52 protein-coding genes are annotated in these 54,247 nt (G+C 62.5%); 4 read left to right on the plus strand and 48 right to left on the minus strand.

Annotated features, from left to right (window positions below; genetic code table 11):
• Positions 1–534, plus strand: a 534-nt coding sequence (locus B5F33_RS08045; RefSeq protein WP_204214474.1) for a DegV family protein, incomplete at its 5' end; no start/stop codon positions are given.
• 160 nt (positions 535–694) lie between these two features.
• On the opposite strand, the gene B5F33_RS08050 is transcribed toward B5F33_RS08045, so the two are convergent.
• On the minus strand, positions 695–1,636 hold the full coding sequence (locus tag B5F33_RS08050) for an FAD-dependent oxidoreductase (protein WP_087411294.1): 942 nt from the start codon (positions 1,634–1,636) through the stop codon (positions 695–697).
• Between the two features lie 132 nt (positions 1,637–1,768).
• On the opposite strand from B5F33_RS08050, the gene B5F33_RS08055 reads away from it, so the two are divergent.
• On the plus strand, positions 1,769–3,085 hold the full coding sequence (locus tag B5F33_RS08055; RefSeq protein ID WP_087411295.1) for a glycosyltransferase: 1,317 nt from the start codon (positions 1,769–1,771) through the stop codon (positions 3,083–3,085).
• A 153-nt stretch (positions 3,086–3,238) separates the two neighbouring features.
• Here B5F33_RS08055 and B5F33_RS08060 read toward each other — a convergent pair whose 3' ends face one another.
• From B5F33_RS08060 to B5F33_RS08075, 4 genes are all read right to left on the minus strand, one after another.
• Positions 3,239–4,552 carry an NCS2 family permease gene (locus B5F33_RS08060; RefSeq protein WP_087411296.1) on the minus strand — a complete coding sequence of 438 codons (1,314 nt, stop codon included), beginning with the start codon at positions 4,550–4,552 and terminating at the stop codon, positions 3,239–3,241.
• 53 nt (positions 4,553–4,605) lie between these two features.
• A complete protein-coding gene (gene dut, locus B5F33_RS08065) occupies positions 4,606–5,046 on the minus strand; it encodes a dUTP diphosphatase (RefSeq protein ID WP_087411297.1) in 441 nt (146 codons plus the stop codon).
• Between the two features lie 5 nt (positions 5,047–5,051).
• Positions 5,052–5,495: a transcriptional regulator NrdR gene (gene nrdR, locus B5F33_RS08070; RefSeq protein WP_087411298.1), complete on the minus strand. Its 444-nt coding sequence runs from the start codon at positions 5,493–5,495 to the stop codon at positions 5,052–5,054.
• A gap of 124 nt (positions 5,496–5,619) precedes the next feature.
• Positions 5,620–6,039, minus strand: a complete 420-nt coding sequence (locus tag B5F33_RS08075; protein ID WP_087411299.1) for a LysM peptidoglycan-binding domain-containing protein — start codon at positions 6,037–6,039, stop codon at positions 5,620–5,622.
• A gap of 155 nt (positions 6,040–6,194) precedes the next feature.
• On the opposite strand from B5F33_RS08075, the gene lexA reads away from it, so the two are divergent.
• Positions 6,195–6,833: a transcriptional repressor LexA gene (gene lexA / locus B5F33_RS08080; protein ID WP_087411300.1), complete on the plus strand. Its 639-nt coding sequence runs from the start codon at positions 6,195–6,197 to the stop codon at positions 6,831–6,833.
• Between the two features lie 2 nt (positions 6,834–6,835).
• Complete coding sequence (locus B5F33_RS08085; protein WP_239284966.1) at positions 6,836–7,549, plus strand: heparan-alpha-glucosaminide N-acetyltransferase; 714 nt, start codon at positions 6,836–6,838, stop codon at positions 7,547–7,549.
• On the opposite strand, the gene hflX is transcribed toward B5F33_RS08085, so the two are convergent.
• From hflX to pyrR, 43 genes are all read right to left on the minus strand, one after another.
• Positions 7,514–8,854, minus strand: coding sequence for a GTPase HflX (gene hflX, locus B5F33_RS08090; RefSeq protein WP_087411301.1), 1,341 nt, complete (start codon positions 8,852–8,854; stop codon positions 7,514–7,516). The genes B5F33_RS08085 and hflX overlap by 36 nt on opposite strands.
• On the minus strand, positions 8,854–9,774 hold the full coding sequence (gene miaA / locus B5F33_RS08095; RefSeq protein WP_087411302.1) for a tRNA (adenosine(37)-N6)-dimethylallyltransferase MiaA: 921 nt from the start codon (positions 9,772–9,774) through the stop codon (positions 8,854–8,856). Before miaA ends, hflX begins: the two co-directional genes overlap by 1 nt.
• On the minus strand, positions 9,771–11,141 hold the full coding sequence (gene miaB, locus B5F33_RS08100) for a tRNA (N6-isopentenyl adenosine(37)-C2)-methylthiotransferase MiaB (protein WP_255376259.1): 1,371 nt from the start codon (positions 11,139–11,141) through the stop codon (positions 9,771–9,773). Before miaB ends, miaA begins: the two co-directional genes overlap by 4 nt.
• A gap of 15 nt (positions 11,142–11,156) precedes the next feature.
• Complete coding sequence (locus B5F33_RS08105) at positions 11,157–11,465, minus strand: stage V sporulation protein S (RefSeq protein ID WP_087411303.1); 309 nt, start codon at positions 11,463–11,465, stop codon at positions 11,157–11,159.
• 84 nt (positions 11,466–11,549) lie between these two features.
• Positions 11,550–12,632, minus strand: a complete 1,083-nt coding sequence (locus B5F33_RS08110) for an ATP-binding protein (RefSeq protein ID WP_087411304.1) — start codon at positions 12,630–12,632, stop codon at positions 11,550–11,552.
• Positions 12,633–12,644: 12 nt separating this feature from the next.
• The gene (gene rny / locus B5F33_RS08115) at positions 12,645–14,195 is read right to left on the minus strand and encodes a ribonuclease Y (protein WP_087411305.1); all 1,551 of its coding nucleotides are present in this window, start codon (positions 14,193–14,195) and stop codon (positions 12,645–12,647) included.
• Between the two features lie 311 nt (positions 14,196–14,506).
• A complete protein-coding gene (locus B5F33_RS08120; RefSeq protein WP_087411306.1) occupies positions 14,507–15,187 on the minus strand; it encodes a regulatory protein RecX in 681 nt (226 codons plus the stop codon).
• A 2-nt stretch (positions 15,188–15,189) separates the two neighbouring features.
• Positions 15,190–16,284, minus strand: coding sequence for a recombinase RecA (recA, locus tag B5F33_RS08125; protein WP_087411307.1), 1,095 nt, complete (start codon positions 16,282–16,284; stop codon positions 15,190–15,192).
• A 297-nt stretch (positions 16,285–16,581) separates the two neighbouring features.
• Positions 16,582–17,079, minus strand: coding sequence for a CinA family protein (locus B5F33_RS08130; protein ID WP_087411308.1), 498 nt, complete (start codon positions 17,077–17,079; stop codon positions 16,582–16,584).
• A gap of 12 nt (positions 17,080–17,091) precedes the next feature.
• Positions 17,092–17,712 carry a CDP-diacylglycerol--glycerol-3-phosphate 3-phosphatidyltransferase gene (gene pgsA / locus B5F33_RS08135; RefSeq protein ID WP_087411309.1) on the minus strand — a complete coding sequence of 207 codons (621 nt, stop codon included), beginning with the start codon at positions 17,710–17,712 and terminating at the stop codon, positions 17,092–17,094.
• A 9-nt stretch (positions 17,713–17,721) separates the two neighbouring features.
• Positions 17,722–19,074, minus strand: coding sequence for a 30S ribosomal protein S12 methylthiotransferase RimO (gene rimO, locus B5F33_RS08140; protein ID WP_087411310.1), 1,353 nt, complete (start codon positions 19,072–19,074; stop codon positions 17,722–17,724).
• 96 nt (positions 19,075–19,170) lie between these two features.
• The gene (locus B5F33_RS08145; RefSeq protein ID WP_087411311.1) at positions 19,171–19,668 is read right to left on the minus strand and encodes a YajQ family cyclic di-GMP-binding protein; all 498 of its coding nucleotides are present in this window, start codon (positions 19,666–19,668) and stop codon (positions 19,171–19,173) included.
• A 37-nt stretch (positions 19,669–19,705) separates the two neighbouring features.
• Positions 19,706–20,977 carry a helix-turn-helix transcriptional regulator gene (locus tag B5F33_RS08150; protein ID WP_087411312.1) on the minus strand — a complete coding sequence of 424 codons (1,272 nt, stop codon included), beginning with the start codon at positions 20,975–20,977 and terminating at the stop codon, positions 19,706–19,708.
• On the minus strand, positions 20,977–23,808 hold the full coding sequence (locus B5F33_RS08155) for a DNA translocase FtsK (RefSeq protein ID WP_343215927.1): 2,832 nt from the start codon (positions 23,806–23,808) through the stop codon (positions 20,977–20,979). Before B5F33_RS08155 ends, B5F33_RS08150 begins: the two co-directional genes overlap by 1 nt.
• Before the next feature lie 4 nt (positions 23,809–23,812).
• A complete protein-coding gene (locus tag B5F33_RS08160; protein ID WP_087411313.1) occupies positions 23,813–25,480 on the minus strand; it encodes a ribonuclease J in 1,668 nt (555 codons plus the stop codon).
• A 516-nt stretch (positions 25,481–25,996) separates the two neighbouring features.
• Positions 25,997–28,243 (minus strand): polyribonucleotide nucleotidyltransferase, encoded by a 2,247-nt coding sequence (locus B5F33_RS08165; RefSeq protein WP_087411314.1) that lies wholly within the window; start codon positions 28,241–28,243, stop codon positions 25,997–25,999.
• A 139-nt stretch (positions 28,244–28,382) separates the two neighbouring features.
• Positions 28,383–28,661, minus strand: a complete 279-nt coding sequence (gene rpsO, locus B5F33_RS08170; protein WP_087411315.1) for a 30S ribosomal protein S15 — start codon at positions 28,659–28,661, stop codon at positions 28,383–28,385.
• A gap of 178 nt (positions 28,662–28,839) precedes the next feature.
• The gene (recO, locus tag B5F33_RS08175; RefSeq protein ID WP_087411316.1) at positions 28,840–29,598 is read right to left on the minus strand and encodes a DNA repair protein RecO; all 759 of its coding nucleotides are present in this window, start codon (positions 29,596–29,598) and stop codon (positions 28,840–28,842) included.
• A gap of 69 nt (positions 29,599–29,667) precedes the next feature.
• Entirely contained in the window at positions 29,668–30,681 is a 1,014-nt protein-coding gene (gene era / locus B5F33_RS08180) for a GTPase Era (RefSeq protein WP_087411317.1), read from the minus strand.
• Between the two features lie 47 nt (positions 30,682–30,728).
• The gene (locus B5F33_RS08185) at positions 30,729–31,109 is read right to left on the minus strand and encodes a diacylglycerol kinase family protein (protein WP_087411318.1); all 381 of its coding nucleotides are present in this window, start codon (positions 31,107–31,109) and stop codon (positions 30,729–30,731) included.
• Between the two features lie 11 nt (positions 31,110–31,120).
• Positions 31,121–31,630, minus strand: a complete 510-nt coding sequence (ybeY, locus tag B5F33_RS08190) for an rRNA maturation RNase YbeY (RefSeq protein ID WP_087411319.1) — start codon at positions 31,628–31,630, stop codon at positions 31,121–31,123.
• Positions 31,608–32,636 carry a PhoH family protein gene (locus tag B5F33_RS08195; protein WP_087411320.1) on the minus strand — a complete coding sequence of 343 codons (1,029 nt, stop codon included), beginning with the start codon at positions 32,634–32,636 and terminating at the stop codon, positions 31,608–31,610. The genes ybeY and B5F33_RS08195 overlap by 23 nt, the downstream gene beginning before the upstream one ends.
• A 14-nt stretch (positions 32,637–32,650) precedes the next feature.
• The gene (locus tag B5F33_RS08200) at positions 32,651–33,934 is read right to left on the minus strand and encodes a MiaB/RimO family radical SAM methylthiotransferase (protein ID WP_087411321.1); all 1,284 of its coding nucleotides are present in this window, start codon (positions 33,932–33,934) and stop codon (positions 32,651–32,653) included.
• Positions 33,935–33,943: 9 nt separating this feature from the next.
• Complete coding sequence (dnaJ, locus tag B5F33_RS08205; RefSeq protein ID WP_087411322.1) at positions 33,944–35,089, minus strand: molecular chaperone DnaJ; 1,146 nt, start codon at positions 35,087–35,089, stop codon at positions 33,944–33,946.
• A 183-nt stretch (positions 35,090–35,272) separates the two neighbouring features.
• Complete coding sequence (locus B5F33_RS08210) at positions 35,273–36,397, minus strand: DnaJ domain-containing protein (protein WP_204214478.1); 1,125 nt, start codon at positions 36,395–36,397, stop codon at positions 35,273–35,275.
• 128 nt (positions 36,398–36,525) lie between these two features.
• Entirely contained in the window at positions 36,526–36,825 is a 300-nt protein-coding gene (locus tag B5F33_RS08215; protein WP_087411323.1) for a type II toxin-antitoxin system Phd/YefM family antitoxin, read from the minus strand.
• A 49-nt stretch (positions 36,826–36,874) separates the two neighbouring features.
• Positions 36,875–38,083 carry a coproporphyrinogen-III oxidase family protein gene (locus B5F33_RS08220; RefSeq protein WP_239284969.1) on the minus strand — a complete coding sequence of 403 codons (1,209 nt, stop codon included), beginning with the start codon at positions 38,081–38,083 and terminating at the stop codon, positions 36,875–36,877.
• Between the two features lie 63 nt (positions 38,084–38,146).
• Positions 38,147–39,124, minus strand: coding sequence for a tRNA dihydrouridine synthase DusB (gene dusB, locus B5F33_RS08225; protein ID WP_087411325.1), 978 nt, complete (start codon positions 39,122–39,124; stop codon positions 38,147–38,149).
• Positions 39,125–39,306: 182 nt separating this feature from the next.
• Positions 39,307–41,115, minus strand: coding sequence for a translation elongation factor 4 (gene lepA / locus B5F33_RS08230; protein WP_087411326.1), 1,809 nt, complete (start codon positions 41,113–41,115; stop codon positions 39,307–39,309).
• Positions 41,116–41,214: 99 nt separating this feature from the next.
• Complete coding sequence (gene rpsT, locus B5F33_RS08235; RefSeq protein WP_087411327.1) at positions 41,215–41,478, minus strand: 30S ribosomal protein S20; 264 nt, start codon at positions 41,476–41,478, stop codon at positions 41,215–41,217.
• Between the two features lie 198 nt (positions 41,479–41,676).
• On the minus strand, positions 41,677–42,636 hold the full coding sequence (gene holA / locus B5F33_RS08240; RefSeq protein WP_087411328.1) for a DNA polymerase III subunit delta: 960 nt from the start codon (positions 42,634–42,636) through the stop codon (positions 41,677–41,679).
• A 112-nt stretch (positions 42,637–42,748) separates the two neighbouring features.
• Positions 42,749–45,097, minus strand: coding sequence for a DNA internalization-related competence protein ComEC/Rec2 (locus tag B5F33_RS08245; protein WP_087411329.1), 2,349 nt, complete (start codon positions 45,095–45,097; stop codon positions 42,749–42,751).
• Positions 45,088–45,828, minus strand: a complete 741-nt coding sequence (locus tag B5F33_RS08250) for a ComEA family DNA-binding protein (RefSeq protein ID WP_087411330.1) — start codon at positions 45,826–45,828, stop codon at positions 45,088–45,090. The genes B5F33_RS08245 and B5F33_RS08250 overlap by 10 nt, the downstream gene beginning before the upstream one ends.
• Positions 45,829–45,982: 154 nt before the next feature.
• Positions 45,983–47,215, minus strand: coding sequence for a tRNA uracil 4-sulfurtransferase ThiI (gene thiI, locus B5F33_RS08255; RefSeq protein ID WP_087411331.1), 1,233 nt, complete (start codon positions 47,213–47,215; stop codon positions 45,983–45,985).
• 1 nt (position 47,216) lies between these two features.
• Positions 47,217–47,498: a DNA-directed RNA polymerase subunit omega gene (locus tag B5F33_RS08260; RefSeq protein ID WP_087411332.1), complete on the minus strand. Its 282-nt coding sequence runs from the start codon at positions 47,496–47,498 to the stop codon at positions 47,217–47,219.
• A 3-nt stretch (positions 47,499–47,501) separates the two neighbouring features.
• Entirely contained in the window at positions 47,502–48,071 is a 570-nt protein-coding gene (gene gmk, locus B5F33_RS08265) for a guanylate kinase (protein ID WP_087411333.1), read from the minus strand.
• Complete coding sequence (gene mihF, locus B5F33_RS08270) at positions 48,071–48,379, minus strand: integration host factor, actinobacterial type (RefSeq protein WP_087411334.1); 309 nt, start codon at positions 48,377–48,379, stop codon at positions 48,071–48,073. Before mihF ends, gmk begins: the two co-directional genes overlap by 1 nt.
• A gap of 207 nt (positions 48,380–48,586) precedes the next feature.
• Positions 48,587–49,306 carry an orotidine-5'-phosphate decarboxylase gene (gene pyrF / locus B5F33_RS08275; protein ID WP_087411335.1) on the minus strand — a complete coding sequence of 240 codons (720 nt, stop codon included), beginning with the start codon at positions 49,304–49,306 and terminating at the stop codon, positions 48,587–48,589.
• On the minus strand, positions 49,300–50,208 hold the full coding sequence (locus B5F33_RS08280) for a dihydroorotate dehydrogenase (protein WP_204214481.1): 909 nt from the start codon (positions 50,206–50,208) through the stop codon (positions 49,300–49,302). The genes pyrF and B5F33_RS08280 overlap by 7 nt, the downstream gene beginning before the upstream one ends.
• A gap of 11 nt (positions 50,209–50,219) precedes the next feature.
• A complete protein-coding gene (locus tag B5F33_RS08285) occupies positions 50,220–50,987 on the minus strand; it encodes a dihydroorotate dehydrogenase electron transfer subunit (protein ID WP_087411345.1) in 768 nt (255 codons plus the stop codon).
• A gap of 113 nt (positions 50,988–51,100) precedes the next feature.
• On the minus strand, positions 51,101–52,390 hold the full coding sequence (locus B5F33_RS08290; RefSeq protein WP_087411337.1) for a dihydroorotase: 1,290 nt from the start codon (positions 52,388–52,390) through the stop codon (positions 51,101–51,103).
• Positions 52,374–53,318, minus strand: a complete 945-nt coding sequence (locus B5F33_RS08295) for an aspartate carbamoyltransferase catalytic subunit (protein WP_087411338.1) — start codon at positions 53,316–53,318, stop codon at positions 52,374–52,376. The genes B5F33_RS08290 and B5F33_RS08295 overlap by 17 nt, the downstream gene beginning before the upstream one ends.
• Before the next feature lie 3 nt (positions 53,319–53,321).
• Positions 53,322–53,903, minus strand: a complete 582-nt coding sequence (pyrR, locus tag B5F33_RS08300; protein WP_087411339.1) for a bifunctional pyr operon transcriptional regulator/uracil phosphoribosyltransferase PyrR — start codon at positions 53,901–53,903, stop codon at positions 53,322–53,324.
• Between the last annotated feature and the right edge of the window lie 344 nt (positions 53,904–54,247).

Genomic DNA, 54,247 nt, shown 5'->3' on the forward strand with positions numbered 1-54,247 from the left:
TCACGGGCAGCCGGCGGCAAGCTTGAGCTGCTTGTCGAAGAGCTCGATAGGTACCTAACTAATAACCAGCCGAGCTTCTCGGAAGCCTGTGCCTATATCACGAAGATCGAGCAGAATTCGACGGTGCTGTTCTCGCTCAGCAGCTATGAGAACCTGACCAAATCGGGACGCATGCCCAAGATGGCAGGCATCCTTGCTAACAAGCTCAACATTCGCATGCTCGGTACCGCGAGCAACGAGGGAACGATCAAGATCGTCGGACCCACGCGCGGACAGAAGAAGACCTTCGAGAAGATCGTTGCAGCCATGAAGGCCGACGGCTTTACGGGCGGCATCGTGTATATCGACCATGTTGCCAACGAAAAGGGTGCTGAGGCCCTGAAGGACCGCATCCTTGCCGCATGGCCCGAGGCCGAGGTGCGGGTGCTGCCATGCGGTGGCCTGTGCTCGTACTACGCGGAGCGCGACGGGTTCATCATCGGGTACGGCTGGCCGGCCGTACAGGACGAGAAGTATTTTACGATCGAAGGCTAATGAATTTCGACACATGAAAGAGGAGGGGCTGCCCGAAGCAAAAATCGGACAGCCCCTTTGTCATTTCCTAACAACTTTACATAAGATATATTATCAGGAATCGTCATATTCTAAGTTAGGAGCTCGAATTCTATGGCGAGCAACGGAGCCTTACGTAAGCCTACCGTGCGCTCACATACTGATACGCCGCATTGCCCGCAATGGCGCCGTCTGCCGCAGCCGTAATAACCTGGCGCAGCGCCTTCGTACGAACATCACCTGCGCAGAACAGCCCCGGAGTCTTTGTAGCCATGTTCTCATCGGTGAGCACACCGCCGTCGGGACCCAGATCTACCAGATCGGCAATGAGGTCCGTCTCGGGTTTTGTGCCTGCAAAGACGAAGATGCCAAACGAGCCTTCCGGATAGTCCTCTTCGTAGGTCTCACCCGTTGCATTGTTCCGAAACGTCACGTGCCCCAAAAGCGAGCCGCCCTCTGCCTTCACCACCGAGGTGGCATATTTCACGGAAATCTTCGGGTTTGCGAGCATCCGGTCTACGACGCCCTTAGGAGCCCTGAATTGGTCGCGCCGGACCACCACGACGACCTCGCTGGCAAAGTTCGTCAAGAACATGGCCTCCTCGCAGGCCGCGTTGCCGCCGCCAATCACAAAGACCTTCTTGCCGCGATAGAACATCCCGTCACAAGTGGCGCAGTACGAGACGCCACGACCACGATACGTATCCTCGCCCTCGAAGCCCACGGTGCGCGGCGTGGCCCCGGTGGCCACGATGAGGGACGGAGCCTTCAGCTCGTCCTGGTCGGTCACCACGGTGAACGTACCGTCGTCTTCCCGACGAATCTCGGTCACCATGGCATAGCATGTCGTAGCGCCGAGCGCCTCGGCATGCTCCTGGAAACGCTGGCCCAGCTCGGCACCGGAAATCTTTGCGATGGCCGGATAGTTCTCCACCTCATCGGTTGTGGCGATTTGCCCGCCTGGCATACCCTGTTCGACCACAAGCACGCGAAGGCTCGCGCGTGCAGCGTATACCGCGGCGGCATATCCTGCAGGTCCTCCGCCAACGATAATCACATCGGGATAATCCATCGTATCCGTCATCGTCTATCCTTTCAGTCCAGGCACGCATGCCGAGCGCCTATATTGGTTTCTATCTGCTCCTACCCAAAACAACCCATCTCGTTCACCGGGTGACGTAAAATAGGCACGCTGGAGGCTCACAGAACAGGAGGCATGGTGACCGTCGAAGAGCACACAGAACTCACGCCGCTTTCACCAGACTCCCCCACCACAACTATTGTTGAGGTACCTCATCAAGAGCTGGAACAGCGTGTTTGCCCAGTCATCACGGTCATGCACGCATCGGTGGGATCCGGCCACAAGGCCGCAGCGAACGCCATTGCACAGGCCATCGACCATATGCGCGGCACGCATAACATCCCCGAGGATGTTGAAATCGACGTGCTCGACGTGCTCGATTACGGGCGCATCCACTTCGACGGCAACAAGACGGCGGCCTCGTTTACCGGCGCCACCCGACCGCTCTATGACATCACCTGGCGATATACACTCACGGGACGTCTGCTCTGGGGCGGTGGCTCCGGCTGGTCGCGCATCATGTTCCCCAGCTTCAACGCCTACGTCGAGCAAAAGCGACCACTGGCTATCATTGCCACACACATCACTGCAGCCAACGTCGCCGTTGGAGCGCGCATGATCACCGGTGTCGAATATCCCATCGTGTGCGTCCCCACCGACTACGAGACCGAGGGCTGGTGGCCTCACCACGAAGCAGACCTGTTTTGCGTGGCCACCGAATCCATGGCGGAGACGTTACGTGCGCGACGCGTCGAAGAGTCGCGAATCGCCATTACCGGCATCCCCATTCGCTGGGGATTCACCGAGACCTCCGACGCCGCCTCGACCCGCGCTCTCTACGGCATACCGCAGGACAAGATCGCGGTTCTTGTTATGGCGGGGGCAAGTCTCCCCCAGCCGTACGTTCGCTTTCGGGCAGCCATTGAGCAGACTATCCCCTATCTGCGTGGATTCGAGGATGCTCACTTTATCTTTCTGCCGGGCAAAGACGCCGAATACGCCAGCCATCTGCGCGCCGTGTTCTCGGGTATGAAGCTTGAAAACGTGGGCGTTCTTGACTATGTCGACGACATGCCGGCGCTCATGCATGCGGCCGACTTGGCAATTCTTAAGTCCGGTGGTCTTACGGTCACTGAATGCCTCTGTGCGCACCTACCCATGATCCTTTTAGGAAAGTCCTATGGCCAGGAAAAGGTCAACACCATCTTGCTGACCTCTTGGGGTGCCGGCATGCACGTGACGACCGCACGCGAGCTCATCATGACGCTTCGGCATCTACATAACAACCCAGCTTCGCTCGAGGCCCTGGTCATCAACGGCGATGCGCTGAGGCGACCCAACGCTGCCGAAGATATCGTGGCCGCAACGATGAAGCTCGTCGGCGTTCCTAAGAAGCGCCATATGCACTTTGCCGAGTTCTACTGGGGACACAAGCCTGCTCACACCCGATAGTGTTCTTACCGCCTTGAGCGGCTTGGACTCTTTATCCCTACCACGCACTCGTTCAAAGAACGATTCCTGCAACGAATATCCGAACCATAAATAAGGCTCCGGCCAGAGCGGTCGGAGCCTTTTCTTGAAACCTGTTGCTGTAAACGCAGAGGTTTAGAGAAGCAGGAAGTACAGCAGGAATGCCACGGCGGCAACCCACATGAGCGGACGGATCTGCTTGACCTTGCCGGTCACGATGGCGACGATCACATAGGTGATGAAGCCGAGGCCGATGCCGTTGGAGATCGAGTAGGTCATAGGAATGCCCGCGATGATCATGAACGTCGGGAAGCCCTCGAGCACGTCGGACCAATCGATGTCCACAACGTCGCTCATCATGAGGAAGCCGACGAACACGAGCGCGCCGCAGGTCGCAGCCGACGGAATGCAGCTGATGATCGGCGAGAAGAACGCCGCAAGGATGAACAGAACGCCAGCGACGATGGAGGTCAGGCCAGAGCGGCCGCCGTCAGCGGCGCCGGAGGCAGACTCGACGAACGTGGTGACCGAAGAAGCGCCAAAGAAGCCACCGACAGCAGCTGCGATGGAGTCGACGATAAGGATCGGGCGGATGTCCTCGACCTTGCCGTCCTCGGTCAGGAAGTTGCCCTGCTTAGCGACGGCCATAGCGGTGCCCATGGTGTCGAAGAAGTCGCTCATCATGAGCGAGAAAGCAAAGAGCAGCAGCGAAGGCGTGGTGATGGCCTCAACGATACCCATAACGCCGTCAGGGCTGGTCTGGAACGGGGCAGCCATGGTCGTGAAGTCAAGCGGAGCCACGATGCCGGTCGGGATGGGGGTGACACCAAGAGGAATGCCGATGATGGCGGCAATCAGGATGCCCCACAGAAGCGAGCCCTTGACGTTCATGGAATACAGGATGACCGTGAGCACGATTGAGATGATGCCGACGATGAACGTAGCAGAGGTCACATCGCCAAGCGCAACCATAGTGGACTCGTTAGCAACGATCACGCCGCCGTCCTTCAGGCCGATCATAGCGATGAAGAGGCCAAGGCCGATCGAGATGCCGTGACGCAGCGAGACCGGAATGGCGTCCATGATGGCCTCACGCAGGCCACAAAGCACGAGAATAAGAATCGCAATGCCTTCGATGAAGATCACGGCCATAGCGGTCGGCCAGCCGTAACCCATGGCGCCGCAGAGCGTGAACGCGACGATCGAGTTAATGCCCATGCCGGACGCGCACGCAAGAGGACGGTTGGAGAACAGGCCCATCGCAATGGTCATAATGCCGGCGCCGAGGCAAGTCGCCGTGACGGCAGCAGCGGCAGGAACGCCACCGGCCGACAGGATGCTCGGGTTCACCACGATGATGTACGCCATGGCCAGGAAGGTGGTCAGACCGGCGCGCACCTCCGTAGCAGAGCTCGACCCGCGTTCGGACAATTTGAAGAACGTATCCATCTACTCCCCTTTTCCTTCAGATGTTTACCCTTCTTCTATATGTGCTCGGATGCCTATTGGGCACCGCTAGAGCCAAATCCGCCGCTTCCGCGTTCTGTCTCGTCGAGCTCATCGACCTCAAGGAGGTTGACGAGCGGGACCTGCTGAATGACAAGCTGGGCGATGCGCTCGCCGCGCTCGATATGGATGGTCTCATGGGCATCGAGATTGATAGCGATGACCTTGAGCTCGCCGCGATAGCGGGCATCGATGAGACCGGGGGTGTTCACAATGGAAAGACCGCGCTTCAGCGCCATGCCGCTACGGGGCTGCACGAAGCCGGCGTACCCGTCGGGCAAAGCGATCGCCAAGCCGGTAGGAATGAGCACACGCTCAAACGGCGCGATATCGACCGTCGCATTCGCGCGAAGGTCGAGGCCCGCGTCACCAGGATACGCATAGCTCGGCAGCTCAACCGAGGGGTCGAGACGTTTGATCGGAACGGTGATAGACATGGAGGTCACCTCAGCTTGTCCAACTCTTCTAGAAACTCATCGATATCTTTGAAATCGCGGTAGACCGAGGCGAACCGGATATAGGCAACCTTATCGAGCTTTTCAAGACGCTTGAGCACCATGTCACCGATCTCGTGGGAGGTGACAGCCGTAAGCGTACGGCCCCGAAGCTCTAGCTCTATATCGTCGATAAGGCCATTGAGCTGCGCAAGATCGATATCACGCTTGGAAGTGGCCCGCATGAGGCCCACGAGCAGCTTGTTCCGGTCAAAAGGTTGCGTAGAGCCATCGCTCTTGATGACCTCGATAGGGTCTTCGCAGCGTTCGAATGTCGTAAAACGATATCCGCATGAACGGCACTCACGGCGCCGCTTGATAGCATTGGTTGCATCCTGCATGCGCGAATCGACGACCCGCGTGTCCTCACCACCGCATTTAGGACAGCGCATCCAACCTCCTCAGGTTTAGGAACCGGTCCAGAATACCACAGTTTGAGGAACGGAACGCGCTGGATACTAGATGTAGTAAAGTGGAAACCTCGGAGCGTTACCGCACCGAGGTTTCTCGTTATCGCTATGCCGCAGGAACAAGCAGCGTGTCGCCCGGCTGGAGCATGGCGCCATCGAGGCCGTTCCACGAAGCGATAAGGTCGCTTGTCTGCTCGGAGGTAAGGCCGTCGACCGCATGCTCCTGTGCCAGCGACCAGAGCGAATCTCCTGGCTGAACACGCACCTCCATACGATCGGCGGAGGCGATGGCGTCTTGCAAGGCCACATCCTGAGCACCCATGGCAGAGCTTCCAACCGCAACGAAGACCACGAACATGAGAGCAACCGCGACGGCGGCGAGTACAACGGCAATGCTCGGGCGTGTTTCCTGCTGAGGCGCGGAGGCAGCCTGACGACCTCCGCGGATGACCGTAAACGCGGGACGGGTATTGCAGGACAGGTCGAGGGCGGCGTTACCATCCATATACATGCTGATCGGGGACATCTGAACTCCTCTCTTCGTTCGGTGTCCAGAGTTATATCGCGCCGTGGGGACAAAAAGTTCTGGCTCAAGAACGGATGTTCGTCTATTATTATGTTCGAACAGTTGTTCCTGTCAAGAAGAAATCGAACAATTGTTTGGTTCAGAAAGGGAACGCCATGGCACGAAAGATCTCAAAGCGCCAGCAGCAAATCTATGACTTCATTCGTTCCTATCAGCTTGAGAAGGGCTATCCGCCCAGCGTTCGCGAGATGGCCGCAGCCGTTGGATTGTCATCACCCTCCACGGTCCACGCCCACCTGAGCGTCCTTGAGGAACATGGGCTCATCAAGCGTGACGCTACGAAGCCCCGCGCCCTTGAGGTCTTCAATGAGGACGGTTCGTCCGCTTCCCTTGCCGCCGTCAAGGAATCGCCCGATCGCGGAACTATTACCTTGCCGCTCGTAGGACGCGTCGCCGCCGGCCTGCCCATTCTTGCCGAGCAGAACGTGGAAGACTCCTTTACCGTCCCCACCGAGATAGCGACGGACTCCAGCTCGTTCGTGCTTGAGGTCCATGGCGACTCGATGATCGGCGTCGGCATCTTTAATGGCGACTACATCATCGTGCGCGAGCAGAAGAGCGCCATGAACGGAGAGATTGTCGTCGCCCTCATCGATGGCGAGGCGACGGTCAAGACCTTTTACAAAGAACAGGGCCGCGTGCGCCTGCAGCCCGAAAACCCTGCCATGGAGCCCATCTACGCCGAGAACCCGACGATTTTGGGTAAGGTCGTCGCCCTGATGAGACGCTTCTAGCCATGTCAGAGAACACCGGTGGCCGCATTGCGGTCTTTGACACGCTTCGAGGGCTCACCATTATATCTATGGTGCTCTTCCATGCCACCTATGACATCGCCTACATCTATGGCGTGTCGCTACCCTGGTTCACTACGGGACCGTTCCAGGACATATGGCGTTGCTCTATCAGCTGGACCTTTTTGGCCCTCGCAGGCTGGATGACCAGCTTGTCGCGCAACAATCTCAAACGCGGTGCCGTCTATGCGGCGGCAGCGCTTCTTGTCTTTGTAGCGACGACCGTGGCCTCTGTCGACACGGCGGTCAATTTTGGCATCCTGTTCTGCATGGCCGGCTGCACGTTTATCTACACCGCGCTGCGACCACTCATAAACAGGATCAACCCAGTTCTCGGAGTCCTTGCCGCGCTTGCCCTGTTTGCACTTACCTATGGCATTCCTCGTCACGACTATGCCATCGAAGGTCTGGCCTGGCTTGGCTTTCCGTCGCCGACCTTCACGTCGGGAGACTACTACCCCCTGCTCCCCTACCTGTTCATGTATCTAGCAGGGGCATTCGGCGCACGGGTTTTCCAAACTTATATCCACGAAGGATATCCGACGTGGATGCGACGCGACTGGTGCCCGCCCCTAAGCGCGATTGGCAGGCACAGCCTCGTCATCTACCTTGCACACCAACCGCTACTCATCGTCCTCTTCACGCTGCTTCTCGGCTGAGCCGTCCTCAGTAGACGCAAGATAGCCCTTGCGCTCCAACCGACGTGCAATACGAAGGGGCACTTTTGCAACAATGTGTACTCCACGATCCTCAAAGTCCTCGGCCAGAACCGAGCCTTGGTCGTGGAGCATCTTGACCAAAGCGGCCTCTCGATAGGGCACAAGCACTTCGAGCAGTCGGTCGCCCGCAGAGGCCTCTCGGGAAATATGCTCAACAAGATCGTCGAGCCCCTCGCCGGTGCGCGCGGAGAACTGGACGCCTTCAGGGAATTGGCGCCATAGGTCTCGCCGACCGACCTCGTCGACTTGGTCGATCTTGTTGAGCACGATCATAGTCGGGACTTCGCCCGCGCCGATCTCTTCCAGCACATCATCCACGGCGCGAATGTGACGACGATAATCCTCATCGGACGCGTCTACTACGTTCAGAATAAGATCGGCCTCACGCACCTCCGAAAGTGTGGACTTGAACGCGTCGACCAGGCCGTGGGGAAGCTTCTGGATGAAACCGACGGTGTCGGTAATGGTCATGGTGCGGCCGCCGGGAAGACGCCAGCTGCGCGTGGTGGGGTCAAGCGTCGCAAACAACTTATCCTCTGCAAGCACATCAGCACCAGTCAGGCGGTTGAGCAGTGTCGACTTGCCCGCATTGGTATAGCCGGCGAGCGCCACACGGTACGCAGGCGAAGAGATGCGCTCCTTCGACTGAACGCCACGCCTGCGCTCGATGCCCTCAAGCTCGCGCCGAAGGGTCGAGATGCGCTTTCGAATCAGACGGCGGTCGACCTCAAGCTGGCTTTCGCCCTGGCCAAACCTCGAACCGATGCCGCCGCGCGTCTGCTCCTTGGCAAGGTGACTCCACATGCCGCGCAGGCGGGGCAGCAGGTATTGAAGCTGTGCGAGCTGGACCTGCAGCCTGCCCTCACGCGTGCGCGCGTGCAGGCCGAATATATCGAGAATCAGCGCGGTACGGTCGATAATCTTGACCGGCTCACCGACAGCTCGCTCAAGATTAGCCTGCTGAGACGGTGTCAGATCATCGTCGAAGACCACGACGTCCGCATCAAGGCGCCGCACGAAGCCACAGACCTCCTCGACCTTTCCCGACCCGATGAACGTGCGGGGGTTGGGGCGATCAAGTCGCTGTGTCAGACGGGCGACCGTCTGCGCACCTGCAGTGTCGACGAGACGCTCGAGCTCGTCTAAAGACCGCTCCACCGGCCAGCCGCCTTCGCGCCACTCTACGCCAACGAGCACTGCACGCTCTGGCTCGGGCGCTGTCGGAACCAAGGGAAACCGCGGCATTATCGATCACCTACCGAAGACAGAATCGCGTCGACCGCTCCGTCCACGTCCAACTCATCCATGTCCAGCCAGGCAATGCGCATATCGCGCCTAAACCAGGAAAGCTGGCGCTTGGCATAGCGGCGCGAGCGCATCTTGATAAGCTCGACGGCCTCCTCAAGTGTGCAGGAACCATCAAGGTAGTCGAAGAGCTCCTTGTAGCCGATAGCCTGACGCGACGTAATGGCGTCCGCATACCCCGCTTCCTTGAGACGCTTCACCTCATCGAGCAGCCCGGCCTGCATCATGCCGTCAACACGCCTCTCGATGCGACGATACAGATTGGCGCGATCTCGCGTGAGGCCGAAATAGGACGTCTCGATCCACGCGGGAACGTGCGAGAACCGCTCCTGCTGCCGAGCGTATGACACGCCCTCGTCACACATCTCAAGCGCACGGATGACACGCTTGACGTTATGTGGGTGAATGCAGGCAGCACTCTCAGGATCCCGTTCGGACAGCAGGGCATACAGCCCGTCGGCACCATGCTGCTCGAGGTACTCCGTGTAGCGAGCTCGACGGTCATCGCCGACCTCTCCACGCGGAAACGTCATGTCGTCGAGGGCGGCACGCACATAGAGCCCGGTTCCGCCACAGATAACGGGCACCTTGCCTTCGTGGCAAAGCGCGCCGATGGCCGCGCGGGCGTCACGCTGATAGAGCGCCGCAGAATACGAAATGTCGGGGTCGACCATATCGATCAGGAGAAGCGGGGCATGACACTCCTCGGGGCGCATCTTGCCCGTCCCGATGTCCATATGGCGATAGATCTGCATGGCATCGGCAGAAATAACCGACGTGCCCAGGCGCTCCGCAAGGCGGTCGGCAACGTCGCTTTTTCCTACCGCCGTAGGCCCAACGATCGCAATGGCCTGTGTCATCGAGGCTCGCCGACCACAGAGCCGGAAAGATACCAGGTGCGTGCGGTGTCAACCTTGACGTCGACGATGCGGCCAACGACGTCCTGCTCGGTCCAACCTTCGGGAAGCGGAGCGTGAACGGTCTGGTTCTTGGGGCTCTTGCCCTGAAGCTTGTGCTGGTCCTTCTTGGAAACCCCTTCAACAAGTACAGGGATCGTGCGGCCCAGCGCCTGCTGATTAAAGTCATGCGCAGTCTGCTCGATCACCTTTACCAGACGATCGAAGCGGTCCTGGATAACCGAGCGGGGCGTCGGGTCCTCGATGCGAGCCGCAGGGGTGCCCTCGCGGCGCGAATAGATGAAGGTGAACGCCTGGGCGTATCCCACCTCCTGTGCGAGCGAAAGGGTCTCAAGGAAGTCCTCCTCGGTCTCGCCCGGGAAGCCGACGATGATGTCGGTGGAAAGCGCGATGCCGGGAATGCGGTCGCGAATCCGCGAAATCAGATCGAGGTACTGCTCGCGCGTATAGCGACGGTTCATCTCCTTCAGGATACGGCTCGAACCGGACTGAACCGCCAGATGCAGATGAGGCATGACGGCAGGCACCTCGGCCATGGCGTCGATGGTCTCGGGCAGGAGGTCTTTGGGATGCGACGAGGTGAAGCGGATGCGCTCGATGCCCGTCTCTCCCACCAGACGCAGCAGCTCCGCGAAGCGGGGCGAGCCATAGCGGTCGCGTCCGAAAGAGTTCACGTTCTGGCCCAAGAGGGTTACCTCACGGACACCGGCGCGAACGAGGCCCTGCACCTCGTCGACAACCTCTTCTATGGAACGGCTCTTCTCCCGGCCGCGCACATAAGGAACGATGCAGTAGCTGCAGAAGTTGTTGCATCCGGTCATGATGGGTACCCAGGCGTGATACGAGACAGCGCGATGCCACGGCATCGAGGTCGCGGCATCCTCACCTTCCTCGGGTGTAAGCACCTGCCGCGTGCCGTCCAAAAACGCACGGGCAATGAGCTCGGAGACGTGCGTCAGCGAGTGTGTACCAAAGATGACGTCCACATTGTCGACATTAGTAAGCAGGCCTTCGCCATCGCGCTGAGCGATGCAGCCGCCCACCGCAATGACGCGCTTGCCGCCCGGAGGGGTCGGAAGGCTTTTCATGGACGAGCACTGACCATAAAGTCGCTGATCGGCCGCCTCGCGAACGCAGCACGTCATGAAGACGACGATATCGGCGTCCTCGGGGCCCGAAGCCTCAAGGCAGCCACACGAATCGAGCAGACCGCTCACACGCTCTGCATCGTGAAGGTTCATCTGGCAGCCGAAGGTGCGAATGAAATACGTTTTGCCGGCGAGCGCGGCACGAATGTCAAGCTGTTCCACAGGTACCTCTCGTTATCACAGGGAATCGGGACGCTCGGGAATGTCGGCGTTGAACGGAGAAAGATGGTGGACATAAACCGAAAGCCGAATTGCCGTACGGGATTCACCGTTGATCAAAATATCGGAAAAGACCGGTGCACAGGAGATATCGCAGCCGGTTGGAATGAGGAAGCCGCGCGCGATGGCGATGGCCTTGATCGCTTGGTTAACGGCTCCGGCGCCAACGCATTGCAGGTTGACGGGCACGCCGTCCTTCACCATGCCTGCGATGGCGCCCGCAACCGACGCGGGCGATGATTTGCTAGAAACCTTGAGACAGTCCATCGACGTTTCTCCTGCGTGTATGGTACAGATGATAATGTTGCAGCCCTTTGACTTTAGCGTAAGAAAATACCTGCGGCAAGCAGGTCACTCTTCCTTGCCAACGGGGAACGTCACGGTGATCTTGTCGCCCGAGACGCGAATCTTGGGCTCTCCCGACAGCGTAAGGTAGTAGTGCGATGCGAGCTCTGCAAACCCGCGCTCCATGCTGCGCGAAAACGCCTGTAGGTCGTCTTTCGAGATCTTGAGACCGCGGTGGTCGCGCGAAAGGTCGACCTTACCCGAAGAACGTGCAGGGCCACGTGTGCGAAGCAGGCGCTCTGCCACGCTGCGCAACGGAGCGATCGAGCCGGCAAGGATGCGGTGTGCAGTGCGCTCGGATATGACAATGCCCATCTCGGATGCAATCTCGATGAAATCGGCAGCGTCGCTCGCATAGCCAAGGCGGTCCACGACGGGGAGCTCTTGCTGCGAGTCGATGAACAGCAGGCGCGAGGCATCCAGGTGAGAAACCGCCTGCGCATACATGGTCGCGGCGATCTCGGTCGGCGTGCCTACGTAGACGCTGCACCCCCTGCGCTCCTCAAGCGAGAACTCGCATGCGGCGCGAATGATGTTATGCGGTCCCTTGACGCACACGAATACGCCGTCCTCGTCCTTAGCCGCCTGAGGCCAGGTGGATTGGTCGGCGCGCTCTGGAAGCTCCGAGAGGTCGACGACAACCCGAAAGACCGAACCCAGGCCCGGCGCCGACGTAAGAACCGAAGCCTCGCGCACGTTCTGCTTGATCGAGAACAGGGCCATGCCACGCCCGTGAACGCCCCAGCGGTCCATCTTCATGGACTCGAGCTTCGAGGTGACGCGAGCATCGAAGACGCGCTCATGCATGTCGGTCGGAATACCGCAGCCGTCATCGAGGAAGAGGAGGGTGCGAACACCCTCCTCTTTGCTGGTAGCAAGATAGATGTGCGCGGCGCCTGCATCGCGGGCGTTGCGGAGCATCTCGATGACGATATCCTCGACATGCTGGATATCGTGCTTTGCCTGACGACGCTCGGCCTCAGAGACCCGCAGGCGCACAAAGCCCTCGCCGAGGTTCTCCTCGACTCGCAGGTTCCCCTCGCCGGACATAGAGGCGATAAAGGAGATGAGGTCGTTCGCGTCGTTCATGGACAGAAATCCTTACTTGGCGATATCCACGGCACGGCTCTCGCGGATCACGACGACGCGCACCTGACCGGGATACTCCATCTCCTCCTCGATCTGGTGAGCGATGTCGTGGGCGAGCACGGTCGCTTCGGCATCGGAGATCTTCTCGGGCTGGACCATGACGTGGACCTCGCGGCCGGCCTGCATGGCGTAGGTGCGCTCGACGCCCTCGTGCGAGTTCGCGATCTCCTCAAGCTTCTCAAGGCGCTTGATGTAGTTCTCAGCCGACTCACGACGAGCACCCGGACGCGACGCCGAGATGGCATCGCCAGCCATGACGAGCACGGCAAGGACGGACGACGGATCGACGTCGCCGTGATGCGCCTCGATGGCATGAACGATAGCGGGCTTCTCACCATAGCGGCGGGCAAGGTCGGCGCCGATGACGGCATGCGGGCCCTCGACCTCGTGGTCGATGGCCTTGCCCAGGTCATGCAACAGGCCGGCACGACGTGCGATCACCGGATCCAGACCAAGCTCGGAGGCCATGATGCCGCAGAGATCGGCCACCTCGATGGAGTGCTGAAGCACGTTCTGACCGAACGACGTGCGATAGCGAAGCGCACCGAGGGTCTTGATGAGCTCGGGATGCAGGTCATGGATGCCGGTATCGAAGGCGGCCTGCTCGCCAGCCTCGCGCACGCGCTGCTGAACGAGGTTCGATGCCTTCTGATACATCTCCTCGATGCGGGCGGGATGGATGCGACCGTCCGCGATGAGGTTCTCGAGCGCTACGCGCGCCGTCTCGCGGCGAACCGGGTCGAAACTCGAGAGCACGACCGTCTCGGGCGTGTCATCGATAACCAGGTTCACGCCAGAGACCTGTTCGAAGGTGCGGATGTTGCGGCCTTCGCGACCGATGATGCGACCCTTGAGGTCATCCGAAGGGATATGCACGGACGTGACCGTGACCTCGGCGGTGTGGTCGGCCGCGCAACGCTGAATCGCAAGGGAGATGATCTTCTGAGCGGTCTTCTGGCACTCGCTCTTCACACGCTGCTCGGACTCGCGAATGATGCCGGCGGCCTCGTGGGTAACATCCCCGCGGACCTTGTCCAGAAGCTCCTGATGGGCATCGTCACGCGAAAGCTCAGAGATGCGCTCGAGCTCGGAGGTCTGCTTGGCGTAGAGCTCCTCGAGTTCGCGGCTGCGCTTCTCGACCTGGCCGGCCTGGCTGGACAGCTGGTGCTCACGCTTGTCGAGGGCGTCGTTGCGGCGGTCGAGCGATTCCTCGCGCTGCATGACGCGGTTCTCAAGCGCACGAAGCTCGCGCTTGCGCTGCTTCTCTTCCGCCTCTGCGGCCTGCTTGTTCTGGATGATCTCCTCTTTGGCCTCGAGCAAGGCCTCCTTCTTCATGGTCTCGGCTTGACGCTGTGCGTCCTCAAGCACCTGGCCAGCCTGGGCGCGAGCAGACTCGAGCTGAGAGTCCGCCTCACGCAGGCTACCCTGCTTTGCCGAGCGCATGGCGATGACGGCGGCGACGGCACCGATAATCAGGCCGAGGATACCGAATACTACCTCCATAGGCACTCCTTGTCATTTCATCAGCAGGTAGGGTGACGCCGCGGAAGCAGCGCCAGACATTTGCGTGGTATGGTCACACTCCTATGAAAATGAATACAACGAACCTATCAATCTCATCGATGATGAGCGCATATCACAGTACAAATGACGGTTTCATCCTACGTGGAAGCCGGGATACTGTCAATTGCAAGGAAGGATCGCGTAAGGGAACGGTATGAATAACTCCGCAGGTTGTAGCAAGAAAGCTGCATGATGTCACGTCGGCGACGCCGAGAGGTCTGCTCGCTTTGTCAGCAAAGTTTCCAGAGGGTCTATAAGTCCTCATCGCCCTTGAGGCGTTCCTTTACCACCTCGCTTGCAACCCCATAGCTGAACCCCTTGGACATCAGATGCCGAACGAGTTTCTCGTATGCTCGCTCATCGGGAATGCGCCGGCGCGCGATCACCTGTCGGGCCCGCTCGCGTTCGGCATCCTCAGAGAGGTGTTCGGCCGCCTCATCGAGAAGTTCCTCGGAGCGTACGCCACGCTGGGCAAGCTCGCGCTCAATCTTTCTACGCCCCCAGCCCCGACGCTTACGCTCCTCAACAAAGCTTGAGACAAAGCGGCGGTCGTCAAGGAATCTGAGGTCGCGGGCACGCTCCACGGCCGCATCGATCGCGTCCGCATGATATCCATAGGTGGCAAGCTTGCGGCGAACCTCAGCTTCGGCGTGTTCGCGACGCGAAAGCATCTCGACAAGATGGGCAAGGCAACAACGCCGCTCAAGCGCGAACAAGGCATCGCGCGCTCGGTCAAAGGATACGGGAAGATCAGGCTCGTCCTTCTGAAAGGCCTTCGCAACACGCGTAGGCACCTGAAAGGTTCGAGAGCGCCCCTGCTCGCAGGTAAACGTCACCTGAGCCTGAGGCCGCCGTGCGGAGGGACCTTGGGTAAACCCTGACGCACGGCGGTTAGGAAGCGTGATGAGGATGTCGACGACGGAGTCGTCCATGGCTAGGCCAGAGGCGCGGCGTCGTCAAGGTTTACGACATCGCCTGTGGGCTCATCGGAAAGCTCGAGGCCGCAAGCGACACGAACGCGATGCTCGATCTCGTCGGACAAATCTGGGTTCATGCGCAGGAACTCCTTTGCCGCCTCGCGGCCCTGCCCCAAACGTTCGGACTCATAGGTATACCAGGCACCAGACTTGGTCACGATGCCGTACTCGACACCCATGTCCAGAATCGAGCCTTCCTTTGAAATACCGGTACCGTACATGATGTCGAACTCGGCGGCCTTAAACGGAGCTGCCACCTTGTTCTTGACCACCTTGCAGCGCACGCGGCTGCCGACGATCTCGGAACCCTGCTTGATGCTGTCGATACGGCGAATGTCGATACGAACCGTCGAGAAGAATTTAAGCGCACGGCCACCGGTCGTCGTCTCGGGGTTGCCGAACATGACGCCGATCTTCTCGCGCAGCTGGTTGATGAAGATGCAGGTGGTGTTCGACTTCGAAAGCGAACCCGCAAGCTTACGGAGCGCCTGACTCATGAGGCGGGCCTGGAGGCCGACCGTCGTGTCACCGATCTCGCCCTCGATCTCGGCACGCGGGACGAGTGCGGCGACCGAGTCGATGACGACGGCATCGATCGCACCCGAGCGCACGAGCATGTCGCAGATCTCGAGGGCCTGCTCGCCCGTGTCGGGCTGCGAGATCAGCACCTCGTCGATGTCGACGCCGATGCGTGCCGCATAGGCGGGGTCAAGCGCGTGCTCGGCGTCGATGAACGCGACGACGCCGCCGGCCGCCTGGGCTTCCGCCAGAATCTCGAGTGACAGGGTCGTCTTACCCGAGGATTCGGGACCATAAATTTCGACGATGCGGCCTCGGGGAACGCCGCCGATGCCGAGGGCGGCATCGAGCGAGAGCGCGCCCGTGGGAATCGCCTCGATTTCGAGCTCGGGACCACCGTCTCCGAAGCGCATGATGGAACCCTTGCCGAACTTCTTCTCGATCTCGGCGGTGGTAACATCGATCATCTTGTCGCGTTCCTCGCCGGTGGTGCGCTCATGAATGACGCGCGCCGGCCCTGAGCTCTTAGCCATGCGAATCCTCCTTGAATTGACCGACCTCATCATAGGCGAACAGCTGTTCGCGGTCAAGCGGCTCGTCCTTATCGTACCGAGGCTGTCTGAACGAATTCTTACAGGAATCTCGCATGAGCCTTCCCGCAATCTCTCCGGAATCTTTCACGCGGGCGCATCAGGCGATGCGGAAGCACCTCGCACTGCATATACCCTGGTCAGAGACGGTACGTACGCACCTATTGACACGCCTCGTACCTGTCGGTGCGTACAAAGATCAGCACTCGCGATGAGCGGGCCAACAAGACAGCACAGGCTCTACACAAGCTCGTCGCGCGCAAGCTCCAAGGCGCACAAAGCAGCAGCTAGACGAACCTCTTGGCGCGCGCCGGGAAACACATGGCGCTCGGACCGGACGCCGCGGGCGGAGGCTACACCGATGTATACCGTGCCCACCGGGTCGTCTTCTGTGCCCCCGCCGGGGCCGGCATACCCGGTTACGCTCACCGCGACATCGCTCTGAAAGAGCTCGCGCGAACCCTGGGCCATTTCGCAAGCCGTCTCGTGGGAGACAGCGGTGTGCTCCTCGAGGGTCTTCGCCGAGACGCCGAGCACGCGCTGCTTAATCGCCTCTGTATAGGTGGCAGCGCCTCCCTGGAGCACCTCCGACGCGCCCGGAACAGACGCCACGGCTGCACTCACCATGCCTGCCGTGCACGATTCCGCCGTGCTTACCGTACAGTGCAGGCGCCGGCCTGCCTCGACGACCTCGACAGCCGTAGCACCAAGGCGGCCTTCAAGCTCAGAGGACTCCATACGTATGCCTCCCTACACGCGAAAGACGATCTTGCGCGCGTTCCAGAAATACTGCAGGCCCGAGATGACCGTGAGCACCACCGCAGCGATCATAAGCGCCTGAGAAATACCCAAAAACCAGCCAGTGAGCTCGACCACGCCGACCGATTCGAGCGCAAACGCGATGTTGAACCCACAAAGAGAGACCATGGTGACCGCCGTCTTTGCCTTGCCAAGGCTGTCCGCAGCAATCACCTCGCCGGCTGCGCTCGCCACCATACGGAGCGCGCTCACCAAAAACTCGCGGAACAGGATGATGAAGACGACCCACACGCTCACATAGCCCTGGTCAAGCAGCAGAAGCAGCGCCGAGAACACGAGCAGCTTGTCGGCGATGGGATCGAGGAACTTGCCGAAGTCGGTGATCTCGTTGCGCTTGCGCGCAAGCGACCCGTCGAGCTTGTCGGTCAAGCTCAACAGGATATACAGCACGCAGGCACCGATTGCGCATTCAGGACTCACCAGTGCGCCGGCCGCATCGCGGGCGGCTATCGCGAGCCCCATGAAACAGGGGATGAAGACGATGCGAACAACCGTGATAATGTTCGCAGGCGTCCAAATACTCGTTAGTTCCCCTTGCTCGTTTCGAGCCATCGCTCTCCCCTAACCAATCACATGTCCGACAAGCTCATAGCAGAAGCTGTCGGTGAACTCAACCTGCAGGATATCACCGACCGCAGCCTCCTTGACATCAAGATGCACGGCGCCGTCGCAGTCGGGAGCCTGGAACCATGCGTGCCCGATGAGCTCGGGACCATCATCGGTCTCCTCGACGCCGTCGACGATCACCTCGGCCTGCTCGCCCACATGCGCTGCAGTGGCGGCGAATCCAAGCGACTCGGCCAGATCCATAGCCGCCTGGGTACGCTCAAGCTTCTCGTCCTCGTCGAGCTGACCCTCCATGCGAGCCGCACGCGTCCCATCTTCGGGCGAGAACGCGAACACGCTGGTGTAGTCAAACCCGGTGCGGTCCATGAACGCCAGCATGCGCTCGTGCTCTTCCTCGGTCTCTCCGGGGAACCCGACCAGATAGGTCGTGCGAATGATCATGCCGGGAATCTCGCGGCGCAGGCGGGCGAACAGCGCGTCGAGCTCTTCCTCGGAGCCGCTGCGGTTCATGGCCTTAAGCACACGGCCGCAGCAGTGCTGTACCGGGATATCGATATAGGGCAGCACCTCGGGCGTGTCACGGATGGCTGCAATGAGCTCGTCGGTCATGCCTTCGGGCTGCAAGTAGAGAACGCGCACCCACACGTGCTCGGGACGCGCGGTCTCGGAAACGGCCACGAGCAGCTGGGCCAGATTGTGCGGCCCGGGGCCCTCCTGCGGAAGGTCCTCGCCCCAGATACCGGTATCCTGGCCGATGAGCACGAGCTCGCGAACACCGGAGTCAACGAGGTCACGAACCTCTTCACGAATCTCGGACCAGGGACGGCTACGATAGCGCCCACGGATATAGGGGATTGCACAGAAGCTGCAGAACCGGTCACAACCGTCGGAGATCTTCACGTATGCAACGGCGCCCTCAACCGTGCGCTTCACCTCGGGCACGAACACCGGCGCGCCGCGATGAACGCCCAGAAGGCCATCGACGACGCTCACGATCCCATCCTCCTCATCGGTGCGCACAAATGCGGCGACCTCGGGAAGTTCGGCTGGCAGGTCTGCCCCGTAGCGGGAGGGAACGCAGCCACACATGACGATCGGCACCGACCGGACGCCGTCAGCGACCTCTTCGGCAAGCGACAGCGTTGCCTCGATGCTCTCCTCGGTAGCAGATGCCAAAAACGAGCAGGTGTTCACGATGGCAAGGTCGGCCTCGGAGACCTCGTCGGCGACCTCATAGCCGGCAGCCAGAAGCAGCGAGCGCATACGGTCGGTATCGACCTCGTTTTTCGCGCAGCCCAGCGTGATGTAGTAAATGGAGCCGAAAGCATCTTCGAACTGTTGGGACATGGACACATCCTTGAAGATACGAGGCATGGATCAGCCTCATGTGACATGGACAGGAGGGGACGTCAGCAGCAAGAGCCAAGCGTCCCGTCGCGCAGCTTAGCGATAGTTGGTGAACTGTAGCGGCTGGCCGTAGTCCTGGCCGTGCAGGAACTGGATGACCTCCTGCAGCGCATCCTTCGAGGCGGACGCCACGCGAAGCTTGTCGGACTCAATCGTGACCTTGACCTTGAGCTTGAGGTCCTTCACGTCCTTGTTGATCTTTTTGGCCGTCGGCTGGTCGATGCCCTGCACGACGTGCCCCACGACGCGGACCTTGCCGCCCGAGGCAGCCTGCGGCGCATCCCAGGAGAGCGCCTTGATGTCGATGCCACGCTTGATGAGCTTTGAATTCAGCACGTCGGCGATCTGCTTTGCCACAAAGTCGGCGGGCGCAAGCACCGTGAAGACGCCGTCGGAGCGCGAGAACTCGATGGACGAGCCGGAGTCCTTCAAGTCGTAGCGCTGAGAGATCTCGCGGACGGTCTGCTGATAGGCGTTGTCGACCTCCTGCAAGTCGACCTGCGAAACAACGTCAAAGCTGGAATCTTTAGCCATAGAACTACTCCCCTTTCACCCTGGGATGTGTTGGTCGTTACTCTGTCGCCGAGGCGCTATCGTCGGAGCCGTCATCGCCCGTGGTATCGGTCGTCGCAGCCGCGGGCGTCTGCGGCGCGGTGATGCTCACACGCGCGACGCCGGCAATCGAGGTATCCCAACGGACATCCTCGCCGTTTTGCGTGACCCGGACGTTCCCCGGCTCGTTCACCGTGATCTCGATAGACGATGTCACCGTGTACTCCTGCGTAAGCGGTCCGACCACATTGTTGGCGAAAATGGACTGACCGTTGAGCTTGATCTCGAGCCAGGACTGAGCCCCATCCTCCACCGTGATGGCGATGACGGTCTGCTGCGGCTCCTGAGCGGTCTCCGGGGACTCAGGATTATCGGTTGAAGCGGCGCCGTCCTCATCCGTATCGGTCTCGGGCGTCGTAGGCGACTCTGGCGAGGTCGTGCTCGCAGGAGTCGTCGCCGCCTGGCTCACCGGAGAGGTGGCCGCCGAGACATCGGAGGTCTCGGGTGTCGAGGCACAGCTTCGTACGAGCAAGAACACCAACGCGGCAACGATGGCCAGCGCAGCGATGACGCCGCCGATCAAAAGCCGCGGGTCGATGCCGCCGCCCGAAGGACGGCGTCCTCCCCTATTGCCCGATCCTCCCGAGGAACGAGGACCACGGGGCGGCGCACCCGCGCCCGAGCGGCGAGACGCCATCTGCCCGCGGGAGGAAGAGGCGTCAGAGCGATACGACGACGTGCGGGCACGCGGCTGAACCCTCGTGCGATCAAGGTCGCCGCCCGACATCACGCGGGTATCCTGGTACCCTCGGCGAGCAGGGCTGCCCGAGGCAAGCGTGCGACCAGGCTGGCGCGTATCAGTAATACGCACAGGCTCATGCCCCGACGTGGCGTCGGAGACATAGCCTGCCTGCGGAGGCCGTTGGGCATAGCGCGAGCTGATGCGCGAGTTGTCCACGATCATGAAGCGGCCCGTCGCCGTAGCCGACCGCGGGCTCACATACCCCGCAGCGTCCTGAAAACGACCTCCGGCATGTGCCGTCTGGCGCTCGTACTCATAGAGCTCGTCAAAGTAGGTGTTCACGACTTCGCGCGGGTTGAGCCCCAGATAGCGTGCATAGCTTGAAATCATGCCCTGGGCATAGCCCCGAGGAGGCATGGAGGCGAAGTCGCCCATCTCGAAGTACTCGATGATCTGCGGGCGAATCTTGATGACGTTGGCGACCTGCTGGATGGACATGCCCATATGACGACGCCTGTTCATGAGCATCTCGCCAAACCGTGCAGCCATCAGAAGCCTCCCATTCCATCATCTTCGCCCATACGCGCCTCAAGGGACTCAAGCTCTTGCAGGCCCTCCTCGTCAAGCAGCACCTCGCGCGGCTTGGAACCGTCGGGCGGACCCACGATGCCCTTCTCCTCGAGCATGTCCATGATTCTACCCGCGCGGGCATATCCCACCTTCAGTCGTCGCTGAAGACCCGAGGTAGAACCAAGCTGCGACTCGACCACGATGCGCGCCGCCTCCCACAGCAGCGGGTCGTCGTCGGAGGAATCGTGTCCTCCTCCCCCGCCACCAAGTGCGGCCGGAGAGACGGCCGACAGGATCTCGGTGTGGTATTCGGCCGGGCTCTGCTCCTTCACAAAGGCGACGACCGAGAAGATCTCCTCGTCAGAGACGTAGCAGCCCTGGATGCGCTTGGGCTTGCCCCAGTCGACGCGGGAGAACAGCATGTCGCCCTGGCCGATGAGCTTCTCGGCGCCCGTCTGGTCCAGGATGACGCGACTGTCGATGCCCGTCGCGACCGTAAGTCCGATACGGTTCGTGATGTTCGCCTTGATGAGACCGGTCACGACGTTGGAGCTCGGGCGCTGCGTGGCGACGATCATATGGATGCCCGCCGCGCGGCCGAGCTGCGCAATGCGTACGATCGACGCCTCGACGTCCTTGCCCGCGACCATCATGAGGTCGGAAAGCTCGTCGATGACGATGACGAGGTAGGGCATCTTGGCCGGGGGGTTGTCGTACTTCTCGAACTCGCCGGCGGCTTGCTTCTCGTTGAACGTCGAGATCTTACGAACGCCGATGCGCTCGAAGACTTTGAGGCGCCGCTCCATCTCGGAGACCGCCCACTGCAGGGCGCTCGCGGCCTGCTTGGGCTCGGTGACGACCGGCACGTAGAGATGGGGCAGCCCGTCGTAGGGAGCGAACTCCACGCGCTTGGGGTCGATCATGATGAGGCGCACGTCCTCGGGGAAGGTGCGCATGAGCAGGCTCATGAGGATGGAGCTGATGACCACCGACTTACCCGAGCCGGTGGTACCGGCGATGAGCAGGTGCGGCATCTTGGCGAGGTCGGCCACCATGGGCTGCCCCTCGGCGTCGCGGCCGAGCGCGAATTCGAGCGGGCCGCCGGTGACGTAGGGCAGGATGTCGCCGAACGCGACCGTCTGGCGGGTGCGGTTAGGAATCTCAATACCTACGAGCGAGGTGCCCGGGATGGGCGCGAAAATACGCACCGAGTCGGTCGCGAGCGACAGGGCGATGTCGTCCTCGAGGTTGGTGATGCGGCTCACGCGCTCGCCCTCGCCCGGCTGCACCTTGAACGTGGTGACGGTAGGGCCGGCGATCCAGCCGACAACGCGCGAATGCAGGCCGAACTCCTGCAGGGTGGACTGCAGGCCCTCGGCCGTCTGCTCGAGCTCCTTGTTGGACGAGGTCGCGCTCGCCGAATTGGGATTGTGACGCAACATGGAGGCCGGAGGGAGCTTGCGCCCCTCCTCCTCACCGGTGACGCCATCAGCGGGCTGGATACCGCGCGCAGGCGCACGGTCGATCACGCGGGTCGCAGAGCCGTCGTCCGACTTGGAAGACGCCTCCTCGTTAGGCTGCGGCAAGACGACGGTCTTAGCGGTTTCCGCGGAACCGTTCGACTTAGGATGCAGCAAAAACGACGGAATGGGCTGGTCCGTGGCTGCGGCGCTCCCGTTTGAAGACGCCGCTGTATCGGGCATGTCGAAAGGCGGAAGATCGTCCTCATCGACGCTCTGGTTCGAAGTAGCAGTGGACACGGTCGCGGCAGGGGCCTCCTGTACTGCCGCCTCATCGGAAGAAACGTCCGCAACCGGCTCTGGGGCCTTGTCCGCAACGGCGCTCTGCGCTGCACGAGAACGACGCCCCTTGCGGGCACCGCGGCCGACAGCCGGCGGGATAAGCGTCGTCTCGGCGCGCTCGGCGGCAAGCTGCTCGGAGAGGTCGACGAAGGGGTCCTCGTCCTCCTCCTGGCCGTCTTCGAGAACAGTCGTCTCACGACTACCCAAAAACGTAGTCTCGGCCGTTCCATCTTCATCGAAGAGGCTGGCCTGTGCTCCCCGAGCGACCTTGGCCGCAGCCGGACGGGCCGCAGGGGCAGCCGGCGCCTCGTCGCCCCAGGGACGCTCGTTCACATCCACATGGCGACGCTCGGCAAGGCGCTCGGCACGCTCTGCCGCGGCGCGTACAACACCGCCCACCGAGAAGCCGATGAGCACAAACCCCATGACCAGAACGCCCACGAGCACCACCATGGCAATAGTCTTACCAAGGGCCCCTGCCAACACCGACGCGATCGCGTACCCAACGTAGCCACCGCTTGCAGCCAGTTCGTACTCCCCCACCGTAACGCCCCAGACCATAGGGTCGGGCGTTAAGGCGAGCACGAGAATCGATATGACGGAAAGAAAGATCACGCAGACGCCCGCAAGCGTGCGAACGTCGATAAAGGAGCGGTCGCGCAAAAACAGTGAGGCCGAGAGCACCAGCAGACCGAGTGGCAGCACGTAGCCACCCAGGCCGAAACCCAGGTGGTAGAACGTGGCCAACGCGCGCGTGACCGGCGCGGTGCCCGGAGAAAGCACGGCGATAAAGGACGCCACGGCGAAGACGGCAACGACCACGCCTGCGATGTCGCGGCCTGCGGAGGCCGTCATGAGCGGCTCGGGCGACTCCTCGGGAGCAGCCTTGGCCGCCGGACGGCTTCCGTTGGCACGAAGCTTGGCCTTGCCGCCCTTCGAGGCGGTCTTGGATGCGGCCTTCTTTTGTTTCGATCCGGAGGATGCGGATGCAGCTGCGCGACGTGCCACTCCTTTAGACCTCCATGACGACCGGGATGATCATCGGGCGGGTGTGCGTGTGGTTCCAGATGTAGTTGGAGACCGAGTCGCGCAGCGCCTTGCGCAGGGCATCGGTGCCGCTGCTGGTGAAGTTGAAGGAGCCCTTCTCGACCATCTTCATGATGGCGGCCGTAGCCTGCGAGGAGAACTCGTCGTCGATCGTGAACGAGACGCCACGGCTGGAGAACTCCACCGCGTCGATGCGCTTGCGTTTAAGCGAAACGATTGCCACAGCGGTGACCATGCCGTCATTCGCGAGCTTCTGACGGTCGCGCAGGACGATGGGGTTGGTATCGCCGATACGCAGGCCGTCGACGTAGACGATTCCGGACTCGACCGAGGGACCGGTCGTGACGACGCCGCCGCGCATCTCGAGCGACTCGCCGTTGTCCAGGATAAAGATGTGATCCTCCGGGATGCCCATCTTGCGTGCCAGGCTAGCGTGCGCGCGAAGATGAACGGCCTCGCCGTGAACCGGCATGAAGTAGGTGGGCTTGGCCATGGCGAGCATGAGCTTGAGCTCCTCCTGGCTGCCGTGGCCCGACACGTGCACGAGTGTGCGGCTCTTGTCGTAGACATCGCAGCCCAGCTTGGCCAGGCTGTTGATGACCTGCTGTACCGCCTTCTCGTTGCCCGGAACAGGCGTCGCGGAGATGATCACGGTATCGCCCTCGTGAATGGAGAGCGTCTTGTGCTCGCCGTTGGCCATGCGCGAAAGCGCCGAGAGCGGCTCGCCCTGCGACCCGGTGCACATGACGACGATCTGGTTCTCGGGGATGTTGTTGATCTCGTAGGCGTCGATGAGGTCCTGCTCGTCGATCTTGAGGTAGCCAAGCTCACGCGCGACGCGCGTATTCGTGAGCATGGAGCGGCCCGTTACCACGATCTTGCGGTTGCAGGCGCGAGCGGCGTCGCAGATCTGCTGCAGACGATGGATGTGGCTCGAGAACGAAGCGACGAACACACGTCCCGGAGCGTTCTTGATGGCGTGGAGCAGAGACGGACCGACCTCGGCCTCGGACTTCGTGAAGCCAGGAATGGTGGCGTTGGTGGAGTCGGAAAGCAACAGGTCGACGCCGGATTTCGCAAACTTGTTGATGGACGCGTAGTCGGGTGTGACTCCGTCGATGGGCGTCTGGTCGAGCTTGAAGTCGCCCGTGTGCATGACGGTGCCCTGCGGCGTGCGGATGTAGACGCCAAGAGCGCCGGGGATGGAGTGCGTCATGGAGAAGAAATCGATGGAGATGCAGCCCAGCTGAATGTGCGAGCCGCCCTGCACCTCGCGGAACTTCGGGGCGCGAATGCGGAACTCGGCCAGCTTACCCTCGATGAAGCCCAGGGTAAGCTTGCTCGAGAAGATCGGCACCTTGTTGTTGAGGTCCTGAAGAAGATACGGAAGCGCGCCGGTATGGTCCTCGTGACCGTGGGTGACCACGATGCCGCGGAGCTTGTCCTCGTTTTCCAGAACGTAGGTATAGTCGGGCAGCACCAGATCGATGCCCGGCTGGGAGTCGTCGGGGAACATGAGACCGGCATCGATAAGGACCATGTCCGGACCGCACTCGATGACCGTCATGTTCTTGCCGATGCCGTCAAGGCCGCCGAGGGGAATGACGCGCAGGGGCGGTTTCTTTTTTGCCATGTTTGAGATGGTTCCTTTCTCGTATTCGATCTATAACGCGCGGATATACCGCAAACACATGCCATGGAATTGTTCGACGAGGATCGAGGGAGCAGGTAGGTCCATACGCCGAACACACAGATTTAAGTATTGTATACCGACGGCAACACCGCCATGCCCCCAGAGGGCGATTCCACCGATTGAGCGTGATTGGATGGAGGGGCAACGTATAGTCAGCCGAATGTAGAGTGTCGATATGCCGCCCAGCGGAACCGGGAATTGCGGCAAATCACACGCTCGGATCCTATAGTGTGGCAATCCACACGCTCAGATTCTAAAGTGCGGCAAATCACACGCTCAGACCCCTGTAGAGGCACCCTGAGCGTGTGGATTGCCACAATTGAGAGGGCAAGCGTGCGAAATGCTACAAAACAACATGCGGAAGCTGCCTTGCACACAAAAGGCGAGCCGCCCGTGGGCAGCCCGCCTTTCAGGTACGCATGATGTACGAGAAATCTATCTCGTGAACGTCAACTCCTACTCGCCATCGTGGTGGCGACGGGGCCTGCGGCCACCGTTATCGCCCGGAGCACGACGCGGACGATCCTCGCGGGAACGACCGTGTCCATGGCCGTGGTCGCGGGACTCACGGCGCTGGCGACCCTCGCCCTCGCCCCCGGTCGGCGCGGGAGCCTCGGGCTTGTCGAGGCGATCGAGCGAAATCTTGCCACGGTCATCGACCTCGAGGACGACGACCTTGACCTCATCGCCCACATTGAGGACATCCTCGACCTTCTCGACGCGGCCCTTGGCCACGCGCGAGATATGCAGCAGACCGTCCTTGCCCGGGGTAAGCGACACGAAAGCGCCAAACGGCTGGATGGAGACGACGCGGCCCGTGTACTCCTCGCCCGGCTCGGGCACATGCACGATAAGCTTGATGCGGTCGATGGCCTGCTCGACCGACTCGCCGACGCCGCCAACGTAGACGGTGCCGTCTTCCTGGATGTCCACCGAGGCGCCGGTGTCGTCCTGGATGCCGCGGATGGTCTCGCCACCCTTGCCGATGACCTCGCGAATCTTGTCCGTAGGAATCGTGATCGAGGTGATACGCGGAGCGGTGGGGCGGGTCTCCGTACGCGGGCCGGAGACGACGTCGAGCATCTTGCCCAGGATGAAGGCGCGGCCCTGCTTGGCCTGCTCAAGAGCCTGGGTAAGGATCTCGGGCGTGAGGCCGGTGGCCTTGTTGTCCATCTGCATGGCGGTGATGCCGCGCTCGGTACCCGTCACCTTGAAGTCCATGTCGCCCAGGAAGTCCTCGAGGCCCTGGATGTCGGACAGGACCACGGTCTTGCCCTCCTCCTGGATGAGGCCCATGGCGATGCCGGAGACGGGGCGCTTGATGGGCACGCCGCCGTCCATCAGAGCCAGGCAGCTTGCGCAGGTAGACGCCATGGACGAAGAGCCGTTGGACTCCATGACCTCGGAGACGACGCGAATGGCGTAGGGGAACTCGTTCTCGTCGGGCAGCACAGGCAAGAGTGCGCGCTCGGCAAGGTTGCCGTGGCCGATCTCGCGGCGCTTAGGCGAGCCGATACGGCCCGTCTCACCGGTGCAGTACGGCGGGAAGTTGTACTGGTGCATATAGCGCTTGCCGTCGACGGGCTCGATGGTGTCGAGACGCTGGGCCTCGTTGAGCATGCCGAGCGTAAGGACCGAAAGCACCTGCGTCTGACCGCGCTGGAAGAGGCCGGAGCCGTGCACGAGGGGAAGGTAGTTGCCCTTCACCATGATCGGACGGATCTCGTCGGCGCGACGACCGTCAACGCGCTCGCCGGTCTCGACGACCATCGTGCGCATGGCCTTCTTCTCGAGCGCCTTGAGCTCGACCGGGATCTCGCGCTCCCACTCGAGCTGCTCGTCCTCGGTGAACTCGGCCTTGATGCGCTCCTTGAGGTCCTCGACCTTGGCGATGCGGCTCAGCTTGTCGGCGTCGTCCAGGGCGGCGTACATCTCGTCGTAGTGCGCAAAGACGCGCTCGTGAACCTCGGGGACCGGCTCGTCGAGCGGATACTCCTTGGGCACGATGGGGCCGTTGACCTGCTCCCACTCCTTAACGAACGCCAGCTGGGCGTCACAGAACGCGCCGATGGCCTCCTGGCCGAACGCCATGGCGGCGAGCATGTCCTCTTCCGAGACCTCCTCGGCCGACGCCTCGAGCATCGAGATGAAGTCACGGGTACCCGCGAGCTCAAGATCGAGGTCGGAGTTCTCGCGCTCCTCGTAGGTGGGGTTCACGATGAACTCGCCGGTCTCCTTGTTACGGCCGATGCGCACGCACGCAAGCGGGCCCTCGAAGGGCACGCCGCCGAGCGTGAGGGCAAGCGAAGCGCCCATGGTGCAGATGACATCAAAGGGGTTCACCTGGTCGCACACGAGCGAGGTGGCCACGATCTGGACCTCGTTGCGGAATCCATCCGGGAAGCTCGGGCGAATGGGGCGGTCGATCATGCGAGCCGTAAGGGTAGCCTTCTCGGTGGGACGGCCCTCACGCTTGAGGTAGCCGCCGGGGATGCGGCCCACGGAATAGAGCTTCTCGTTGAAATCGACCGTCAGCGGGAAGAAATCGTAGTTCTTGCGCTCCTTGGACACGACGACCGTCATGAGCATGGTGGTATCGCCCTGCTTGACGACGACGGCGCCGGTCGCCTGCTTGGCGAGCTCACCGGATTCGAGCGTGTAGGTCTTGCCATACAGTTCGAAAGTCTTGGATACGAGTGACATCTTTCTCCTTCATCTCCGTGCGGCCCTTCCGCACGGGTCCTCTCTGGTCGGCGTGGCCGGTACCCGCCGACGGTGTAGGGTCGCCCTTGCGACCCCTACATGAAAAGGAGCCCCCGAAGAGGCTCCTGCATGCACAACGCTACTGGATGTTGTCGCGAATGCCGAGCTTCGCGATGAGCTCACGGTACTCCAGGATGTCGTTCTTCTTGATGTAGGACAGAAGACGACGACGGCGACCGACGAGCATGAGCAGACCGCGGCGGGTGTGGAAGTCCTTCTGGTGGGACTTCATGTGCTCGGTGAGCTCACGAATGCGCTCGGTGAGGATGGCAACCTGAACGCGGGGGTTGCCGGTGTCCTGCGGGGTGGCGCCAAACTCAGCGGTGAGCTCGGCCTTGCGCTCCTTGGAAACAGTCATGGTTTCACCTTTCGTCCGGGCGGAATCGCTTCCGCCACCATTCGCCCCAAACTGGGAGGCCGCCGGTGCAGCGCGCATCCAAGTCAGGGGTACCAACAGGTCCGAATGATACCACATGGCTCCCGCTTCACCAGAACTGCACGTGTTCCGCAGGGTGCCAGCCCCCTCCTGAGGCAGCTTAGCGGCCAAGAAGGAACTCGAAGGCGCGTAGGCGGCAATCGAGATGCGTCGCCGCCCACACATGTGCAAGCGCAAGGATATAGACGGCGCACGGGGCATCGATCGGGTCCGCCGCAAGCTCGTCGAAGCGACGGGCCATGAGCGCACGCAGCCACGACACGATTCCGGCCGGCACCTCCTCGGCCCCGGGAACGGACGAGGCGCAGGACGCACAGAGCGCGCCGCCTGCCGCCGCCGAGAAGTACGAGACGGCCTCGTCCCCACAGGACACGCATCCCGAAAGCTCGGGCCAATAGCCCTCGTGAGAGAGCAACTTGAACACGTAGGCGGCCACCAACAGGTCCAAGTGCGCGCCGTCGAGCTCGCCGCACAACCCGCCAAGCACGGCGAAGGCTTTCTCGGTCAGAGGGAAAATGAAGTGGTCCTCGGCGTCTTCGAAGCTGCAGACGCGGGCGACCTCGGCGATGGCACTGGCGGCGCTCAGCAGCTCGAAGCTCGGCGCGGGCCCCAACGGCGCGGAGACGAGGTCGGCCTCGGCCACGACGTCGAGCGAGCGGCCATGCGCCAGAAGCAAGTCGACCGAGCACCCGAGCTCGCAACGTGCGGCCAAGCGGCTTCCCGGCTTGCGCGCGCCTTTGCCGACGGCGCGGATCTGGCGGCCGTCCTGTGCCAGCAGGGTGAAGATGAGGTCGGTCTCGCGCAGCTTCGTCTTGTCCAGCACGATCGCACGCGTTCGATACGTCTTGCCGCCCGGCACTGCTCTTCCCTTCCCAACCTCGCCTTGTCTACCCCTACAACGGCACTCCGCCGCTCGGCTACCAGAAGCCTAGTCGTCGGCCGCGTATCCCATACGATGAATCTCGCGCACGTCGCTGCGCCAGCCGGGGCTCACCTTGACCTCGAGCTCAAGGAACACCTGACGCCCAAAGACGCGCTCAAGGTCGCGGCGGGCATCGCTGCCGATGTGCTTGACCATGCTGCCGCCCTTGCCGATGATGATGCCCTTCTGACCCTCACGCTCAACCAGAATGGTGGCGTGAATGGCAAGAACCCGGCCACCCTTCTTGGACTCGATCGAGTCGCAGACCACGCCGACGGCGTGCGGCACCTCCTGATTCGTGCGCAGCAAGACCTTCTCGCGCACGAACTCGGCCACAAGCATCTCGTCGCTCTCATCGGTGGTCATGCCCTCGGGGAACCAGCGCGGCCCTTCCGGCAGGTAGCTCGCAACAAGCGAGCAGAACCCATCCACGTTGAAGCCGCTCGTCGCCGACACCACGATCTCGTCATCGAAGTCCATGAGGGCATGTGCGCCCTCAAGCTGCGTCGCGACGGCTTCGGGCGACGCCAAATCGAGCTTCGTCAAGACGAGCACCTTCTTGGCATGGCTCTTCTTCACACGCTCCGCGACCCAGGCGTCGCCACGCCCCACGGGCTTTGTGGCATCGATGAGCATCGCGACGACATCGACGTCGTCGAGCTCCATGAGCGCGCTTCGGTTGAGCTCGCCGCCGAGCGAGTCCTGAGGCTTATGCAGGCCCGGCGTGTCCACGAATACGATCTGGCAGTCCTCGCGGTTGAGGACGCCGCGCATGCGACGGCGCGTGGTCTGCGCTACCGGCGAGGTGATAGCCACCTTTTCCCCAAGGCATGCGTTGAGCAGCGTCGACTTGCCGGCGTTCGGGCGTCCCACAAGGGCGACAAAGCCGCTGTGGAACCCCTCGGGGACGTCTGCGACGGGCATGGCCGCTGCGCTGTCGCCCTGCTCGTCCACAAAGGCATCGAGTTCTTCGTCGGTCATGTTCTCAAAGGGATCGAATTCCTCCACGGGATCCTCCATCTCAAACGTCCCTCTACAGGCAGCCTCGTAGCCACCGGAAAACCAGGTCAACCAAGCAGGCCGAGAGCGCGGGCAAACACGATGATGCCCACGATGGCCGCAGTAATGGACAGGGTGTACACGCTTGCCGCGGCGATGTCCTTCGCTCGCTTGGCAAGCGGATGCAGCTCCTGCGTCGCCAAGTCGACGACGGCCTCAATCGCGGTGTTCACAAGTTCAGCGAACAGCACGAGGCCCACACAGAGCGCGACCAAGCACCAGCTGAGCAGGTCGATCTGAAGCACCACGCCCGCGATGATGGCGAGGATGCCCATCGTAATCATGACCTTGATGTTGCGCTCGGTCTTGACTGCCGTGCAAAACCCCTCGATGGCATAGCCGAACGAGCGAAGAAACGACGGGTGGTCTTTGTTCGATCCGGGAATCATGGCAGCTCCGCTCAGTCAGCGCGATGCCGCGTCGTGGGGCCGATGCGCACCGCATCCGGGTCGTCGCCGCGATGGACGGCAAGCGCGCGCAGGATGCGTTCCTCGCAGGCTTCCATCTCTCGCGCCTCATCGTCTTCCATATGGTCATGTCCCAACAGATGAAGCAGACCATGGACCAGCATGAGCCGGCATTCCTCTGCAGGCGTCGCGTCGAACTCGGGCGCCTGCCCGGAAATCACCTCGGGCGCAAGGATCACATCCCCCAGCTCCACCGCCTCCCCATCGGGAAGATCGGCATCAAACGGAGAGTCGCACTCAAAGGAGAGGACGTCGGTCGGGGCGTCGATGCCGCGCCACTCCTTGTTGAGCCCCTGCATCTCCGCCGAGTCAACAAACGAAACCGAGACCTCGACGGGACGCGTGACGCCTTCGGACGCGAGGGTCTCAGCGACCGCAGCCTCGATCTCGTCCGTGCCGATCAGGGTGTCCAGGAACCCGTCATTGCTGATGAGGACGCCCATAGGCGCCTCCTTCCCGCTTGTCGTTTCGTCCACGGCGGCTGTTCGCGGCGCGCTCCTGGCGCTCCTCGAACGCATCATACGCCTCGACGATGCGTCCCACGAGCGCATGGCGCACCACGTCGGTACGATCGAGGTGGATGAAGGCAACGTCCTCGACGCCGTCAAGAATCTCTTCGATGTCGGTGAGGCCGCCTCTGCGGCCCGTCAAGTCGCGCTGGGTCGTGTCGCCCGTAATGATGAAGGTCGAGTTGAATCCCAGGCGGGTCAGGAACATCTTCATCTGCTCGGGAGTGGTGTTTTGAGCCTCATCGAGGACCACGAACGCGTCGTTCAGCGTACGGCCGCGCATGTAGGCGAGCGGGGCGATCTCGATGATTCCCTGCTCGACCAGCTCGCTGCCGCGCTCCATGTCGGTCATGTCGAAGAGCGCGTCAAAGAGCGGCCGCACGTATGGATCGATCTTCTCCTGAAGCGTGCCGGGAAGAAAACCGAGGTTCTCGCCCGCCTCGACGACCGGACGGGTCAGCACGATTCGACCCACCTCGTGGCGCTTCAACGCTGCGACTGCCATCGCCATGGCCAGATAGGTCTTACCCGTGCCAGCAGGTCCCAGGCAGAACGTCACGGTGTTCGAGCGGATGGCGTCGATATAGCGCTTTTGGCCGATCGTCTTGGGCCGAATGGCCTTGCCGCGATAGGTCAGCAGGATATCGTCGCGAAAACTTGCGGCGTCGACCGCGCTCTCGCGCAGCGCCGCCATCATGCGGCAGACGTCGTCCTCAGAGGGGGTGCCGCCTGCGGAGGCCTCCTTGATAAGATGTGAGAAGAGCCTGGTGAGCAGCTCAACTTCGTCCGGCGTGCCCGAAAGCGAGATGGTGCCGCCCCGCACCACGACGTCCCCTGTCGTGCGACGCTCAATCGCACGCAGCAGCGCGTCTCCCCCGCCGGTGATGCGCACCGGATCAACCGTGTCGGGAATGCTCAGCCGAACCTTCGCCGTGTCCATCGAACTCCTTGTCGTCAGGGGCGCTCGTCACGCGCCATGCGGCACACGAGCACACCGGAATCATCGACTCCCATGATATCAGCCTCGACGATCGTCGGAGCGGCATCGATGGGCGCATCGGCCACGGCTGCCCGATGGAACGACTCGGTCGTGCCATGACGTCCACTCTCCAAGACGACGCGCTCACGCGAACCCACGCGGCGCCTACGGTCCTCGAGCGCCATACGCTCGGCAAGGTCGCGCATCTCGCGGGAACGCTCCGCCATCACTTCGGGCGGAATCTGGTCGGGCATGGTCGCCGCCGGGGTACCCGGACGTGCGCTATAGCGAAACACGTGCATGCGGGAAAAGCCGACGCGCTCGCAGAGCTCCCGCGAGGCGCAGAACTCCTCCTCGCTCTCGCCGGGAAACCCGACGATGAGGTCGCATGAGAGCGACGCGGTGGGCAAAAACTCACGAATGCGACAGGTGAGCTCGAGGAACTCCTCAGCCGTATAGGGCCGGGCCATGCGCCGGAGCGTCTCCGTGCAGCCCGACTGGACGGGAAGGTGCAAAAACGGCGTGATGCGATCGCTATGGGACGCCATGCAGGCAAGCAGCCGATCACTCACATCCATGGGTTCGATTGAAGAAAGCCTCACCTGGGGGATGTCGGTCTGGTCGAGGATGATCTCGAGCAACTCGTCGATCTCGACGTGCTCGTCTCCCGGACGAACGCCGTCGTAGGCGCCCAGGTTCACGCCGGTGAGGACGACTTCGGGAATCCGGGCAGCACAGGCATCGCGCACCTGTTCCAGCACGGCCTCCACCGGGACCGAGCGCTCGGCGCCGCGCGCCTTCCACACGATGCAATACGTGCAGCGGTTGTTGCATCCGTCCTGAACCTTGATGCCAAGGCGTGCCCTGCCAAGCGCGGCCAGGTCGGGCGCAGGCGCGTCGTCGTCATCGTCTTGCTCGAAGCCCAAAAGCTCGCAGGCGCGATCGACCACATGGACCTTGGAGGGCTCGACGACCACGCGGTCCGAAAGCTCGCGGAGCATCTCCCCGTGCAAGTTGGCAGCGCAGCCAGTTGCGACCACCCACGGCTTCCTGGCGCGACCGAGCGCATGGCGAACCGCCTTGCGCGTCTTCGCCTCGGCCTCGCCGGTCACAGCGCAGGTGTTGATGACGATGAGCTCTGCCTCGTCGGGGTCTACCAAGGTGAACCCGGCTTGGTCGAGGTCGCAAGTCATGCGGTCGGACTCGACGCGATTGACCCGGCAGCCCAAATTGACGACGGAAACGAATGGATTCGACACGGGCCCGCCTTAATCAAGGATGTCATCGATGGCGTCGCGGATGCGGTCGCCAACCGACTTGCGGCCGTGCGTGTAGTCATCACCCTGGAGGTCGGCGAACTTTTCGAGCAGCTCGCGGGCCTCTCCGGTCAACTTGGTAGGAATGGTGACGCGCACCTGGGCGACCGCGCGGCCACGCGTGGCGCCGCCCGTACGCGGCATGCCCATGCCGTCGACCGCGACGGTGTCGCCATACTGCGTCCCGGCGGGAATGGCAAACGTGATGACCTCGTCGGGAAGAATGCCCTCGACCTCGACGGTGCAACCGAGGGCGGCCTGCGCCATGGAGACCTCGACCTCGCAGTAGAGGTCGTCGCCGGAGCGGCGGAAGCGCTCGTGTGGAGCCACCTGCACGTTCACGATGAGGTCGCCCGCCGTCGCGCCGCGATAGCCTGCCTCGCCGTAGCCGGTAACGCGCAGCTTGCGACCAGAAGAGATACCCGCCGGAATCTGGATGTCCAGGCGCTCATGGTTAGGCGTGCGGCCCTGACCGCCGCACATCTCGCAGGGATGGTCGACGATCGTTCCCTCGCCGTTACAATCGGGGCAGGGAGAGGACGACTGAACCTGGCCGAAGATCGAACGCTGAACCGTAGTGACAAAACCCGTCCCGTGGCAGCGGGGGCACTGCTTTTCCTGAGCGCCCTCCGGCATGCCGGTGCCGTGGCAATCCTCGCAAGGAGCCAGGCGATCATAGCTGATAGTCTTGGTGCAGCCCTGCGCCGCCTCCTCAAGCGTGATGGTCATGGAGATGGACATATCGCGTCCCTGACGGCGTGCCTGGCGTCCGCGCGCACCGCCGCCTGCGCCGCCACCAAAGAACGACGAGAAGATATCGTCGAAGCCGGAGCCTCCAAAGATGTCGCTAAAGTCGACGTATCCGCCACCGGCGGGACCGTCGGCCGTTCCGAAGCGGTCGTAATTCGCGCGCTTCTGCTCATCGGAGAGGACAGAGTAGGCCTCGTTCAGCTCCTTGAACTTCTCTTCGGCATGGGGGTCGTCGGAGACGTCTGGATGCACCTGGCGAGCCTTCTTCAAAAACGCGCGCTTGATCGTACGCTGGTCGGCATCATGGTCGACGCCCAACACCTCGTAGTAATCTCTCTTGTCCGACACCTCTCGAACCTTCCCCCATAGACGTTGTACGGAAAAGTGCCGGCACGCTGGCCGGCTGTGTGAATGGTACCCCTTGACTCGCAGGTGTAATCCGTTGGGGCTTCACGTCGGCGCGTCCTCTTGACGCGGCGCGCCGACCAAAGGCCCATCGGGACGCAGCGCGAGCGGCCACGCCCCGTCACCTTACAGCCATAGATAGGGACGATAGAACATGCCGCTCGAGCAGCTCACGAACATCACGGCGATGAGCGCGTAGAGCAGCGCGTTGCCCACACCGGTGAGCATCCGCGAAAAGCCCCGCTTCCACCAGAGCGACGAACGGTGCAGCACGTCGTCTTTCAGCACCTGGTACACACCGACCACGAACGGCACGAGGCATATGAGCGCGAAGAGCGAGATGACGCCGCTCACCGCAGAAAGCAGCAGGAACGGAATCACGAAACCGATGATATAGAAGCCGCGATAGGCGCTCCCCTCAAGGCGCTCGGCTGCTACATGGGCCCGTCCGATGAGGTCGCCCGAGGAGGCGCCGTTCGTACCCGCGTGGCCCATGCCCTTGATGCGAACCGTGTCGCCGTCGTGGACGCCGGCGGGAAACTCAATGACCGCCTCGGACATGACCTGGCGCCGACCAGACCCTCCGCAGTCGGGGCACGGGTCGGCAACGACCTTGCCGCTGCCGTTGCACTCGGGACAGACCATCTGGAACATGCCGCCGCCGAACAGGAACGACATGTCGACGCCGATGGAGCCCGAGCCGCCGCAGCTCGGACAGGTGTGAGCATGCTCGGAGGAGACGGAGCCGGAGCCGCCGCAGTGAGAACACGGTTCGTAGCGGCGATACTTCACGCCCTTGCGAGCGCCGTGCTTCACCTGGTCGGGCGTAAGGTCCACGTCCACCACCACGTCGGAGCCGGCCTCGGGGTTGTATGCCGAGCCCCTGCCCGCACTCGAACGCTGGGACCACGATCCGCCAAAAGGCGAGCCGCCGAACGGAGAACCCCCAAACGGAGACCCGTAGCCGCCAGCATATCCACCCGCAGGGGATCCGCCGTACGAAGAGGACGCCCCGCCCGCAAAGGGGGAACCGGAGCGCATGGCATCGTAGCGGGCGCGCTTCTGCTCGTCGGAGAGCACCGCGTACGCCTCGGAGACTTCCTTGAACTTCTCCTCAGCATCCGGCGCCTTGTTGACATCGGGGTGCAGCTTGCGCGCCTTCTGCTGGAACGCCTTCTGAATTTCCTTTCGCGAGGCGTCTTTCGAAACGCCGAGAATGGCGTAGTAGTCTTTCTCGTTCATCGTTGCCATGAGGCGACGGTACCTCCCAGTGGGTTTCTGTGTAGTCGTCCTATTGTACCGAACTGCACAGACTTTATGCGCACCCCACGATACCTGCAGACAAGATGAAACGCGAACGTCTGACGAGATGCGATACGCTATACATGGTCGACGGCGCGGTCTTGCTCGGCGGCCGCTGCGATGACGCTCCGAATTGACGCCAGCACCTCATCTGAAGAGTATCGCGTGCCCGTCACTTCGGCCTCGCGCTCCGCTTCCTGCAGCTTCGTGTAGACACGGCTATCGAATTCCAAGGACTCGAACGCCTCCATGCTCATCACAACCATATCGCCCACGCCGTTTTTGGCGAGAAATACAGGCTGACCGCTTTCGTGAACATCGCGCGATACCTCGGCAAACTTGTTTCGCAGATCAGAGACGGGACGAATGCTCTGCATGGTGGCCCCCTAAACGCTCATCGCTATCATAATTATGATAGCTTGTGCATCAGCACGCCCCCAGGTCCCACATGAGGCCGTAGAGCTCATTTCCCAAGAGCCACCCGTCGTGCGTAGGCGCCAGGCGCCGCTCGCTCTCAGCTTCCACCCATCTTGCCAGGCCGCGTGAGAGCGCCTCATCGACTGCGCGATCAACCTGCCCCGCGCCGACAATCGTACGAGCTTGCGCGAGCAGGTCCTCGCCTACGCCGCGCGACATGCGCATGCCGAGCATGAGGTCCTCCGCGACGGCCTCGCGCTCCGACAGCGCCTCAAGCTCGTAGCGAGGTTGCCCCGTCCCCGGAAGCTCGTCTGTCGTCTGCACGAAGCGCAGGCGTGCCGCGCCGTCATCGGGGACCGCCGGCAGACCCAAGACTCGCGCGAGGGCGTCGTAGCTTTCCCGGTCGAGCATACTTGCCGCCGAACGCCCCAGCCCCAAATAGGACACACCGGTCCAATACGCAATGTTGTGCCGACAGGCGTGGCCGGGCGCGGCGTAGCTTGCAACCTCATAGGGAACAAGGCCGGCATCGCGCAGGCGGCACCGCGCCGTCTCCATACACCAGGCCTGAACGTCCTCATCGGGCTCGGGAATCGCACCGCGCGCAACCTTTCGCGCAAGGGGCGTGCCTTCTTCGATCGCAAGCGGATAGACCGAAACGTGTTTCACCCCAAGGGCAAGCGCTGCCCCTAGCGTAGCGTTCCAGCTTTCCTGGGTCTGGAGCGGAATACCGCACATGAGGTCGATCGATACGTCCAGCCCCGCCTCCTGTGCTGCGCGCACGGCACATCGGGCGCGCTCGGCGTCATGAAGGCGCCCCAAGGCATGGAGCTCCCCGTTGTCAAAGCTCTGCACGCCAAGCGATACGCGCGTCGCGCCGGCCGTGCGCAGGGCAAGAGCAAGGTCGCTCGTAAACGATTCGGGATTAGCCTCGCAGCTGAACTCCTCGATGCACGGCGCAGCCCGCCTGACGCTCTCGACCAAAGAAACTAAGCCCGCACCCAGCACACTCGGCGTTCCCCCGCCGATATACGCTGTGCGGCAGGCATCCAGAACACCTGCCTCCCGCAGCCGGTTTATACACGCGACCATGTGCGCCACGTACGCATCAAAACGCGCGGCGTCCCGACATGCGCGGGAGTCGAAATCACAGTACAGGCAGCGAGACGAGCAGAACGGCACGTGTATGTAGAGCGCGCGAACAGACGTTGTAGCCACCTTCCCCTCAGACGCTCCCCTATCCCCGAGTTCGTGACCCATGGAACAAAACCGGGCTGGACGCTACGCGACGTCCGCCTCGATCTCGTCCACGAGTGCCATGAACTCCTCGTACGTGGTGCACTGCACCACGCGGCCACGCCATTGGGCGGCGTGCGGCATACCCTTCAGATACCACGTCGCAAAGGTGCGGGCGCGCGCCATGAGGGGCAGATGCTCGTGCACGAGGGTCAGGTGCTCGCGCAGCGCGGCAAGACGCTCGCGGGCGTCACGCACAGGCGGGGTCACGCCGTCGCGATAGAGAGCGAGGGCATCCTCGAAGATCCAGGGATTCCCATAGGACCCACGCGCCACGAAGACGGCGGAGGCCGCGGTCTCGCGCAACATGCGTACCGCAGCATCGGCCGTAAACACGTCGCCGGACCCCACGACGGGAATGGACACCGCCTGCGCCACCTCATCGATGGCCGACCAGTCCGCCTGTCCCGTATAGAGCTGCTTGGCCGTACGACCATGAACGGCCACCGCCGCCACGCCGGCGTCCTCGAGCCTTCGCGCAAGCTCGGGGGCGTTGCGGGCGTCGGAGCGAAACCCGATGCGCATCTTTACCGTCACGGGCACCTGGGCACGGGCAACCGCGGCCCGCGCAATCTCTTCAGCGAGCTCGGGGGTCTCCATGAGCGCCGAGCCCTCGCCTTTGGTGATGACCTTGCGCGCCGGGCACGCCATGTTGATGTCGATGAGTGTCAGGCGGTCCCCCACCCGCTCCTGAACCGCTTCGACGGCGGAGGCGAACTGCTCAGGCTTTGAGCCAAACAGCTGCACGCAGATCTGCGGCTCCTCATCCGCCGGAACGACAAGGCGCCAGGTCTTGTCGTTCGCATAGGCGAGACCAGCGACGCTCACCATCTCGGAAAACGCAAGACGAGCACCCCGGCGGCGGCACATGATGCGATAGGCGGCATCGGTCACGCCCGCCATGGGCGCAAGCAAAATCGGCTGCTCGGCATAGAGCTTTCGCAGATCGTCCGAGAACGACATCGGTTTCCCCTCAGAGAATCGAGCGCGGATGCAGCTACGGTCGCCTGTCGCGGCGACGCTATGGGCAGCGAGGCGTCCGCGCGTCTTAACACCAACGGCCCCTCGACGAGCCGTTCCAACGAATGAAGTGGGCGCGGGGCCGGGCGGCTTGCCAAACCGTCCCCGCGATAGCTGATTGAGCGCTAGTCCTCGACCTTGAGGATCGCCAAGAAGGCTTCCTGCGGCACCTCGACGGAACCGATGGCCTTCATGCGCTTCTTGCCTTCCTTCTGCTTCTCGAGCAGCTTGCGCTTGCGCGAGATGTCTCCGCCGTAGCACTTGGCAAGCACGTCCTTGCGGCGAGCCTTCACCGTGGAGCGGGCGATGATCTTGTTGCCGATGGCACCCTGGATGGGCACCTCGAAGAGCTGCCGAGGAATGATCTCCTTGAGCTTGTCGCACAGTCCGCGCGCCAGGCCGTACGCCTTATCCTTGTGGACGATGAAGCTCAGCGCGTCCACCTCGTCGCCGGAAAGCAGGATGTCGAGCTTCACCAAATCGCTCGGGCGATAGTCGGCAAATTCGTAGTCAAGCGACGCATAGCCCTTGGTCCGGCTCTTAAGCTGGTCGAAAAAGTCCAGGATGAGCTCGGCGAGCGGCATATCGAAATGCATCTCGACCGACTTCTGCGACAGATGCACCATGTCACTCATGACGGCGCGGTGCTCGATCGCGAGCTGCATGACCGCTCCCGTATACTCGGGCGGGACGATGATCTTCGCGGTGAGATAGGGCTCCTCGATGTGGTCGATGCGCGTGACGTCAGGCAGGTCCTGCGGGCTGCGGACATCGATCATGGTGCCGTCGGTCTTATATACGTGATAGTCCACGCTCGGGCTTGTGGCGATCAGGTCGAGGTCGAACTCGCGCTCGAGGCGCTCCTTGACGACCTCCATGTGCAACAGCCCCAAGAATCCTACGCGGAATCCGAAGCCAAGGGCCACGCTCGTCTCGGGACTCCAGGTAAGCGAGGGATCGTTCACGTGAAGCTTCTCGAGAGCGTCGCGCAGATTCTCATAGTCCTTGTTGTCAATGGGGAAGATGCCGGTGTACACCATGGGCTTGGCCTCACGGTAGCCCGGCAGCGGCTCGGGACAAGGCCGGTCGCGGTAGGTAAGCGTGTCACCCACGCGCACCGCCTCGGGATCTTTGAGACCGGTCACCACGAAGCCGACCTCGCCGACCGTGAGCGCATCGACCATGGTCTCGGCTGGGCGCTTCACGCCCACGCCGTCCACCAGGAAGTCGGCATCCGCCTGCATCATGCGCAGCTGGTCGCCCTTGCGAATGGAACCATCGAATATGCGGACCGTGGCCACAACGCCGCGGTACTCGTCGAAATACGAATCAAGAATGAGTGCCTTGAGCGGTGCGTCCGAATCGCCCTGCGGCGGGGAAATCAAGAAGACGATGGCCTCGAGCAGGTCATGAATGCCCTCACCCGTCTTGCCCGAAACGCACACGGCGTCATCGGCTGGGATGGCAAGGTCGTCTTCGATCTCGACCTTGACCTCCTCGGGATGAGCAGACGGAAGATCGATCTTGTTGATAACGGGAACGATGTCGAGATTCGCATTCATGGCGAGCGAGGCATTCGACACCGTCTGCGCCTCCACACCCTGCGTGGCGTCGACCACAAGCACGGCACCCTCGCAGGCCGCAAGCGAACGGGAGACCTCATAGGTGAAGTCGACGTGGCCCGGCGTGTCGATGAGGTTGAACTGGTACGTGTCGCCGTCGTCCGCCGTATACATGACACGCACGGCGTTGCTCTTGATGGTGATGCCGCGCTCGCGCTCGATGTCCATGGTGTCGAGCAGCTGCGAGGTCATATCGCGCTCCTCGACGGTATGCGTGAGCTCGAGAATGCGGTCCGAGATGGTGGACTTTCCATGGTCGATATGGGCGACGATGGAGAAGTTCCTGATGTGGGAGATGTCTTGCGTATTCATGTCGCCTATCTTATCAAAGAAAAAGGCCCTGCAGCGCAGGGCCTCAAACACTCACGATGGGGTGCGGGCAGATGCCGTCACACAACTGTGAAGAGCGACCTAGTTGAGGCCCTTCAGGATCAGAGCGACGCCTGCCTTGCGGTTCGCAGCCTGGTTCTTGTGGATGATGCCCTTGGCAGCAGCCTGGTCAAGGCGCTTGTACGCGCGGGAGGCAGCGGCCTTGGCAGCCTCGGCATTGCCCTCCTCAACCGCAGCGTTAACGTTCTTGATGAGCGTCTTGAGCTCGGAGCGCACGGCGCGGTTGCGCACGCGGGCCTTCTCATTGGTGCGGATACGCTTCTTCTGAGACTTGATGTTTGCCACTTCTGGTGATCCTTTCGAGTTATTTCTACCAGCTTCACTATCCGGCCTCTGAGACACGGTTGAGGTCACAAGCGGTGAGTATAGCATGTTTAAGCAGGTGAGAGAAGTGGTTATGCTGTGAAAATACCGTACCAAGCAGGACGGACACACCCAGACCACGAGTGCGGCGTGCCAGATGAGCGCGGTGCGGACGCGTCGCTACCTAGAGACGATGTCCACAACCCACGTGAGAAGCGCCGTCTCGGAATCTTTCGAGCCCTTGAGGGATTCCTCGACCTGCACGGCTCCACGCAGCGCGTCCACGAGCTCCTCGGTCGAGAAGCGCCGGGCCCACGTGAGGTGGTTTTTCACCTGCCAGGACTGAACGCCCAGATGGGAGGCCAAATCCCTCCCCTGTCCTCGCGCGTCGAGAGCCTTCGCGACCAAAAGTTCTCGCAGGCGTGAACAGACAAGCGAGTAGGTGCGGATCTCGCTGCGCGGAGGCAGCAGGTGCAGCAGTTCCAACGTGCGCGGAAGGTCGCGGGCGCTCATGGCATCCAGAAAATCCCACGGCTTGACCTCGGCCGTCCGCACAACAAGGCGTTCGACGTCGGCACGCTCGATTTGAGGAGCCTCCACCATCTGAGACAGCTTTTTGAGCTCGTTATCGAGCATGCGGGTGTTCTCGCCCACACGGGAGACGAGTTCTTCCGCGGCTGCCGTCGATATGGTCTTCCCATAGCGGCGAACCATGCCCTGCACCTGGCGCGGGACCTCCCAACGCTTCTTGGAGGCGCAGTCGATGATGGCCTTGGGACCCACCTTCTGGATGGCTTTGTACAGGCGGGTGTTCTTTGCCAAGGAACCGGCGACAACGAGGCAAACCGTCGTCGGCGCTGGATCGGCGAGATACGAGACGAGCATCTCGCTCATGGGCTTAGGGAGCTTGTCGCAGCCCCGCAGGATCACCAGGCGGAAATCCGAGCCCATGGGAAAGGTGTTGAGCGACGACAGGACGTCGTCCGGCTCCTGGTCGCGCTGCATGTCGCGCTCATCGAGGTTGAAGTCGGCCATACCGGACGCTGCCAAGCGATCCTTGAGGCGCGCTATGGCGGTATCGCGCTTGACCTCGTCGGCGCCGACGATGAGATATGCCGGGAGCAGGGCGGTCTCTGCCATGCCGCCTCCTTTCGCACGAAACAAAGACATGAGGATACGAGCCATTCTACCCCGCGCCCACCGCACCATCACGCCACGACGTCACCTGGAAAAGATTTCCAAGAGCCGATTCCTATGGCCGGGCACGTCGCATCGTAAAGCCGGAGCCTGAGGGGCAAAGCGTCACGTCGCCAGCGTCGATGGTGCAGACGAATAGAGCCCCCGCATCCTCGACCGCCTCGACGGTGGCAGGCGCAGGGTGTCCGTACGAGTTGTCCTCCCCGGCGCTCGCCACGGCAACGCGGGGCTGCAGGCTCACCAGGAGCTCTCCGTCGACCGAAGCAGCCGAGCCATGATGGCCGAGCTTTAGCACATCGACCTTCCCCACCTCTTCTGCGACCTCCTCGAGCTCATCTGCCTCCGCGTCTCCGGTCAACAGCGCAGAGAACTCCTTTCCATAGCGCACTGCCAGCACAAGAGAATCCTCGTTGTCCTCCCCCGCCACGGTGCGTTCGGGCCACACGGCCTTACAGCAGAACCCTCCCACCTGAAGCGCATCTCCATACGCAATCTCGACCGCGTCCAGATCGCGGGCGTCAAGCTCATCGGGGACGTGCTCTGCAGCGCCACGGGCGACGATCAAGCGATTGACCGGCATGAGGTCGAGAATCGCCGGAAGCCCTCCCCAGTGGTCGCGGTCCCAATGCGTCACCACAATCGCATCGAGCGCATAGACGTTGTTACGCACGAGCGCCGCGGCCGTCGCCTCGTCGACGCCCGCATCCACCAGCACCGTCGAGGCCCCTTCGCGCAGCAGGATCGCGTCCCCTTGCCCCACGTCGAGAACGGTGAGGGACGCCGGAGCAAACAGCGACCATCGCACGAAATGCCCCACCACCAACAAAGCTGCGATGCCGCATGCACGCCGGGCGGGCAGACGCCACAGCACAAACACTGCCGCACCCAGCGCATAGAGCGCCATAAGCGACAGCCCCGAAAGCTCCATGGGAACCGACGAGAAGGGAACCCTCGCCAACGCCCGTGCGAGGAATACGGACACGTTTGAAAGCGCAAGCGCCGGAACAAGGACGCCCGTGAACGCCGGCACAAGCGCGGCGACCGCGACACAGGGCAGCCCCACAACCAAAAGCGCGCTCATGGCGGGGCCAAGCAGGAGGTTGGCTACCGGGGCGATCAGGGAAAGCTCTGAAAAGACCGGTACTGTGATGGGCAACGTCGCCCACTGGGCGCAGAGCGTAAGCGCCAGCGCCGAGGCGACCGCATTCGGAAGCCCAACATGCTCCAGAAGAAACGTCACATAGCTTCCGAAGACCAAAATGAACAGCACGCTTGCTGCCGACAGCTGAAACCCCAGGTCATACACGACACCGGGGTCAGCTATTGAGAGCGCCATCACAGAGAGCATGAGGCCCGAGATGCCGTGCGCGCGCCTCCCCAGCAACCCGGCTCCCAGCGACGACCCAACCATGATGAGCGATCTCAACGCCGAAGCCGCCCCGCCGGTAAACACCACGTAGCCAGCCATGACGCTCAGCAAGATGCCGGCGCGCACGCGCCTGCTCCACGACAGATGCCCCAGCACCCCGTCGACGAGCGCCGCCACAAGCGCAAGATGGCTACCCGAGACGGCCACAAGATGCGTGGTGCCGGTACGAGAGAACGCGTCTGAGGCATCCGACGCGTTGAGCTCTGTCGTTCGCCCACACACGATGCCCGCAACGAGTGCCCGCGCAACTGAGGCGGCAGGGTCTATGGCGTCAAGCGCCGCCCGACGCAGCCCGCCGATGGGATCGGGCAGCGTCGATGAGGAGACGTTGCGTATGTACACGGCCTGGACCTCGACGACCTCTCCGGCCATATAGGAGCGCTTGCCCCAGGCATCGGGCGCAAGATCCTCAAAGCGGCCGATCAGCGAAACGACATCGCCGTCCTCGAAGGCCTCATCGCTCGACAGGCTCACCGTCGCCACCGTCGTGCCGCCTGCATCGAGCGCGCGTGCCGATGCGCGGGCGCCAAAGGCGCTCATCGAGGGGTCGCCCGCCACGACATAGACAAACGATGCCGCCGGCCCGGATCGAAGCGTCTGGTATGCCACGCTTCGCGCATGCACGGCAGCGGCCGCTCCCGCCCCGGCTCCCAAGGCTGCCGTTCCCGCCCAGAGAAGCCATGCAGCCACCAGGCACGCCGAGCGCACGCAACGTCGCCCGCCATAGCGCCAAAGCATCATCCCCGAAGCGAGCAGAAGCACCGCGACAGCCGCGACGCACCCCAGAGCCTGCCACGGCGAGAGAGGCGCAGCCGCACCGGCCGTCGCGGTCCCGCAGGCGCTCAGGTGCGCGCCCCATCCCGACTCCATGACCACGGCAGCCGCTACAAGCGCCCCGATGGCACCCCCGCACGATGGCGGCAGATAGGGACGCGGCGGCATCGATCGCTCTGTGCGACTCCCCTTCACACGCATATGAGGTCCTTGAGATTGGCGAATTTCTTCTCACCGATGCCCGAGACACGCATGATGTCCTCGATTGAGGCAAAGGGCCCATTCGCCTCGCGGTCCTCGATGATGGCCTGAGCCGTCGCCGGTCCCACCCCTGGCAGCGCGTCAAGCGCCGTTGCATCGGCGGAGTTGATGTTCACCAGACCTGATGACGCCCCTGCCGGCGACGCCCCCGACGACGTCACCTCCCCCGGCGACGCAGCACCGCCCGAGGAGGTCACGGCCTCGCCCACGCGGGGAACGTGCACCTTCTGGCCGTCCGTTAGCGGAGCGGCCCTGTTGAGGGCGGCTAGCTCGGCGTCCTCGGTAACGCCTCCGGCGGCGCGCAGGGCGTCTTCCACGCGCGACCCCGCCGGCAGCGTCACCACCGAGGGCGTGGCGACCGCTCCTGTGACATCGACCACGATCGTGTCCTGTGCCGGGGCCTCTGCGGCCTCAGGCGATGTTGCGCGATCGCCCTCGGAGTCCCCTGTGGGCGCGGCATCGTCAGCCTCATCCTCTTGAGCGATATCCGTCGTCTCGGCACGGTCGATGAACACCTGCTCTCCTGTCGCCGCCACGCCGCCCAAAAGCACGCTTGCAAGACAGGCGAGCACAACGAGCACCACCGCAGCGGCAAGCGCGGGTCGCTGTCGCAACGCACGCGCCAGGCACACCTTTTCCGACTTCGAGCCATCATGCTGAATCTGCGCCATACCAAGACCACCCCCTTACCCATGCTGACACGGCTAAGGGGGTGGTGAACGGCTCATCGCCACATTCGAAAACGCGACCTTACAGGATTCTTGTCGCAATCTAACAAAACCTGGAAGCCGTCAATATACCTGCAAGCAAAGGGATACCCACATGCTACCGGTCCCGCGGAGCAAGCTCCTCGTGGCGCTCCCGAAGCAGGCGCGGCGGACGATACGATCCGCTCTCGAAGTCGATGTATTCAACCGCATCGACCAAGCGATCGATCATCGCCTCGTGATCAAAAAGATCCCATGCGGCATGCACGTCGTCGAGCTTCGCGTGCGTCTCGGGACGACGCGGCATAAACAGCGTGCAGCAATCGGGCGCGGTCTCGCAGGAGATGTCATAGGTCCCAATCTCCTGGGCGCGCGCAATGATCTCCTGCTTGTCCGAGCCGATCAGCGGACGGAAGACCGGCAGGTCGACGACCTCGTTGACCGCCATAATGTTCTCGAGCGTCTGAGACGCGACCTGTCCGAGCGACTCGCCGGTCACGATGGCCTTTGCACCCTCGATGCGGGCGATGCGCTCCGCGACCGAATACATGATGCGGCGATACATGATGACGCGCAGGGAGCTGGGGCACGTAAGCGAAATCTCACGCTGACAGTCACCGAAGGGAACGACATAGAGACGCCCCACCTGAATGGCCGGGGCGAAGGCGCGCACGATATCCTGGCACAGATACTCGCTCGTGTCTGCAGTCTGCGGGCGCCCCGAGAAATGGACGGGGACGCACACGGCACCGCGACGAGCAATCATCCAGGTAGCGACCGGAGAGTCGATGCCCGAGGACAAAAGCGTCACGACCTTGCCGGCACTGCCGACAGGCAGGCCGCCGACGCCGCGGCGAGAGCGCGCATACACATAGACGCTGCCCTGCACCACCAGGACATGCACGATCGCATCCGGACCATGCATCTGCACGCGCTTCTCGGGGAAGGCCTCGCAGAGCACCTCGCCCACCTGGGCGTTGAGCTCAAGCGACGTCAGCTCATAGTCGGTGTTGGAGCGTTTGGCCTGCACTTTGAACGATTCGAACTCGCCGAACTCCCGCAGCGCGGTCACCGCGGCCCGACAGTATTCCTGCGGGTCGCGATTGGTGTGGAAGGCAAGCGAGACGCGTGCGACGCCCGGCACGCGCAACAGCGTGTCAAAGGCCCGCTCCGCCTCGCCCGGCTGCGAGAAGGTCACGAGAATGTGCCCCGAGATGCGGGTCACGCACGAGACGGAAAAGGCGGCCAAGGCCGCCTTGATGGAATCCATGAGGATGTGCTCGAAGTGCGAGCGATTCTTGCCTTTGAGGCCCACCTCATGGTAGTGGACCAGGCAGACGCGGCTCGCCATGCTACGCGTCAGCCACCTTGTGGCCGAGCGCGCGCTCGAACTTCTCGTGGTCATAGGAGATGTCGCCGTCCACGATCTCTTCCATGGCCATGGAGATGGTGTCCTTGCCGGAAAGCGCAATAGTGATGTCATCGATGTCTTGCGCCGCAAGCACGCGGTTGTGCTGTCCGCGCAGCATGCTGTTGATGTCGCAGGCTCGCTTGGAGGCCAGGGCGGCCAGAAGGAACCGGTTGTTATCGGTCTTGGCGAGCAGATCATCGATAGGCGGCTTGACGACAGACATGCCTCAGATCCTTTCGTACGATTGAAGTATGGATACAAGCTCTTCGCAGGCCCGCTCGCGATCGTCGTTGACGAGCACCTTGTCGTAGCGATCGGCAAGGGCCAACTCCTTGCGGGCGTTGGCAAGCCGCAGCTCGATAGACTCGGGCGTCTCGGTGCCGCGCCCAACTAGACGGGCGCGCAGCTCCTCAAGCGACGGTGGCTTGATGAAGATCAAAATGGCCTCGGGGAAACGCTCCTTAACCTGAAGCGCCCCCTGGACATCGATCTCCAAAATAACCGATGCGCCAGCGGAAAGGCGGCTTCGCACCTCGCTTACCAGCGTGCCATAGCAGTTGCCGTGGACATGTGCCCACTCGACAAACTCCCCGGCGTCGACGCGACGCTGGAATTCCTCGGGGGTAAGGAAATGGTAGTCCACACCGTCAACCTCGCCAGGGCGCGGAGAGCGCGTGGTAGCCGAAACCGTCAGGCCCAGCCCGGGCATGCGGTCGCGCGTCATCGCGACCAGCGTACCCTTACCGGCACCTGACGGTCCAGAAACAACGAAAAGCTTTGGATTGGTGCTACCCACTATTTCGTAAGCGCCTCGAGCAGCTGCTCGCGCTGACGGACACCAAGGCCCTGGACGCGACGGGTGGCGGAGATGCCAAGCTCGTCCATGATCTTAGCGGCCTTGGCCTTGCCATACCCGGGGAGAGACTCGATGAGGGTGGAGACCTTCATACGAGAGGCGATGGGGTCATCCGAGTTGAGAACGGACTCGAGGGTGACCTCGTTCTTCTTGATCTTCTCGCGGAGCTCGGCACGGGCGTGACGGGCGGCAGCAGCCTTCTCAAGTGCGGCCTTGCGCTGCTCGTCAGTGAGCTGGGGAAGCGCCATTAGAACCTCCAATTACGTGATGGAATACATACGATTTCATATGGTCGGACGCATCAAGAGTGCGCGTCCAATCAAAACCGGAACCATACCTTATACGATTGACCTGCAAAGTTCAAGAGAATCGCTGGTAAAGACCATAGAGAAACGTCCTATTTCATAGAACGTACGCGGCGGGCGCACCAAAGAAGGCGTCGCCCGCCACGATCGTTAGACAGAAAGAAGCTCCTGCACAATGGCCTCATAGGCTGCCACGGGATCCTCTGCGGCGGTGATGGGGCGACCGATGACCAGGTGGCTCGCACCGGCGGCAATGGCGTCGGCAGGCGTGGAGACGCGGCTTTGATCGCCCAGGTCAGAGCCGGCAGGACGCACGCCAGGCGTGACGATGAGGGCATCGGGGCCAAGCAGCTTTCGCATATCGGCTGCCTCGCGCGGAGAGCATACGACGCCGTCGATGCCGTTGGCCTTCGCAAGCCCAGCCAGGCGAGCAGCCTCCTCCGCAACGGGAAGCGAGACGCCAATCTCCTCCAAGGAGTCCTGATTCATGCTGGTCAGGACCGTAATGGCCAGCAGTCGCGTACGCGAGGAGCGCTCCTGGGCAGCCTGGTCGGCGCCCTCGCGCGCGGCGGCGAGCATAGCGCCGGACCCCATCCCGTGCACGGTCAGCAGATCGGCTCCCGTAAGCGAGGCCGAACGGGCCGCCCCGCGCACCTGATGCGGAATATCGTGGAGCTTGAGGTCAAGGAAGACCTTAAATCCCCGGTTGATGAACTCCTGCACGATGCTGGGACCTTCGGCATAGAACAGCGTCATGCCCACCTTGAGCCACACGGCATGGCCGGAGAGGCGGTCGGCAAGGCTCAACGCCTCGTCGCGTCCGCAATCGATGGCGACGATGATGCGCTCGCGCGCTTCCTGGTCTAGCATTCGAGGGCTCCGATCAGCTCGTTGATGTCGGAGACGCCCTGAGAGGCGGCCCACTCCTCAAGCTCGTCGACGATGCGCGGCGCAGAGGTCGGGTCGACGAAGTTGGACATGCCGACCGAGACGGCCGTAGCACCCGCGAGGATGAACTCTGCGGCGTCCTCGCCGGTCATGACGCCGCCCACGCCACACACGGGGATGTCGACGGCGTTGGCAACCTCCCAGACCATGCGCACGGCGATGGGATGCAGCAAGGGGCCGGAAAGACCACCCGTGGGCTTGGAGAGCTTGGAGCGACGCGTATGGACGTCGATGGCCATGCCAGGAATCGAGTTGATGACGGTCAAGCCGTCGGCGCCCTCGGCCTCAAGGGCACGGGCGATCTCGGGAAGGCGGACAGGGGCCATCTTGACGAGCAGCGGACGCTTTGTGATGGGACGGCAGGCGCGCATGACCTCGGCAGCCCCCTCCGGGGTGGAGCCGCAAGCCGCGCCGCCGGCGGCGATGTTCGGGCAGCTCACGTTGAGCTCGAAGCCGGCTGCCCAGGGGCAAAGCTCCTCGAAAAGCTCAAGCGCGGCCACATATTCCTCGGTGGAATGGCCCGCCACCTGGCAGATGACGGCCGTACCCTTCGAGGCGAGGTCGGCAAGGTAGTCGCCGGACTCTGCAACAAGGCCGCGAACGCCGGGGTTCTGAAGGCCGACGGAGTTCATCATGCCGCCGCGCACCTCGGTCATGCGGGGCTTGGGATTGCCGGGCCACGGCTCGGAGGCGCAGCCCTTCGTCGTGATGGCGCCCAGACGCGACACGTCAAAGAAGTTCTCGAACTGCCATCCGAACCCGAACGTGCCGGACGCCGTATTGATGGGGTTCTTCATAGGGATGCCGGCAAAATTGACGGCCATGGAAACGCGGCTCACCAGACGACCTCCTTCGCATCGAAGACGGGCCCGCACATGCAGGCGCCCTTCATTCCTCCCGTGGTCTCGACCGCGCACGTGGCGCAAGCGCCGAAGCCACAGCTCATCATGCGCTCGAGCGACGCCTCGCACGGCACGCCGGCCTCGGCGGCCGCAGCGGCCACCTTGGCCATCATGGGCTCGGGACCACAGGTGGCGACATAGCCGTATTCGCCCTGGGCGAGCAGCTCAGAGGCAGGATCGGTGCAGAAGCCGCAGGCGCCTTCGGACCCGTCATCGGTGCAGACGTGCACCGATGCGGCACCCAGACGCTCGAAATCCGCGACGCCCACCAGCTTGCCAGCCGTAGCGGCGCCCAGGCACACATCGAACGCCACGCCCGCAGCAGCAAGCTCGCGAGCCAGACAGAGCACCGGCGGCACGCCGATGCCGCCCGCGACCAAGAGTGCTCGCTTGCAGCCCTCGGGAATGGTCCAGCCGTGTCCGCCGGGGCCCAGCAGGTCGGAGCGGTCGCCCGGCTGCATCTGCGAAAGCCGGTTCGTGCCGTCTCCCACCACCGCATACCAAATGGTCACGGTGCCGGCCTCGGGGTCGACCGACTCAAAGCTCAGCGGGATACGCAAGAGCGACATGGCGTTTCCCGGCACGGCGACGTTCACAAACTGACCGGGTTGAATGGCTCGAGCAAGGTCGGGGGCCGAAATGACGAGCGAGAAGATGCCGTCGGCGATCTTCTCGTTCGACACGACCTCGAACTCATGCATGCGAGCAGGAGAAGGCGTAGGCATTGACGCTCCTATCCCCATGCGGCCGCATGGAATCGAGAATGAACGGCACGGCCCACCTTCGGGCCGTGCCGAGCTGTTGTATAGCGATGTTAGCAGATGACGCCGTCCGTGAGCGTGCGCTTGCCGCCAACAAAGACGTCGGTGGCGCGGCCGGTGACCTCGGTGCCAGCGAACCCGCAGTTGTTGGCCTTGGACTCATAGCCATCGGCACCCACGGTCCAGGTAACCTCGGGGTCGAAGACGGTGATGTCGGCCAGCGAACCCGGCTGGATGCTCACCGCGTCGACGCCCAGTATGCGACGAGGAGCGATGGACATGAGCTCGACCATGCGGCCGTAATCGATCTTGCCGGTCTTGACCAGGTTGGTGTTCACCAGGGCGAGCGACGCCTCGATGCCCGTCATGCCGAAGGGGGCGAGCTCGAACTCGCGCGCCTTCTCCCAGTCGGCGTGCGGCGCGTGGTCCGTGACGATGGCGTCGACCGTGCCATCGATGACACCGGCGACGATCGCGGCAGCATCCTCGGCGGTGCGCAGCGGCGGGTTCACCTTGAGCGACGTGTCATAGGTCTCGCCAATCGCGTCCTCGGTCAGGAACATGTGGTGCGGCGTGGCCTCGCAGGTGACCTCGAGCCCCTCAGCCTTCGCGGCGCGCACGAGCTCAAGGCCGCGTGCGGTGGAGATGTGCTGGATGTGCAGCTTCGCGCCGGTGAGTCGAGCAACGGCGATATCGCGCGCGATCTGAATCTCCTCGCCCTCGGCGGGCCAACCCAGAAGTCCCAGGCGCGTAGAGACGACGCCTTCGTTCACCTGGCCGTCACCGACGAGATCCTCGTCCTGGCAGTGGCTCATGAACACCTTGCCGAACATCTTGCCGTAATCCATGGCGCGGCGAAGCATGCCGGCACCCTGAACGCCGCGACCGTCATCGGTGAAGGCGACCGCGCCGTGAGCGACCATGTCGCCCATCTCGGAGATGATCTCGCCCTTGAGACCGCGCGTCATGGCGCCGGAGGGGAACACGCGGCAGTGGCCCTCGCGCTCGGCGACGGACTTCACGTACTCGATGGTCACGCCGTTATCGGTGACCGGATCGGTGTTGGGCATGGAGCATACGCCGGTCATGCCGCCCTTGGCAGCGGCACGGGTCTCGCTCTCGATGGTGCCCTTGTGCTCATAGCCGGGCTCGCGCAGGTGGACATGCATGTCCACGAGGCCGGGAACGAGCACCTTGCCGGAAAGGTCCAGCACCTCGGCTCCGTCGGCGGAAAGGTCCTCCCCCACCTCGACGATGCGGTCGTTCTCGATCTTCACGTCAACGACGCCGTCGATGCCGGCGGCAGGGTCGACGACATGGGCGGATTTAAGCAGAAAGGCCATTATCGGCACCTCCAAGCAGCAGATACAGGGCAGCCATGCGCACGCAGATGCCAGCGTAGACCTGGTCCAGGATGACCGAGCGCTCGGGATGGTCGGCCATGTAGGAGTCGAACTCCACGCCGCGGTTGATGGGACCGGGGTGGCAGATGATGGCATCGGGCTTCATCAGGTGCTCGCGGCGCTTCGTGAGGCCGAAGAGCTCGTGATACTCGCGCAGGCTCGGGAAGGGTGCGCCCTCGAGGCGCTCGCGCTGGATGCGCAGCATGTAGACCACGTCCAGCTCGGGCAGGACGTCGTCGAGCGAGTAGCTCACGTGGTCGGCGCCCAGAATGTCGGGGCGGGCAGGAAGCAGCGTGCCCGGCGCCACGACGGTGACCTCGGCTCCCATGATCTTAAGTGCGGGAATGAGCGAACCGCATACGCGGGAGTGCCCGATATCGCCCACGATGCCCACCTTGAGGCCCTCGAAGCTGCCCTTGCGCTCCCAGATGGAGTACAGGTCGAGCAGCGCCTGGGTGGGGTGACCATGCTTGCCGTCACCGGCGTCGATAACGTGCGCCGGAGAATGCTGCGTGAGGATGTAGGGAGCGCCTGCATGCTTGTCGCGCACGATAATCATGTCGATCTTGTAAGCGTTGAGCGTCATGACCGTGTCGATGAGGCTCTCGCCCTTCACCGTCGAGGTCGAGGAGCCGCCGAAGTTGAGGCTGTCGGCCGACAGGCGCTTCTCGGCGAGCTCGAAGGAGCTGCGGGTACGGGTGGACGGCTCGTTGAACATGTTCACGATCGTCTTGCCCTTAAGGGTGGGGACCTTCTTGATGGCGCGCTCGTTGACCTCGGAGAACGCTTTCGCGGTCTCGAGGATGGTCATGATGTCGGTGTCGGAATACTCGGTGATGTCGATCAAGTGCTTGTGGTTGAAGGCCATCGCCTACTCACCTCCCAGCGGCGCGGAACCCACATGCGAGCCCGGCGCGACGTGCGTGATCTCGACGGACGAGCGCCCGTCGACCTCTTTGAGATACAGGCGTACGTTTTCCTCGTGCGACGAGGGAACGTTCTTGCCCACGAAGTCGGGGCAGATGGGAAGCTCGCGATGGCCGCGGTCCACCAGAACGGCCAGCTCGATGCGGCTGGGACGGCCGAGGTCCATGATGGCGTCGAGCGCGGCGCGGATGGTGCGACCCGTGTAGAGGATGTCGTCTACAAGCACGATGCGCTTGCCGTCGACGTTGAACGGCAGATGCGTGGCATGAATCTCGGGCGCGAGGTTGGTGAGATAGTCGTCACGATAGAAGCTGATGTCGAGGCTGCCCAGCGGAACACGGACGCCCTCGATCTTCTCGATCTCGTCGGCAAGCGTCTTGGCAAGCATGTCGCCACGCGTGACGATGCCCACGAGCGCAAGGTTCTCACACCCCTCGTTCCGCTCGAGGATCTCATGCGCGATGCGTGTCAGCGCACGACCGATGGCGGTCTCATCCATGATGACGGCCTTTGGTGTAGTGCCCATCGATCTCCTTCCTCCGTCGGTGGCCCCGAGCCACGGCCCCGCCGCTCGCCCGTCGAGCCAAAAAAATAGATGCCTGACCGCCGCGCGGCTCGACACCCAAGGAAGGTCGTTCGATTGTTGTTCCTTGCGGGCATCTCGTACGCGCTTAAAGGTCAATACAATTCTAATACCAGTAAAACACGTGTCAACTGGGATTTTGTAAACGTACTTATGCCAAAAACGCTACGTTTGATTTGCAAGTTCATCGAAACGCTTCCAGGACTCAGCGGGACATGTCCCGCTGAGTCCTGGAAGCGTTTCGCGCTAGCCTCCCGGACGGGGGCCGGATCGGCCGGCCCGCGAAG

Source organism: Collinsella sp. An2 (genome assembly GCF_002160065.1).
Lineage (GTDB): Bacteria > Actinomycetota > Coriobacteriia > Coriobacteriales > Coriobacteriaceae > Limicola.

Excerpts from the sequence above, each read along its gene's own strand:
- hflX (WP_087411301.1), bottom strand. The coding sequence starts at position 8,854 with ATGCCGCGGTTTCCCTTGGTTCCGACAGCGCCCGAGCCAGAGCGTGCA.
- B5F33_RS08085 (WP_239284966.1), top strand. The coding sequence starts at position 6,836 with ATGTCAGAGAACACCGGTGGCCGCATTGCGGTCTTTGACACGCTTCGA.
- pyrR (WP_087411339.1), bottom strand. The coding sequence starts at position 53,903 with ATGGGCACTACACCAAAGGCCGTCATCATGGATGAGACCGCCATCGGT.
- B5F33_RS08160 (WP_087411313.1), bottom strand. The coding sequence starts at position 25,480 with ATGGCAAAAAAGAAACCGCCCCTGCGCGTCATTCCCCTCGGCGGCCTT.
- lepA (WP_087411326.1), bottom strand. The coding sequence starts at position 41,115 with ATGAATACGCAAGACATCTCCCACATCAGGAACTTCTCCATCGTCGCC.
- dusB (WP_087411325.1), bottom strand. The coding sequence starts at position 39,124 with ATGTCGTTCTCGGACGATCTGCGAAAGCTCTATGCCGAGCAGCCGATT.
- rimO (WP_087411310.1), bottom strand. The coding sequence starts at position 19,074 with ATGTCCCAACAGTTCGAAGATGCTTTCGGCTCCATTTACTACATCACG.
- B5F33_RS08050 (WP_087411294.1), bottom strand. The coding sequence starts at position 1,636 with ATGACGGATACGATGGATTATCCCGATGTGATTATCGTTGGCGGAGGA.
- pgsA (WP_087411309.1), bottom strand. The coding sequence starts at position 17,712 with ATGGCTCGAAACGAGCAAGGGGAACTAACGAGTATTTGGACGCCTGCG.
- rny (WP_087411305.1), bottom strand. The coding sequence starts at position 14,195 with ATGGAGGTAGTATTCGGTATCCTCGGCCTGATTATCGGTGCCGTCGCC.
- B5F33_RS08260 (WP_087411332.1), bottom strand. The coding sequence starts at position 47,498 with ATGTCTGTCGTCAAGCCGCCTATCGATGATCTGCTCGCCAAGACCGAT.
- dut (WP_087411297.1), bottom strand. The coding sequence starts at position 5,046 with ATGTCTATCACCGTTCCGATCAAACGTCTCGACCCCTCGGTTGAGCTG.
- B5F33_RS08195 (WP_087411320.1), bottom strand. The coding sequence starts at position 32,636 with ATGGACACGGCGAAGGTTCGGCTGAGCATTCCCGACACGGTTGATCCG.
- B5F33_RS08110 (WP_087411304.1), bottom strand. The coding sequence starts at position 12,632 with ATGAACGACGCGAACGACCTCATCTCCTTTATCGCCTCTATGTCCGGC.
- B5F33_RS08165 (WP_087411314.1), bottom strand. The coding sequence starts at position 28,243 with ATGTCACTCGTATCCAAGACTTTCGAACTGTATGGCAAGACCTACACG.
- B5F33_RS08280 (WP_204214481.1), bottom strand. The coding sequence starts at position 50,208 with ATGGCCGTCAATTTTGCCGGCATCCCTATGAAGAACCCCATCAATACG.
- B5F33_RS08120 (WP_087411306.1), bottom strand. The coding sequence starts at position 15,187 with ATGGACGACTCCGTCGTCGACATCCTCATCACGCTTCCTAACCGCCGT.
- B5F33_RS08055 (WP_087411295.1), top strand. The coding sequence starts at position 1,769 with ATGGTGACCGTCGAAGAGCACACAGAACTCACGCCGCTTTCACCAGAC.
- mihF (WP_087411334.1), bottom strand. The coding sequence starts at position 48,379 with ATGGCGCTTCCCCAGCTCACTGACGAGCAGCGCAAGGCCGCACTTGAG.
- B5F33_RS08145 (WP_087411311.1), bottom strand. The coding sequence starts at position 19,668 with ATGGCTAAAGATTCCAGCTTTGACGTTGTTTCGCAGGTCGACTTGCAG.
- lexA (WP_087411300.1), top strand. The coding sequence starts at position 6,195 with ATGGCACGAAAGATCTCAAAGCGCCAGCAGCAAATCTATGACTTCATT.
- recA (WP_087411307.1), bottom strand. The coding sequence starts at position 16,284 with ATGGCTAAGAGCTCAGGGCCGGCGCGCGTCATTCATGAGCGCACCACC.
- B5F33_RS08150 (WP_087411312.1), bottom strand. The coding sequence starts at position 20,977 with ATGGCTGCACGGTTTGGCGAGATGCTCATGAACAGGCGTCGTCATATG.
- pyrF (WP_087411335.1), bottom strand. The coding sequence starts at position 49,306 with ATGCTAGACCAGGAAGCGCGCGAGCGCATCATCGTCGCCATCGATTGC.
- ybeY (WP_087411319.1), bottom strand. The coding sequence starts at position 31,630 with ATGGGCGTCCTCATCAGCAATGACGGGTTCCTGGACACCCTGATCGGC.
- B5F33_RS08250 (WP_087411330.1), bottom strand. The coding sequence starts at position 45,828 with ATGGCGCAGATTCAGCATGATGGCTCGAAGTCGGAAAAGGTGTGCCTG.
- miaA (WP_087411302.1), bottom strand. The coding sequence starts at position 9,774 with ATGACACAGGCCATTGCGATCGTTGGGCCTACGGCGGTAGGAAAAAGC.
- B5F33_RS08210 (WP_204214478.1), bottom strand. The coding sequence starts at position 36,397 with ATGGCAACGATGAACGAGAAAGACTACTACGCCATTCTCGGCGTTTCG.
- era (WP_087411317.1), bottom strand. The coding sequence starts at position 30,681 with ATGGAGGATCCCGTGGAGGAATTCGATCCCTTTGAGAACATGACCGAC.
- B5F33_RS08130 (WP_087411308.1), bottom strand. The coding sequence starts at position 17,079 with ATGGAGTCCTCTGAGCTTGAAGGCCGCCTTGGTGCTACGGCTGTCGAG.
- rpsO (WP_087411315.1), bottom strand. The coding sequence starts at position 28,661 with ATGACTGTTTCCAAGGAGCGCAAGGCCGAGCTCACCGCTGAGTTTGGC.
- B5F33_RS08060 (WP_087411296.1), bottom strand. The coding sequence starts at position 4,552 with ATGGATACGTTCTTCAAATTGTCCGAACGCGGGTCGAGCTCTGCTACG.
- B5F33_RS08185 (WP_087411318.1), bottom strand. The coding sequence starts at position 31,109 with ATGATTCCCGGATCGAACAAAGACCACCCGTCGTTTCTTCGCTCGTTC.
- B5F33_RS08075 (WP_087411299.1), bottom strand. The coding sequence starts at position 6,039 with ATGTCCCCGATCAGCATGTATATGGATGGTAACGCCGCCCTCGACCTG.
- B5F33_RS08290 (WP_087411337.1), bottom strand. The coding sequence starts at position 52,390 with ATGGCCTTTCTGCTTAAATCCGCCCATGTCGTCGACCCTGCCGCCGGC.
- thiI (WP_087411331.1), bottom strand. The coding sequence starts at position 47,215 with ATGGCGAGCCGCGTCTGCCTGGTCCACTACCATGAGGTGGGCCTCAAA.
- B5F33_RS08215 (WP_087411323.1), bottom strand. The coding sequence starts at position 36,825 with ATGCAGAGCATTCGTCCCGTCTCTGATCTGCGAAACAAGTTTGCCGAG.
- holA (WP_087411328.1), bottom strand. The coding sequence starts at position 42,636 with ATGGCAGAGACCGCCCTGCTCCCGGCATATCTCATCGTCGGCGCCGAC.
- B5F33_RS08105 (WP_087411303.1), bottom strand. The coding sequence starts at position 11,465 with ATGGACTGTCTCAAGGTTTCTAGCAAATCATCGCCCGCGTCGGTTGCG.
- B5F33_RS08285 (WP_087411345.1), bottom strand. The coding sequence starts at position 50,987 with ATGCATGAGTTCGAGGTCGTGTCGAACGAGAAGATCGCCGACGGCATC.
- B5F33_RS08245 (WP_087411329.1), bottom strand. The coding sequence starts at position 45,097 with ATGCGTGTGAAGGGGAGTCGCACAGAGCGATCGATGCCGCCGCGTCCC.
- B5F33_RS08295 (WP_087411338.1), bottom strand. The coding sequence starts at position 53,318 with ATGGCCTTCAACCACAAGCACTTGATCGACATCACCGAGTATTCCGAC.
- nrdR (WP_087411298.1), bottom strand. The coding sequence starts at position 5,495 with ATGCGCTGTCCTAAATGCGGTGGTGAGGACACGCGGGTCGTCGATTCG.